The following is a 57,671-nucleotide window of genomic DNA, read 5'->3' as shown; positions in this document are numbered from 1 at the left end:
GTAAAAAAGCCGTCATTCCGAGGCGCGTGGGGCTGGTCTATGGGGTGGAGCCGTGGGAATCTCCTTACGAAAGAAGACTACCGCACCATTTTCCAGCCTATTAATCCCCCAAAAAGAGTTCGCCGTGACGACAGACGGCTTTTTTAGACGTTCTTATTCCGAACTCACGTTATATTAATTCATGCCTATAATATTCTGAGAAAAAATACTATATTGATATATCATACTAATCATAATGATTTTCTGTTTATTTAGAAAACCCCGGAACAAATTGCCGGATCTTTATACAAGAAGCAGTGATTTTTGAGTTTAAACAAAAAAGGATCAAGTGTAAATCGGAGAATTGAATTAATTTAGCGGCCTGGACCAAACCTGACCATACTGTGTACAAATCCATCTTCAAACCTTTGTTGTTTACAAAACAGCCGGAGGCGGCACACCATTTTACTTTCTCTTGGATCAAGCGGCTTTTTAACCTGCCCTTAATCAAACCATCTATTAACAGGATATTCAAATATGAGAACCCGGTATTGGAAAGGGAGGTGTTTGGTCTCAAATTCAGCAATCCGGTAGGCTTGGCCGCCGGGTTTGACAAAGATGCCAAATTGATAGACGAGATGGCCATGCTGGGATTTGGCTTTATTGAGATCGGCACCCTTACCCCCAAACCCCAGGAGGGTAATCCCAAGCCAAGGCTTTTCAGGTTACCGGAAGACCAGGCCCTGATCAATAGGATGGGGTTCAACAACGAGGGCGTATTGGGAGCAGTGGAAAGGTTAAAAAAAAGAAAGTCCAAGGTGCTGGTTGGCGGCAATATCGGCAAAAACAAACTCACCCCCAATGAAAACGCGGTGGATGATTACCTCTATTGCCTGGAAACGCTTCATCCCTACGTGGATTATTTTGTAGTCAACATCAGTTCCCCCAATACCCCCAACCTGCGGGAATTGCAGGAAAAAGAACCTTTGAAGAAATTGCTGGAAGCCGTAAAGGAAAGCAATGCCCGGCAGGAAAAACCGAAGCCGATTCTTTTGAAAATAGCCCCGGATTTGACAAACGGGCAGTTGGATGACATCGTGGAAATCGTATTGGAAACGAACTTGGATGGCATCATCGCCACCAATACGACGATCGACCGGAGTAATCTTAAAACGGCCAAGGAGAAAGTGGATACCATCGGTGCCGGGGGCTTGAGCGGCAGGAGCCTTAAAAAGAGAAGTACAGAAGTAATTCGGTACCTTGCGGATAAATCAGAAAACCGCTTTCCCATCATCGGTGTTGGAGGGATATTCAGTGCTGAGGATGCCATCGAAAAGCTAAATGCCGGCGCAAGTCTTGTTCAGGTTTACACCGGAATGATTTATGAGGGCCCGGCATTGATCAAGCGCATTAAAAAAGGAATAGTAGGGCTTAATAAAGAATAGCATTTCTTATTTTCTGAAGCAAGCATTAAATTACATCCTGATTGAGGAAGAACGGAACCAAAATGGCTGTGAATACATATAAAAAAAATACTTTTAAGAAAAAGGAACATTCCAAAAAACCCTCTGCGCAGGAAAAGACTTCGGTCAAACGGAGTATCTTTAAAGATAAAAGGTGGGGGTTATCCTTCGGCATTCTTTTTATGATGTTTGCCGTATTTTTATTTTTGGCTTTTCTGAGTTATCTTTTTTCAGGACAGGCGGATCAAAGTGTCATCGTGGGGGAAACAGGAGAATCCATCCGAAACCAGGCTGTCGAGGCCCAAAACTGGCTTGGATATTCAGGAGCCCTGATGGCCCACTATTTTATCTACCGATGGTTTGGCCTGGCGGCTTTGCTATTTCCTCCTTTCCTATTTCTCATCGGATTTAGACTTTCTTTCAAAAGGGACCTGGTGTCCCTCACGCGATACAGTGCATTTTCGCTCTTTTTCCTGTTCTGGCTGGGGTTGTTGATGGGTTACTTTGTCCACCTGATGGAAGATTACAATTATTTGGGTTTTCTCAGCGGAGGTTTCGGCTATGAACTTGCCCTGCTTTCGGATGAATTTCTGGGATGGGGGACTTTTATACTGATATTCGGTTCTCTGTTGATATTCGTGATCTTCTTCTTTAACATCGATAGCATCAATTGGTTTACCGCCGATGAAAAACAGCACCTGGAGACCGCTGAATTTGATGAGGCAGACTTGGAGACGGAATTCCTGGGCGAAACAAGTGAGACGGATGAATTCACTCCTGAGCTGCCAAATAGTGAAAGGGCCGGAGAGGGCGAACCTGAAGCCAACAGCTGGCGGATTGATGAGGGCGCTAAAACATCCAAGCCCGCTGCTACAGAGGGGCCTGCATTCAACGTGGAGGACAAAACCCTGGTGGAGGAAGATGATCTGTTTGAAGAAGACAAGGAGGACAATTTCATCATCCAAAACCGTGAGGTGGAAAAAACAGCCGATCATGTGGAAAACCTCGATCCTTACGATCCCACCCTTGACCTGCCGAGTTACCGGTATCCTACGCTTGATCTTTTGAATGAATATGACCAGCAAAGGGTAACGGTCACCCGGCAGGAGCTGGAGGACAATAAAAACAAAATCGTGGAAACCTTGGTCAACTTTAAGATTGGCATACAGGAGATCAAGGCCACCATCGGCCCCACAGTTACCCTTTACGAAATCATACCCGATCCAGGAGTTAAAATCAGTAAAATCAAAAACCTGGAAGACGATATTGCGTTGAATCTGGCGGCATTAGGCATCAGGATCATTGCACCCATTCCAGGCAAAGGCACCATAGGCATAGAGGTTCCCAATAAAAACAGGGAGCTAGTGGCGGCAAGGTCTGTATTGGGTACGGAGAAGTTCATGAAAAGTGACAAGGAACTCCCGGTGGCCCTCGGCAAAACCATATCCAATGAGGTGTTCGTGATGGACCTTTCCAAAATGCCCCATTTGCTAATGGCAGGGGCTACCGGGCAGGGTAAATCCGTCGGGCTCAACATGATTCTGGCCTCCCTTGTGTATAAGAAGCATCCTTCCCAGCTGAAGCTGGTATTGGTGGACCCCAAAAAAGTAGAGCTTACCCTCTTCAATAAAATTGAAAGGCATTTTCTGGCAAAGCTTCCCAATTCTGAGGAGGCCATCATCACCGATACCAAGAAAGTCATTTATACGCTGAATTCTCTTTGTATTGAAATGGATAACCGCTACGATCTGCTTAAGGATGCGGGATGCCGTAATCTAAAAGAGTACAACGCAAAGTTTGTGGCCAGAAAACTCAATCCTGAAAAAGGGCATCAATTTTTGCCTTATATCGTATTGGTGATTGACGAACTGGCGGACTTGATGATGACGGCTGGTAAAGAAATTGAAGGGCCCATTGCCAGGCTGGCCCAGTTGGCCCGGGCCATTGGCATCCACTTGGTAGTGGCTACCCAAAGGCCCTCTGTCAATGTGATCACGGGTATCATCAAGGCGAATTTTCCTGCCCGGTTATCATTCAGGGTCACTTCCAAAATAGACAGCAGGACCATCTTGGATGCGGGCGGCGCAGAGCAGTTGATCGGCATGGGAGATATGTTGTTGTCCATGGGGTCCGATGTGATCCGACTCCAGTGCGCCTTTTTGGATACACCTGAAGTCGATGCCATCTGTGACTGGATAGGAGAGCAGCGCGGATACAGCGATGCCTATCTGCTTCCCGAGTTTGTCGGAGAGGATGGTGACGGAGGTATAGGGGACATCGATCTGGCCGACAGGGATCCCTTGTTTGATGAAGCGGCGAGGCTTATTGTTTTGCACCAACAGGGAAGTACCTCCCTGATACAGAGGAAATTAAAGCTGGGATACAACCGGGCTGGCAGGATCATTGATCAGTTGGAAGCGGCGGGAATCGTGGGGCCTTTTGAAGGAAGTAAGGCAAGAGAAGTTTTAATACAGGACGAAGCAAGTTTGGAACAGTTATTGAGTAATCTATAAAAAATTTTGAGGGTTTTAAAATGAAAATAGTAAAAATCATAGTATTTATTCTTCTTATTAGCGTAATTCCAGTACATCTTTCTGCCCAAAGAGAACCCAGTGCAAAGGAAATTTTGTCTAGGGTTAGCGAAAAGTATCAAAAGCTCAACGGTTTTAGGGCCGTATTTGAATATACGTATGCTACGGAAGCAGAGGGGCCTGTGCAGTCCAATGTGGGGGAAGTAACGGTAAAGGGAGACAAATACAAGCTGGTGTTGGACGATCAGGAAATTTATAATGATGGCAAAACGGTCTGGACTTTGATCAAATCCAATCGTTATCAGGAAGTAACCATCAATAATGTGGATGATGAAACGGAAGAACTGACTCCTTCTAATATTTATAACATTTATAAAAAAGGCTATGAGGCGGAACTTTTGGGAGAAGGCACATTGAACGGAACGCCCGTATATGAAATCCTCCTGACCACGAACAAGCGCTCATCCCAGTTTAAACAAATCAAATTGTTCATTGATAAAAGTAAAAATGATTTGTTGGCATGGGAAATAAGCGATGATATGGGGGGTACGTTCAAATACACTTTCAAAGAACTAAAGAATGATGTAGAGATTATGGACGATTATTTTGTCTTCAATAAAAAAAATTATCAAAATATTGAAATTATCGACCTCAGATAGGGAATCAAATTCGATAAAGCCTGCCTGTAGTCGGGACATTTTAGCAGTAAAAGATCTTTTTTACGGATTATGACAAAAACAGAACTTCTAAGATTAATTAAAGAAAAATCCTCTTTTTTATGCGTGGGATTGGATCCCTCATTGGAGAAATTGCCGGCTCACCTTCAGAAAGGACCGGACCCGCTTTTTGAATTCAATAAAATTATCATTGACCACACCATAGATTTTGCAGTAGCCTATAAACCTAATCTCGCATTCTATGAGGCGCTGGGTCCCAGAGGCCTGGAGTCGTTGGAAAAAACTTTGGAATATATTCCTGGTGGGGTATTCACCATTGCCGATGCCAAGAGAGGGGATATTGGTAATACTTCCAGACTTTACGCCAAAGCTTTTTTTGAAAGGATGGATTTTGATGCGGTGACTGTTGCTCCTTATATGGGAGAGGACAGTGTCATGCCTTTTTTGGGCTTCCAGGACAAGTGGGTCATTCTTTTGGGCCTCACATCCAATTTCGGAAGCCTGGATTTCCAATTGATGAAAACTGAAAACGGCAAATGCCTGTTTGAAACCGTCCTGGAGAAAAGCCAAAAATGGGGAAACAGCGACAACATGATGTATGTGGTGGGAGCCACCAAAGGCGAGAAAATCGCTGATGTCCGCAAAATCGTACCGGGCCATTTTCTATTGGTTCCGGGGGTGGGAGCCCAGGGAGGGAGCTTGGAAGAAGTGGCCAAATACGGCATGAATAAAGATTGCGGCCTTTTGGTCAATTCCTCCAGAAGCATCATATATGCCTCCAGTGACAAGGACTTTGGCTGGGCGGCAAAACAGGAGGCCAGCAAACTGCACAACACCATGGAAGACTTGCTTGAAAAGTACTGTAAGTAAATTATTTGAAATATATTTTCTGAATTTTGATTTTTTACACTATTTTGTAATGTATTGATGTTTTTAACTGATTTTTATGTTTGGCTTTCAGGAAGATTTTCTACACTTGGTATGGAAGTACCAGTATTTTGACAAAAAGCTGCTGCAAACCAGCCAAGGTTTACCCTTATCTATTTTGAAGATAGGCTATCACAACCGGCATGAAGGACCTGATTTTATGGAAGCCCAAATACAGCTTGACGGCATCGATTATTTTGGGCATATAGAGATACATATGCACTCCTCTGACTGGAAGAACCATCAGCACCAGCGCGATACAAGATACAATGCCGTGATACTGCACGTGGTATGGAAGCATGACCAAGAGCCTTGCCGGGAAGATGGCACAACCATACCCACACTGGAACTTCAGGGAAAGGTTATGCTGGATGTGGTAAGGAATTACGAAAGACTGCTTTTCTCTCAAAGGAAAATATTATGCAGCGAAGGGCTCTCCTTAATACCGGAAATACTTCGGTTTTCCATGTTGGAGAAAGCTTTGGTGGAACGGCTTCAGCAAAAGAGTGAAGCAGTACTGGGATTACTGGAGCAAAATCAGAACGATTGGGAGGAAACAGCCTACCAGTGGCTGTTTTATTGCTTTGGCTTCAAGACCAACAGCGATGCCATGTTGAAGCTGGCCAAATCCCTTTCCTTCAAGCTTTTAAAGAAAAATTCGGGTAGACCTGAAATCCAGGAAGCCCTGGTTTTTGGTCAGGCAGGGATGCTCAACGCGGAGCAGGGAGACGAATATTACCGGAAACTGAGGCAGGAGTATCTTTTCCTCGTTAAAAAGTACAATTTAAAAAACGGTGTTTATCCGGGCGAATGGAAGTTCATGAAGGTAAGGCCGTCCAACTACCCGACAATCAGATTGGCTCAGGTAGCTGTCCTCCTCGGGAAAAGCCCCAACCTGTTTTCAAATGTATTGTATGAACTGGATAACAGGGAGACCTTCCATTCCATCCTGAAGGTGGAGGTCTCTGCTTATTGGCGGACCCACCACTATTTTGGCAAAGAAAATAAAAAACGCCTCAACGGCGCATTAAGTCAGGTGGTGTTGGATCTTCTTGCCATTAATTTTGTCATTCCCCTTTGGTACGCTTATGGGCGGTTTTCTGAGTTGGCCGACTGGCAGGAAAAGTGCTTTAATTTTTTGCAGGATATACCTGCTGAACAAAATGGGATTATCCGGAAATATGAAGAAGAGGGTTGGGAACCGCATAATGCGTATGACAGCCAGGGCATGTTGGGGCTATTCAACCATTATTGCTCCCATAAAAAGTGTCTGGACTGCAAGATCGGTCAGACCCTGCTCAGACCATCCCTGAAATGACCGTTGCATAGGAGCTTAATTTACCGTAATTTTGCCCCTCAAATCAGCTATTTATGGAGAAACCCATCATTATATTTGGTGCCAAAGGTATAGCCCATGCGGCCTTGGAGATTTTTAACAGCCATGACTTGGTGATTTATGGCTTTTTGGATGAAGATGAGAAACTTCATCAAAAGGAAATCAACAACGTGGCGGTTTTGGGTAACCCGGAAGATGACGGCTTTCTGAAGCTTGTTGGGAAAAAATGTGAGGCCTTTGTGGCGGCGGATGATGCCAAATACAGAAAATTCCTCGTCAAGCTGTTGAACGAAAGGAGGAAGGTACAGCCTATCAATGCCATCCATAAACTCGCCTATATTTCTACTGATGCGGCGATAGGCCATGGCAATTTTATCAATGCCAAAGTAAATATAGGGGCAGGGGCCACTGTGGGGCACCATGGCATCTTCCATACCAACGCCACTGTGGAACACCATGCGGAGATCGGGGATTTTGTCCAAGTGGGGGCAGGGGCAGTGATCAATTCGGACGTTAAAATCCAAGATGGGGCGTTCATCGGCACAGGAGCCGTTGTGGTGTCAGGTGTGAAAATCGGCAAAAATGCAAGGGTAGGCGCCGGATCTGTGGTGATAGCCGATGTAGAAGATGGACAGACCGTGTTCGGAAACCCGGCTCAGGTGATCGAAAGATAAAGAAAATCAGTTAAATAAATTATGCCAGACACCCTGTTTGCAGCAGGGCGACAGTTATGGAGAACCAACAATATCATATCTTATTGTATTATTGCTATGCCGGGATCGAGGATCCAGCGGCATACCGAGAGGAACATCATTTGTTCTGCATCGAAAACAACATTCGGGGAAGGATCATCATCTCATCGGAAGGGCTGAATGGTACGGTGTCGGGCCTGAAGGAGGATTGTGTGAAGTACATGGATTATATAAAATCAGACCCACGGTTTGCCGACACGGAGTTTAAAATTGACACGCACCACAGCCATGCTTTCGCCAAGATCAATGTACGGGCAAAAGAGGAGATTGTCCATTCCGGCCTCCGGCATCTGAATCCCCGGGAAAAAACAGGTAAGCACCTGGAGCCGCATGAATTCAAGGCAATGAAAGACCAGGACGATGTCGTCGTGCTGGACGTACGATCCAACTACGAACACGAACTTGGCCACTTTAAAAACGCCGTCCGGCTGGACATAGAAAACTTCAGGGATTTTCCCGGCAAAATCAAAGAACTGGAGCATCTGAAAAACAAAAAGGTACTCACCTACTGCACCGGTGGGATCAAGTGCGAAAAAGCTTCTGCTTACCTGTTGGAACAAGGATTTCAGGATGTGTACCAGCTACATGGCGGTATCATCAAATACGGGATGGAAGCAGGGGGTGAGGACTTTGAAGGAAAATGCTATGTGTTTGATAACAGATTAGCCATAGAGGTCAACCAGGTCAATCCCAAGGTCATATCCAAATGCTATATCTGTGGTACCCATTGCGACAGAATGGTCAACTGCGCCAATCCGGAATGCAATGAACACATCCCCATCTGTGAATCCTGTGGCTGGGAATACGAGGGGGCCTGTTCGGTTCAATGTAAAGGCCACCCCAAGAAAAGGCCTTACAACGGCACCGGGTACTATCAAAAAAACACCAATGGATACAATCCTTATAAAGGTTTTTATCAAAAACCGAACAAAGAAAAAATAAAATCATCCTTTTATGATAAGGCCGATTCCTGAATCGGAACTGATCATCAATCCTGACGGAAGTATCTACCATCTGAACCTCAAGCCCGGTCAGGTGGCGGATTCCATCATCACGGTAGGTGACCCGGAGCGGGTGGAAAAAATTACCCGGTATTTTGATACAATAGATTTGAAAGCCCATAAACGGGAATTTGTTACCCATACAGGTTGGTACAAGGGAAAACGCCTTTCCGTGATGAGCACCGGTATGGGAACGGACAATATCGACATTTTTTTGACCGAACTGGATGCATTGTTCAACGTTGATTTTTCATCAAGGACGCCAAAAAGTAAGCACACTTCTCTGGAAATCGTCAGGGTGGGAACATCGGGAAGCATGCAGGAAAGCATCCCGGCAGGAACCCACCTGGCTTCGGCATATGGTTTGGGTCTTGATAGCCTGATGGTCTATTATCACCTGCCGCAGCATGGCATGGCATCGCAACTGGCTGCTGCTGTCCGGGAAAAGCTTGGCCTCCCCTATACCCCGTATTGTGTCCAAGCATCCTGGAAGTTACTTGCCAGATTCGGGGAAAGTATGCAAAAAGGAATCACCGTCACCTGTCCCGGTTTTTTTGGGCCGCAGGGAAGAAAAGTCAGGCTTGAACCGGCCTTTCCGGAAATATTTAACCTGCTGGGCAGTATCAATTTGGGTGAGTATGCCTTTACAAATTTTGAAATGGAAACCGCGGGCTACTACGCACTGGGGAAATTGCTGGGACATGAGGTGTTGAGTTTAAATGCCATTGTGGCCAACCGCATCAACCAGACCTTTATTTCTGACACAGAGGCGATTTTAGATGAAATGATTCTGCACACGTTGGAGAAGTTCTCTTTGTAATACCTTTCTTTTTCGTTATTCACCATCTATCACGATATCCTTGCCCTTACGTAATTTTGACACTTTATGGGGACAGGGGCATATTAATTGTGTTATATATTAAGTGGAAATATATAATTAATCAGGTTATGTGGTGTTCTAGGGCAAGCCATATTTCAGCCGGACAATGGGGTGTATTACACTTCTCATACTACTCAAATCATCATATGCCGCTCCTCCGCAGCGCTGCATACCGGTGAAAGATTTAAACGGAAAAACATAAAAATGATGGATTGGAAAATTTTAAATACTTCTTTTGGATTATTTTTTATAGTGGGTGTTGTTGCGGCGCAGGAGGTTACTTTAAAAGGGAGGGTGCAGGAAGCTGAAAGCGGTAATCCCTTGGAATTTGCTAATGTGGCACTTTTGGATGAGTCGGATTCATCGGTAGTCACCGGAGGAATGAGCGATATTGACGGGGCTTTTAGTTTTGTATCGAAGCCAGGGTCATATATCCTACGGGTGGGTTTTATTGGCTACGACAGCCATTTTCAAAGACTGACTTTAGGTGACAGGAGAAATGTAAATCTGGGTAATATCAAATTGGTATATGATGCCGCCAGCCTGGATGAGGTGACGGTGGAGGGTGTCACCTCTATGTTTGAAACCGATATAGATAAAAGAAGGTATGATGTGGAAAACAGCATCGTGGCGGAAGGAGCCACGGCTACCGAGCTATTGGAAACGCTGCCTTCCATACAGGTGGACGATGAAGGAGGCATCAGCATGAGGGGCAGTGGGGACATTCTCATTTACATCAATGGAAGGCCCTCCAATCTTTCCGGAGACGACGCCGAATCCATCTTGGCCCAGTTTCCGGCCAACAGCATCAAAAGCGTCGAACTGATTACCAATCCGTCTTCCAGGTATGATGCCGCAGGGGTAGGTGGTATCATCAACATTATCTTGAAGAAAAATGAAAGAACAGGATTTAATGGTCAAGCCAATGTGGCAATAGGCACCCGGGATAAATATAATGCCGGGGTTAACCTGAATTACGGGGCGGGAAAAGTCAATTATTATGCTTCATATAGTTTTCAGGACAGAAGGACTTTCCGCGAATCAGAAGCATATCGTGAAAATTTCCTGCCCAACATTTCCCCTGTTCTGGATCAGGATTCTTACGGAGAGCGTTTTGACAAAACCCATTTGGTCAGGGGAGGGCTGGATTACAATATTGCTGATAATAAGGTTTTTAGCTTTTATGCCCAGGGAAATTTCCGCGACAGAACGGCCTTCAATGAACTTAACCAAAGGAGCATCAATAGCGGGGGAAACCTTGATAGCCTTTTTGTGCGAAATCAGGATGATGTGAGAGAAAGCACCAATCTTGAAACCGGGATGAGTTATGATTGGGAGATCGACACGTTGGGACAACGATTGTTTACCTCTTTGTCATTTTCAAGGGATGAGAGATTTCAGGTAGAGAATTATGAGCAGTTGTTTTACAATAACGCTCACGAGGAAGTTCCCGCCAACTATCTTCTCCAGATCAATGACAGGCCTCAGACAAGCGATTTATATGTTTTCCAGATGGACTATGAGAAGCCCTTTCAGAATGGCGGCAGATTGGAGTCCGGTTTGAAAGGTACCTTTGGCTCCTGGGACCGGATACAGGAATTCAGGCAGGGGGATCAGTCTACAGGTTTTGAGCCGGTTAGAAACGATACCATCAGTGATACTTTTAGTTTTAAGGAGGATGTATACGCTGCCTATGCCAGCTACAGAAACAATACCAACAATTTTGGTTATCAGTTCGGCTTAAGAGGAGAATATACAGAGACTATCAGCTTTCAGGGAAACAACCAACGCACGGTGGTCAACAATTATTTCAACCTCTTTCCCAGCATGTACCTGAGTTATGACATCGGCGAAGAAGAGGCATTCACGGCCAACTATAGCCGAAGGATCTCCAGACCCAACTTATGGTCGCTTTCACCTTTTTACCGGGTGAGGGATTTGCTTAACCTTAGTATCGGTAACCCCTTCTTACAACCTGAGATGACAGACAGCTATGAATTCGGCTATATGAAAGGATGGGAACGGCTTTTGTTCAATGCTACCGTTTATCACAGATATTCCACCAATGTTTTGACCCGGATCATCAGGCTGGGTGAGGACAATGTAGCCGTGCAGACCAGGGAAAATGCGAATGTGAGGAACAACACCGGCTTGGAGCTTATTAATCAGATGCAGCTGACCAACTGGTGGGATGCTACTGTTTCCGGTAACTTTTTCTATTCGGAAATCATTGGTGACAACATCGAACAGGGGTTTAATAACAGTAATTTCAGCTGGACGGTGAGTTTATTGTCGAATATGGCCATCCCCGATTTGTTCACCCTTCAAATCCAGGGCAACTACCGGGGCCCCATGGTTTTTCCACAGGGGGAAATAGAACCCATGTGGGGCGTCAATGCGGGCATCAGAAAAAACGTCATGAATGACAATGCCACGATCAGCCTTAATGTGAGCGATATTTTCAACACCCGGATTTTCCGAATCAGGAATGAAGACGCACGGTTTGTTCAGGACCGTATGTTCAACAGGGAGACAAGGATAGGTACGCTTTCCTTCACCTATAGGTTTGGCGGATTCAAAGAGAAAAGAAATGGGAGGGACGATGACCGGGAATTTGATGATGATGATGATGGCGGTGATTTCTAAATTGTAAAAACTATCTATAAAAATAAGGGATCCAGAAGACATTTTTCCGGATTTTTTTCTCAAAAATCCTATTTTAGCCGTTTATGGTGACATCCGTTTTTTCCCAAATCATTTCAGATCTGAAGTCGGCTTCCCATGCCGAAAAAGCATCGTTTTTCCCGCGGTTTTTTAAATGTGGCCCCGGTGAATACGGAGAAGGGGATAAATTCTTAGGTGTGACAGTCCCCGTCCAAAGAAGCATTGCCAAAAAATTTTGGAAAAAGGTAGGCGCTCCAGAGCTCGCTGTGCTTCTAAGGCACGAATACCATGAAGTCAGGCTCACGGGCCTTTTTATGCTTACTGAAAAATACCGGACATCAAAAACAGCAAAGGACAAAGCCTTTTGGGCCGGCTTTTACCTCGATCACCTGGATGGTGTCAATAACTGGGACTTGGTAGACAGTTCAGCGGATAAAATACTGGGCAGCTGGCTGGAGGACAAAAACAGAAGCATCTTGTATGATTTTGCGGATTCCGGGGATCTGTGGAGGCAGCGGATAGCGGTGATGGCCACCTTTCATTTTATCAGGCAGGGTGAATTCCGGGACACTTTTAAAATCGCTGAAATCCTATTGAACCACCCCCATGATCTGATCCATAAGGCCGTGGGGTGGATGCTGCGGGAAATAGCCAACCGGGATCACCAATCGGCTTGTGACTTCTTACAGCGGCATTATAAAGTCATGCCAAGAACGATGTTGCGGTACGCGATTGAAAAATTTGATCCCGGGATCAGGAAAACCATCCTGGCGGGAAACTGGGCAAATTAAGAAATCAGGAGGAGGATTATTTCATCCTTGCTCTTTTAGTGCGGTTACAGATCGGATATGGACACGGATATCAGGAATTAAAACAATATTCTGTTACCTTTGCGCCTTGATTTCAAAGATGTGTTTTTCAGGCGTATTTTTTTATGCCAATATGATAAATATAAGTTCCGGTTGTGGGCAAAATCAAAAAAGGATATAAAAAAGCCAGGTATGTGGTTTACCAACAAACCACTTTAGATCCCGAGAACCATCTGTGGACGTTTATCGGGTCCTTTGTGGGTATTGGGCTTATCGGATACATCCAGACAAAGCTTCATGAGTTTGCGGCGGAGGAACAGCTTTTTCTCATTGGATCTTTTGGGGCATCGGCGGTATTGGTGTATGGAGCAGCCCACAGTCCTCTTGCCCAGCCCCGCAACCTGATCCTTGGCCATTTGATCGGCTCGTTTGTTGGCGTATCCGTTTTCAAAATACTGGGAGGGATGGAATGGCTCTGGATAAGCAGCGCCTTGGCCGTTTCCCTCTCCATTATCCTGATGCAGGTTTTCAAAGCATTGCATCCGCCTGGCGGCGCGACTGCGCTGATAGCAGTGATCGGTTCAGATAAAATAGCGGGCCTCGGTTATTCCTATATGCTGAGTCCGGTGATGTCAGGTGTCCTGGTTTTATTGGTGATCGGATTGATCATAAACAATATTCCCAAACACAGGCGCTACCCTTACAACAGTGACTTTACCGCCACCGACGGGATGCTGAAGAAATATCCACGGAGACTGCTGCTATCATGGCATCCTAAGGCCAGAACTTTTTATAAGAATAAAAATAAAAAGGTATAGCAATGGTTTCTGATAATGTGGCTGGAATATGCCCATCCTGACCTTCAGCCCGCTTCATCTGCTTGTACCGTAAGTCTTTCCAAGTTGTCCGAATGACCTGCCTTTTTGCCATTAACCAAGACGGTTAACCCTTGGCCTTTCTGGTATTTTTCACCGGTTCTGTCCCAGATAATGGTCAGAATGTCACCGTGATAGGGGATATTATCCAGACAAAACCAGTCCCATTTGTCTGCAGGCAGTAAAGGGTTTACCTCGATTTGTTGGTCAGCCCTGGGCCTTAATCCCACCAACCCGGTGATCAGCAGGTCATTGAAGGTGGAATGGTTGTAATAGCGGCTTCTTTCCTGGTCGCCCTTTAGCCAAAAACCCGTGGTTTCGTCCAGGTATTCCCCAATATAGGGCCTGCCCCGGTAATACTGGGATTCCACATACCTTTCCAGCAGCTTGAAATAGTCTTCCTTTCCGACTACATCCTGCTCATAGTGGTTCAACAGGTTGGCCAGTGCCGTCATGGTCTGTGATGTGGCAAAAGGCCAGACAGCGCCGTCCCACTCACAGCTGCAACAGCCATGGGTCCTGAATTCGGGATGTCTGCATTCGGCTGTGGTGAGTCCAAACGGAGCCAGAAAGCCTTCTTCATCCATAAGGTGCTTCCATGCTTCTTCATAGCCCTGATCGGGAAGGTTAAAATACCAGGGTATAAAACCGATGGCCTCCCGGACTCCGGCAAATTCCCCGTTTTCTTTCACCGTCTCAAAAAAACCGGATTCCGGGTTCCATAAATAATTCTGGACCAAATGCCTTAAAGTGTCTGCCTTGGCCTGAAAATATGCTTCCCGATCTTTTTCCCCCTTTATGGCAGCCACCTTGGCGAGGGCAACGGCATTGCCAAACATATAGCTGTTGATGGTGGGCCGGGCATTTTGCTCTCTTCTTCCCCCGCTGAGGGACTCTTCCATGCCATCCTTGACATCATGCTGCCAGAACAATCCGGAGAAGAGCCTCCTGTCGTTTTCCCAGTCATGGTATTCCCGCACCAGATCCGGCAACATATCTGTCAGATAGCTTTCATTGTGATCCACTAGGTATTTGTTATACAAGGCATCGGCTGTCCAGCTGCTGAAAGCCCGGAGCTTTTCCATGGGTTGGCCATCATTGCCCCTGAACCAGACATGCACATATTCTTCCAGATACTGGGGATCATGGAGCCAGCGGGATTCATAGATGTGATGGCCCAGCGCACAGCTGATCAGGTTGTATTGGTCGGCATAAGGCCTGTCCACCAAAAATTCTGTCATGGCATAACCGACGGGCGTATCCTTGATGTGCTTTCTTAACGTCCACCATCGGTAATAGAAAATCTCTTCAAAGTTCTTTTGGGGACATTCGAACAAGGGTATGTTGGCCTCCATCCATTCCCATGCTTCCGCATTGGGAATGGCCTGTAGGATGTTTTCGTCTTCCATTTGGTTGAAATAATCCACGTAATGCCTGAAGTCTTCTTTTTCCAGCGTCAGAAGATCATCTTGCCGGGTCCAGTCACCACAACTGCCCAATAAGGCAAGACATATCAAAAACATGCCTAATAAAATTGCATGAATGTTCATTATCCTATTCTTATGCTGCACAAATTTTTCAAAAATCAAATCTCTATTCCAATCATTTATTTCCTTCCGTAAAAGGTATAAACCTCTCCCTCTTTTGTTTCAATATCATACTCCAAGAACTCCGGAAGGGTGACGTCGTTGAGTTGGGCCTCCGGAGAGATAAGCGGATCTTTGATTTGCGGTAGATCGAAAAGATGGTTGGGGTTGGGTCCTTTTCCCCGGTTCATCCGAAAACCTTTTTCCGCCCTTAGCCGCGTGGCGGTGCGTAATCTCAGGTTCCCGCCTATTTTGGAGCGGATTACCAGTTTATCGATCCTATTGTCCTTCCAACTCATTTCCACAATCTCAAAAGCCCCCCGGGTCACCAGCCCTTTGACGGTTCCCTCTTTCCATACGGATGGCAGGGCTGGCAGGATATGTACTGCGCCGTCATGACTTTGGACCAACATCTCCGCGATGCCGGCGGTGCAACCGAAATTGCCATCTATTTGGAATGGTGGATGCGCGTCCAGCAGATTGGGGTAGGTCCCTCCGCCCCGCTTTTCCGGCGTCACCAGGGTAAGTTGGTCGGTGAGCAGTTTGTAAGCATGGTCGCCATCGAGAAAGCGGGCCCAGAGGTTTACTTTCCAGCCCATGGACCAGCCGGTGGAAGGGTCACCTCTGAATAAGAGCGAGGTTCTGGCTGCATCAAAAAGCTCCGGCGTACGGATAGGCGAAATCTGGTTGCTGGGGGCCACGCCATACAGATGGGATACGTGTCGGTGTTTGTCCTCGGGATCATCCCAATCATGCATCCATTCCTGCAGCTGTCCCAAACGGCCGATCTGCATGGGGGCAAGCCGTTCTCTGGTATGGGCCAAAGTTTCTGCAAAATCATGGTCCATGTCCAAAATCCGGCTAGCCCTGATGAGGTTGCTGAAAAGGTCAAAGACCAACTGGTTGTCTATGGTGACGCCTGCCGCCGTCGTCGCTTTACGCCCGCTGCCTGCATGCACGTTTTCAGGTGAGTTGCTGGGTGTCACCACCAACCAGTTGTTTTCCGGTTCTTCTATCATAAAATCCATAAAAAAAGCCGCAGCGCTCTTCATGATGGGGTAGGCCTCTTTCAGAAATTCCCTGTTACCTGTGTGCAGGTATCTTTCCCATAAATGCTGGCAAAGCCAGGCACCTGCAGCAGGCCACATACCCGAGGGCGCTTTGTCGACAGGGCCTGTAATCCTCCAGATATCGGTGTTGTGGTGAAGCACCCAGCCATCTGAATCGTACATCTTCCGGGCGGTTTCCTTGCCGGTTTCACGTACCTCGCGGATAAGTTGGAGAAATGGCTCGTGCATTTCAGAAAGGTTGGTCACCTCAGCGGGCCAATAATTCATTTCCGCGTTGATGTTGACCGTGTATTTGCTGTCCCAGGAAGGGAAAAGCTTGTCGTTCCAAATGCCCTGCAGATTGGCAGGCTGGCCTTCCGGCTGCGAGCTGCAGATCAGCAGGTACCGGCCAAACTGAAAGTACATGGCCGCCAGATGGGGATCAAAACTTTCCGAAAAATCTTTTACGCGCTGGTCAGTGGGTAACTCCACCGCCCCGTTTACGCCCAAATCCAATGACACCCGGTCCATAAATTGGCGAAAATACCGGATGTGGGCATCTTTCATGACTTCATAGTCTCTGTTCCACGCCGTTTTTAAATACATGGAGCTTCTGGCATTTTCATCGCCGCTGATGTCCTGATAATTGTTGAAGTTGGTAGCCAGGGAGACAAAAAGCAGCACTTCGTCTGCTTCATTGATGCTGATGATACCATCTTTTGCCTGCACGGTGCCGCCCTTGTTTTTGGCTTGGACCCTTCCCTGGAACTTTACCCTACCGGGTTGGCCCTCATGAGCGCTGGATACGCCCGAAAGGACAATCTGCCCATTTTCAGTGTAAGGGTCTGCATTGTCATGGGGACTGTTGAGCTGTACATTGCAGGTGATTTTTCCCGGCTGGTCAGAAGTCAGTTTCACCAGGATCACCTGGTCCTCGAAGGCGCTGATCATCTCCCTTTCGTAGTTGACGCCGTCCACCTGGTATTTTACCGAGGCAACTGCATTTTCTATGTCCAGCTCGCGGTAATATTCCCTGTATTCAGAATGACCGGGAAAGGAAATAAACAGGTCCCCGAAGGTCTGATAGGGCATGCCGTGGTTGGTCTGGGACATGATCTGCTCTGTGGCCAGCGTCTGGGCTTCCAGGTATTTTCCCTCAAAAACCAGTTCCCGGACTTCTGGCAAAGCCTCCCTCGCTTTTTCATGGGCGTTGCTGTTGGGAGATCCCGCCCAAAGCGTTTCTTCGTTAAGCTGGAGGCGTTCCATGGCGGGTGTTCCAAAGACCATGGCCCCAAGCCGGCCATTACCGATAGGCAAAGCTTCATCCCATATAGCAGCTGGTTTGTCATACCAAAGCCTGAGGTGTTCGTCGTAGGTTTGGGATAAGACTTTTGAGGCCGTTAAAATTAAAATCGATACTGAAAATAGGCTGATGGGAAGAATCTTGGCTTTGGAGATCATCTACGGTTACGTTAAGAAACAGGGTACAGAATCATGGGGAAATTCCTGAATTCGACAGGCCTTCCCCAGATACCACACCAAATATTGGCTTTCAGATTTGAATATACAACAGCAAAAACGACCTCACTAAGATCCATTGAGAAAATCCGCATGGCTCAGGTGGTTCTTGCTGAAAAAACACAATCGATGCTATTCGACTTCGTCGGCGGGCATAAGGCTAACATTCGAAATGGCAATTCCTTCAGCTCCGAGCGTTCCTTCCCAGCTTCCGGCTTTGATGACGAGGTAATGGGTCCCCCCGGTTTCGAAAGTAACGATGCCGTCACTTTCACCATCTCCCGCACAGCCTATTTCAACGATGTTTCCATCAAAAGGCTCCGCACCACATTCTGCCCAAGTATTCATGCTGAACAGGTTGTTGGCCCCGTAATCGTCACCTTCTTCCGGTTCCTCGTCACTCAGGTGAAATTCAAGCCATGCCTGATGCATGCCGCCACCCCTTACGTCTGCGGAAAACACATACTCTTTTCTGGCTTCCACTTCTATGGCTTGCCAGATGACAATATTGGTATCCACGATTTCTACGCCGTTGGAGAGCACCAGTGTTCCATTTGCGAATTCCACATCAGTGAGAATATCGTATCCAGCACTATAAACTGTCCACGCGTCTTCATCTTCAAAGTTGCCATCGTTAACCCGTTCTCCCTGGAGACTTGGGTCGATGACCTCTATTTCCCTGCGGATTTCCTGCCCAGTACCTTGGCCCTGTACGGCAAGGGTAACGGTGTAAATCCCGCCGCCCGGATAAGTATGGGAGGGGGAATCCTCAGTGGAAAAGTCAGAACCATCCCCAAATTGCCAATAAGATGCGTGATAGTTTTGGGAAGAATTGGTAAAATGGATGAGCATGGGGTCGTTTTCATCTGCTTCATAAGTGAAGTCGGCCTCTGATGCAGGTCCCGTCTCCGTTTCCTCACATGCCGTCACGACAAGTATGAAGCCAAGGCAGGTGAAGACCTTGGAAATAAGTAATAGGTACTTCCTCATATTTTTCTTTATTTGGTTATACTTTGGGATAGATTGAACCCTAAAACTAAACAAAGAAAGGGAATCAACTTTCCCTTACCTTTCTGTACTTACCTGTACCTTCCTGTAAGACGGGTAGGCTCAGGAAACTTATGTTGACAAACTGCTTTATGTTTGGATTTGGGTTTATTAATAGATTGATTGGTTTAATAGGGCGGCGGAGACAGTCGCCTTATTTTTCCTTGGCCCATTTCACCGGTTTAAACCTCGCCCCTCTGCATACTTAATCAAATGTTCCCTATGAATGACCGTGCCAAAATTGTAAGAGATTTAAAAAACTTGCCGCATTGGTGGCTTCGTCTCCCCGGCATGCTCGCGGTTGCGCTGATGATTTTTAATTGAAAATATTGTTTTCATTCAAGACCTTTAAGGCCTCCAGTTTGTAGTTGCGGCCGATGGGGATTTCCATTGTCCCCACTTTAACCGAATGGACCGTATAGGCGTTTACCCGGTCCAGGGCAATGATAAATGACCGGTGAATACGTAAAAATTTGTCTGCCGGTAATTTCTCTTCCAAGTAGCTGATTCTTTGATAGGAAATGATCTGTTTGTCTATAGTTTTGACCCTGACATAATCTTTCATGCTTTCTATGTAGAGGATATCTTTGAGATAAACCTTTACCATTTCCCTGTCTTCTTTAAAATAAATATAGGGATGCTTACTGGATGGATTAACCGTGGTGGGGGTGTGGAGCGCACGCTGGGAGGGGCCAAATTCGTACACTTTACTCAGGCTTCTCAAAAACCGTTCAAAAAGTATCGGCTTTAGCAGGTAGTCGATGACATCAAGGTTATAGGCTTCAAAAGCAAATTCCCTGTAAGCGGTAGTGAGGATAACTTTCGGCGGCTTGCTCAGGGATCGTAGAAAGTCCAACCCGGATACCTTGGGCATTTCTATATCCAAAAATATGAGGTCAACCGGCACGGTATGAACGGTTTCAAAGGCCTCTACGGCATTGGCGCAGCTTTTTACCAGGATCAGGCCATCTACCCGTTGGATATAGCCCTCAATCAGCTGACGGGCAAGCGGTTCATCATCTACGACTATACATTTCATCTCTAGGTGCGTTTTTAATGGCCCGGCTGAACCGGTTGATTATCCTGATTTCTTTTCAGGGGATGCCTTATGCCGTTCAGGTGGCAAGTGTATTGGGCACCTCCCGGGCCGAAGGGCTGTTAGGTTGGTCGCTTTGGTTTAATTTTATCTTTAATATGACCATATAGGTGGTTTCCTCATCAAAGATCCTGAAACTGTAAAGATTGGGATAAAGCAGTTTCAGCCTCCGTTTTACATTGGCCAGTCCGATGCCCGACGGTTTAGGTGTTTTATTGTTTTCGAGGTTTTTGCTGTTTTCCACTTTTACGGTAAGTTCCCCATTTTCAACCTGAATAAGGATATGAATCCATCCCGTCGACAGTTGCTTGCTCAAACCATGTTTGAAGCTGTTTTCCACAAAAGGAAGGATGAGCAAAGGGGCCAGATGGATATCCTTGGTATCGCCCTTCACCTCCAAGGAAATGTCAATGGACGGGTTATACCTGATTTTCTCCAAAGAAATGTAATTTTGGATATATTGTATTTCTTTTTCCAAGGATACCCGCTTGCGGTTGCTTTCGTAAAGCATATAATTCATCAGTTCCGATAATTTGTATACGACTTCCGGGGCATCATCCGATTTGTTCAAAGTAAGGGCATACAGGTTGTTGAGCGTGTTGAACAAAAAATGGGGATTAATCTGGGATTTAAGCAACTTCAGCTCTGACTCCAACTTTTCTTTTTCCAGTTTCTGCGCCGTTTGTTGCAGCTCTTGGGTGGTTTGCTGATAATTGTACCAATGCTTGATGACATGAAAGATAGCCAGAATGGCCACCGGGGAGTAGACATTAAAGACGGCAATCAGCACTTTTGGGAAAAACAGCAGCGGAGCCGCAGTGGCTTCCGGCAGATAGATGGGGTAAATGACATAAAAAGCCACCAATCTCATCAGGATGCCAAAGGTGGCCATGGAAAGCAATAACACGTTGAGAAACAGGGCATATTTTTTCCTGATCAACAATCGATCTATAAGAATGTATAAGGTAAAATAAGCGGCCAGTATCTTTATGGGAAGCTCTATGAATGACGTGACTATCCTTTGGCTGTAAGCACCGTCCACCATGCCCCATACCAAGCCCTCATATACCACAAAGAGGGTCCAAAAAATCACATACCTGACCCTTCTTTGCTGAAGCCAGCCTGGAATCCTGTAAGGGAATGCCAAATCATTTTGCATGCTTTATTTCTGTGTATTTGTAAGCCCTTAATTTATAGAATTTTATACCGTAATACCATTTTTTTAGACAAATAACAGCTTATGGCCACAAACGACAGCAAATCCCTCCTAAGACCCTTTGGAGTGGCCGGAGAGCTATATGTCCAAACGCCTGACCAGCAGGGCTAAAATGCCTGAAACACGTATGGAAAGCCTTTTTATTTGAGATAAAAACTCAAATGATCATGAAGAAGGTTTTGCTTATCCTGTTGTTTTTTCCGTTGGTAGAAAGTCCGGCACATGCGCTTTTCGAAGGAGATTCCGCAAAGCGGGCTGCCATAGGAGGCCCTGATTATCCATATCCTGAAATTTCGGGAGTACAGGTACAAAACAACACGGACTATGATATTGAGGAACTGGTAGCCTGGTTTTGCAACCGTATCGGCCTCCGGGATGTTTTTATCAGGGTCAGCTATCTCAGAGAGGTGCCCGGGTACGATGGCATGGTGGTCATGCACCATCCCAAAATTTATTTTATCAGAATAAGGAAAGACATCAATAATTACCGGTGGGTATGCCTGCACGAATTGATTCATGTCAAGCAATACGTATCCGGTGACCTATCGGTGCTGGGCAGGTCTGTAGTAAGTTACAAGGGAAAACGGATCAATCTGGATGAAGTGGATTATAAGCACAGACATTACGAACATGAAGCCCAATGGGAAACGGTGGCTTTTTGGAAGAAATTCATGAGATACAAGCGGGACAATGGTGACGTGGAAGGATAGGTTTATTTTACTCTTTCCAATCGGATTTACCCGCAAAATGCGGGAGGGAGGCAGATTTTGACCGGTATGCCTTCCGGCTTGCAATCATGAAATAAAAGTGAATTCTTGACCAAGGATTTCCGGGAAAAGGGAATAATAATCTATTCCCTTTTCCCGGTTTAATCATTCCCCAAAAGACCAATCGGTGAATCTAACCCAAAGCCAAGGCCATTTCCCCATTTGCTATTTTATCAAAGCTCTCCCCATCCAAAAGGTCATGAATGCTCCTGATGATGTGATCCGGCCCATAGGCGTAGTGTTCCAGGTCATCCATTTTGGTGGAGCCGGTCAAAGTAAGCACGGTCTTGAATCCCATCTGCACGCCTCCCAGGATATCGGTTTCCATGGTATCCCCTATCATGATGGTGTTGAACGAACGGGTGCTTAATTCTGCCTTGGCCAGCCGCATCATCACTGGGCTGGGCTTTCCTGCGCTGAATGCCTTTTTGCCTGTGGCCAACTCGATCATGGAGACAAAAGCCCCACATCCGGACCGGATCGAATCGTTTGAACTGGGGCAATAGGGATCCAGGTTGGTGGCAATGAGCTTTGCCCCTTTCAGGACCATGTTGATTGCCTTGTCCACGGACTCAAGCATGATCGTCCTGCCTTCCCCGATGACCACGAAGTCCGGATCATCGTCCACAATGGAATAACCGTTTTGGTGCAGAGCGGTCAATAATCCGCCCTCACCGATCACATAGGCCGTGCCACCGGGTTTTTGCGAGGCCAAGTAACGGGCTGTGGCTATGGCGCAGGTGAAAATGTGTTTTTCCTCCACCTCTATACCCATGCGCTTGAGCTTGGCCACCACATCCCGGCAGTTTCTCTGGCTGTTGTTGGTCAGGAACAAGAAGGGATAATCTTCCCTTAAAAGCATCTGGATGAATTCCCTGGCACCGGCTATCAGCTCGCCGCCACGGTAGATCACCCCGTCCATATCAATAAGAAATCCTATATTTTTTTTCATGGTAGTTGCTGTTTAAAATTCTCAATTCAAAAATATGTATTCGCAAGTTAAATGACAAATTTATTGAATATAAATTAACAATATATTTATTTTATTAAATATTAGTTAAAATTATACTTGTTTTGTTAAATTAAACATAATTCCATTTTTTGGGTATTTATTTCCAAAAACCCCATAGAACAGGAAGGTTGTTTGCGCTTTAACCGGTACTTTGAGCATCCCATGTCCAAGGTAAATTATCTTTTTTATTGTATGCTATGTACTGTATTTCCAGTGGCTGTTGTGGCGCAGGACTTGGCTTTTTATAATCCCGTCTGGGAAAGCCCCAGTCAAAATGCCTCCGAATCTTTACCCTTGGGGGGAGGGGACATCGGAATGAATGTTTGGGTGGAGGACGGAGCGGTTTATTTTTATTTTTCCAGAAGCGGGACTTTTGATGAACACAATACGCTCCTGAAACTGGGAAGGGTCAGGCTGGAACTGGATCCCAACCCGTTTATAAACCCGGAAACTTTCCGCCAGGAACTGCTGCTTCGGGAAAGCACGGTTAAAATCACCGGCCACAATGAGGGCCAAAAGGCTGAAATCGAAATATGGGCAGATGTCTATCAGCCCATTATCCACGTGGAGGTTGATAGTGACAGTCCCATGGAACTGACAGCCGTGTATGAAAGCTGGAGACACAAGGACCGCCCGGTAAAAGGAAAAGCCAACCAGGCGAATTCTTATAAATGGGCACCCCAGGGTGAAGTCATTGCCCGCGCTGACCATATTGGCTTTGAAGAGAACGGGGTACTTTTTTATCATAATAACCCCGAAAAGACAGTGTTTGATGTGGTGGCGGAACAACAGCAGCTCGACGCCGTCAAAGATGAAATGTTCAACCCATTAGCTTATCTTAAATTTGGAGGATGGATGGGTGGAACGGATATGATACCAGCTGGCAATACGGATGGCACCTATCAGGATACCGATTATAAAGGTTGGAAAATCCGCAGCAAGCAGGCAAACACCAGCCAGCACCTTGGAATTTTCCTGCATACGGAACAAACGCAGGAGATCGAAAGGTGGCAGGACGGTCTTTGGCCGCTTATAAACCTGGAACCCGACTTAGTGGAGAAGTCAAAAGAACTTTCAAGGGAATGGTGGAGAAATTTTTGGGATAGAAGCTACCTCATCACAGACCCTTCCCGTACTCATGCCAACGACAGCATTTGGGCAGCGGGGAGGAATTACCAGCTTTTCCGGTACATGCTGGGCTGCAATGCTTACGGCACTTATCCCACCAAGTTCAACGGCGGCCTGTTTACCGTGGATCCGGTTTATACGGATAGCACCCTGCGGTTCACCCCGGATCACCGGAACTGGGGAGGGGGTACCACGACGGCCATGAACCAGCGGCTGGTACATTTTCCCATGTTGAAAACAGGGGATTTTGAGATGCTCAAGCCACAGTTTGATTTCTATCTCCGTTTGTTGAAAACCGCCGAACTCCGAACAAAAACCTACTGGGATCATGAAGGGGCTGTGTTTTCGGAGCAACTGGAGAATTTCGGCTTGCCCAATCCCGCGGAATACAGTTGGAACAGGCCGGAGCATTTTGACCCCGGCGTGGAATACAACGCCTGGCTGGAATACCAATGGGATACGGTGCTGGAATTTTGCCTGATGATGTTGGAGGTAGACAGGTATACCGGAGAAGATATCCGGGCATATATTCCCTTTGTCGAGAGCTGTCTCAGGTTTTTTGACGAGCATTATCAGTACCGGGCCAGGCGGCGGGGCACCAAATCACTAGACGAAAACGGCCATTTGGTTATCTACCCCGGTACGGCCAATGAAACCTACAAAATGGCTTATAATGCCAATACCACCATCTCCGCACTTAAAACCATAACATCCAGGCTTCTGGAGCTTCCTGATGGATACCTTGATGGGGATCAGGTGAAGCATTGGGAAGGATTTCTGAGGCGTTTGCCACCTCTGAATTTACGGGAAATCGAAGGCAAAACCATGCTCGCCCCGGCCAAACTTTGGGAAAGAGTCAACAACACGGAAACCCCTCAGCTTTATCCGGTATATCCCTGGGGGATTTATGGATTGGGCAGGCCCGGCTTGGATTTGGCCCTCAATACCTGGTATCATGATCCTGATGCCCTGAAGTTCCGGAGCCATGTAGGCTGGAAGCAGGACAACATCTTCGCAGCCCGCCTTGGGCTTACGGAACAGGCCGCTGCTTTCACATTGAAAAAGCTAGCGGATTCCGGGAGGCGTTTCCCGGCATTCTGGGGCCCGGGATTCGATTGGGTACCTGACCATAACTGGGGAGGAGCGGGAATGATCGGCTTGCAGGAAATGCTGATGCAGACCCATGGCAGGAAGATCTTACTTTTTCCCGCCTGGCCAAAAGATTGGGACGTACGGTTCAGACTGCACGCTCCCTACCAGACCATCGTAGAAGGAGAACTGAAGGGCGGCAGCATCAAAAACCTGAAGATAACCCCCGGTTCCCGTAAAGACGATGTGATAAATCTGCTGGGAATGGATATCGACGAAAAAAAGAAATTAAGACTTGATTCAAAACCATCCGTTGAAAAATAAAACAAAACCAATGCGTATATTCAGTAAATCCCTAACCCGTTTCATTTGGCTGTTCCTTTTGTTATCAACAGGCAATGCCCTTGCACAGGTAAAGGCTTTGGTCAATACCACCGAAAGCCCCCATAGCCAACTTCGAAGTGTCAACCTTCAGGATGTGGTATGGACGGAGGGCTTTTGGGGTGACCGGTTTGAGGTAATAAAAGAGAAGACGGTTCCCTTCATGTGGGAATTGTACCATGATGCGGAAACCACGCATTCTTTCAGGAATTTTGAGATAGCAGCGGGCCAGCACAAAGGGAGGCACAAAGGTCCATCTTTCCACGATGGGGATTTTTATAAGGTATTGGAAGCCATGGCTTCGTTGTATGCGGTTACCGGAGACCCCAAGCTGGACCTGGAAATGGACCAGGCGATTGACCTGATCCGGATGGCCCAAAGGGCGGATGGCTATTTGCATACGCCGGTGTTGATCGAAGAAAAGTGGGGGACACTGGGAGAAGAATTGGTACAGAAACAGTTGAGTTTCGAAAAGTACAATATGGGCCACCTGATGACGGCCGCCTGTGTACATTATAGGGCCACTGGGAAGGACAATTTTTTAAACGTGGCCAAAGGCGTAGCGGATTTTCTTTACGATTTCTATCAGAACGCCTCTCCGGAGCTGGCCAGGAATGCGATTTGCCCCTCCCATTACATGGGTATTACGGAAATGTACCGTACTTTGAAAGACCCCAGATACCTGGAACTGGCCCAGAATCTCATTGACATCAGGGGCGTGACCGAGGATGGCACGGATGACAATCAGGACAGGGTTCCCTTTCGGCAACAAAAAGAGGCCATGGGCCATGCGGTGAGGGCCAACTACTTGTATGCAGGGGTGGCTGACCTGTATGCAGAAACCGGAGAGGATATCCTCTTTGAAAACCTGCAATCGATCTGGGAAGACGTAGTCTACCGCAAAATGTACGTGAACGGAGGCTGCGGGGCATTGTATGATGGTGTTTCGCCGGATGGCACCTCTTATAATCCTGTAGAGGTGCAAAAGACCCACCAGGCTTATGGCAAGCCTTTCCAGCTCCCGAATGCCGCCGCCCACAATGAAACCTGCGCCAATATTGGGAACGTGCTCTGGAACTGGCGCATGCTGCAGGTAACCCAGGACGCCAAGTATGCGGATGTCATGGAACTGAATTTCTACAACAGCATCCTTTCCGGCATCAGTCTGGAAGGCAACCGGTTTTTCTATACCAATCCGCTTAGTGCCAAGGATGACCTGCCCTATCAACTGCGGTGGCCCAATGTCCGGGAAAATTACATCTCCAAATCCAACTGCTGCCCCCCCAATGTGGCCCGGACGCTGGCCCAAGTAAGCAATTATGCCTACAGCCTTTCCGAAAACGGAGTCTACGTCAATTTGTACGGGGGTAATCGCCTTCAAACCCAGTTGGGGGAAGGCGGGGACTTGGAACTGGAGCAAAAAACGGCTTACCCCTGGGATGAAACCATCACCCTAAGTTTCCAAAAGGCACCGGAAAGGGCCTTTTCCCTCTATCTGAGGGTCCCGGAATGGTGCGAGGATGCCCTACTGGAAATCAACGGGGAAGCACAGACAGATCTTTCCCTGCGGTCGGGGAACTACGCAGAAATCCACCGTCCCTGGAAAAAAGGTGATGAAGTGAAATTGGTACTCCGCATGCCCGTCAAGTACCTGGAGGCCCACCCCTTGGTGGAGCAAACCAGAAATCAGGTCGCAGTGAAAAGGGGGCCATTGGTGTATTGTGTGGAATCCATGGACCTGCCCGAGGGCAAGAGCATCGATGATGTGATCATCAACCCCAGCCGGGAATTTCAAGCCGAGTGGGTGGAAATTGATGGGACAAAACTGATGTCCCTGACAGGACAGGCCCTGTACAAAGACCGTGGCAACTGGGAAAAGCAGCTTTACCGGCCTTTGGGTGCAGAAAAAATGGAAACCGCTCCTATAAGACTGATTCCCTATTTTGCCTGGGCCAACAGGGGAGCAAGCGAAATGGCCGTATGGATGCCTTTTGATAGGTAGATCAAGTTGTTTCAATTATTTTTGAAAATGATAGGTAGTTATACACATAAATAAAAAATCATTGGACTACAAATGATGCTTGAAAAGCCCCAAACAAAATGATAAACCAAATACCCACCTTAGGCATTGCCAATAACCTTGTGTGTTGGATGTTGTTATTCAGCATCTTGCCTGTATGCGTCTATGGCCAGAACCCATCTGAAAAAAGACGGGTTCTGGTACTTACCGATATCGAAAATGAACCCGACGACGCCCAATCCTTGGTACGCTTCCTTACTTATGCCAACCATTGGGATGTGGAGGGGCTGGTCGCCACCACATCCATCCATCAGAAAGAACAGCTGGCTACCTGGCGTATCCGCGAAATCGTGGAGGCCTATGGCAAGGTCAGAGAGAACCTGTTGCTACACGAGGAGGGCTATCCGGAAACAGCAGATCTTTTGGATAATGTAAAGGAAGGTTTTCCCGATTTTGGCATGCGGGCTGTCGGTGAAGGCAAAGATTCAGAAGGTTCAGAGTGGATCATCCGGCAGGTGGATGCCGATGACAGGCCGCTTTGGGTTTTGGTATGGGGAGGGCCAAATTGCCTCGCACAGGCACTTTGGAAGGTGAAAATGACCCGCTCCCCAAAGGAACTGGAAACATTTGTGGCCAAGTTGAGGGTATATACCATTTCCGACCAGGATGATTCCGGACCCTGGCTGAGAAAGACTTTTCCGGATTTATTTTACATTGCAAGCCCGGGCACTCATGACCGTTATGCCTACCATTATGCCACCTGGACCGGCATCAGCGGGGACTATTTCCATGGCAGGTTTTCCGGGGCGGACTTCAGTATCGTGGACAACCCCTGGCTGGACGAACATATCAGAAGCAAAGGTCCCTTGGGGGCGGAATACCCGCAAACCACCTTTTTGATGGAAGGGGATTCTCCTTCTTTTCTTTTCCTGATAGAAAACGGGCTTAGCGATCCCGAAAATCCCCACTATGGAAGCTGGGGAGGCAGGTATGAATACTACACCCCACGGCTGCAAAAGCATTTTTATGGCCCCGAACCCCGGCCTTTTTGGACCAATGCCGAAGATGAAGTATTGGGTACAGACGGGCGCTTTCAGACCAGCAACAAAGCCACGATCTGGCGTTGGCGGGAAGCCTATCAGAATGATTTTGCTGCCCGGATGGATTGGACGGTGAAGCCATATGAAGAAGCCAACCACCCTCCGGTTGCCCGGCTAGGGCATGCTGCTGAACTGGATGTGAAAAGCGGGGAAAGGGTAAAGCTCAGTGCCAAAGGTTCTTCCGATCCCGACGGGGATGAATTGGATTATGAATGGATTTCTTACCGGGAAGCCGGCACTTATGCCTACAAAACGCTTGTTGAAATTTCGGATAAGGACAAAGAAGAGGCGACTTTTGTGGCTCCCCCTGTTACCGAACCGGAAACAGTACACATCATCCTTGCGGTCACCGATCGCGGCACGCCCGCCCTGACCCGGTACCAACGGGTGATCGTCAATGTTTTCCCTTGATCAGGTAAGGTTATGAAGCACTGGACAGTTTTATTGATAATGGGTTTGCTGTGGTCAGGCCTGGTAAGTGCCCAGCAAAAGCCCAGGGTGATCGTCAGTTCCGATATAGGGGGCACCGATGATGATGATTTCCAATCCATGATTCATTACTTGATGTATGCGGATAAATTCCAAACAGAAGGACTGATTGCCTCTCCTTATGGACCGGGAAGAAAAGCGGACATCCTGCATGTTATAGATTTGTACGAACAGGACTACTGGAAGCTAAAAGCCCGGAAGGATGATTTTCCCTCTCCGGAGGACTTGCGGTCGGTGACCAGGCAAGGCGCGACGGAACGGGCTCCGCTGAAAGGTTGGGACAAGCCAACTGAAGGATCGGAATGGATTATCCGATGCGCACGGAAAAAAAGTAACCAGCCACTTTGGGTGTTGGTATGGGGAGGTTTGGAGGACGTGGCGCAGGCCCTTCATGATGCGCCGGATATAGCCGGCAGGCTCAGGTTATACTGGATTGCCGGACCCAACAAGAAATGGGGCGCGGATGCCTATCATTATATGGCCACACATTTCCCGGATCTGTGGCTCATCGAGGCCAATGCCACTTACAGAGGGTGGTTTGTGGATGACGGTTCGGACAAAAACACCCATGTGAAAAACTTCTATGATGTCCATATCAAAGGCAGGGGTGCCATGGGAAAAGATTTTGTGAATTATTATGAAGGAGTGATCAAAATGGGAGATACGCCTTCCGTCGCCTACTTGCTACATGGCGACCCTGAAAATCCCGAGGGGGAGAGTTGGGGTGGAAGCTTCGTGCCCCTCAGGCACAGTTCCCGCAGGACATTTGAAAGACCTACCACCCTGAATGACACAGTTCCCGTGTTTGCTTTGGTGGAATGGAAATTCCAGGGACCGGAGACGGAACCGGACAGCGATGAACCCAGCTTGATGCTTGAAATCGACGGTCAGCAGTTTGAGGGATATTATGAAGGAGAGGGCCAATACAAGGTACGTTTTGTGCCCAAATCAACTGGCAGTTGGACTTATCAGGTGATCAGTAAAATAAAGGAGTTGGATGGGCAGACAGGAGCTTTTGTTGCCGTGGACCCTTGGCCGGGGACTTTGCATCCCCGGGACTTCAGTCCGCTGACCGGGTGGTGGGGCGATGATCCCAGTCCCGAGAACTTCGAAGGACCTCATCAAGGGGCAAGGACCATTTTCCGGCACCAACAGGATTTTCTTTTGGATTGGGCGGAAAGATGGCGTTGGTTGGAGTGAGGGATTTATCACAGTTGTTGGGTTTTACATTACCACATTTAATAATTGTTTTTGAGTATTATGTAAAAAAATGCCGTAGTTCGAGGTGTTGGTTAATTGAATATTATTCTTTAGTTTCAGAAAATACTGTAAGATATCCGTTGATAAGAAATCTCTTTTGCAATTTATAATTTAGGATAACTTGTTTGCCAAGGCAAAATGTGCAGGAAATTAGTTTTGTCCCCGACACCACGGGAAGGTTGGTGGGCAAATACTCTTAAATTTGTTGCCTGACATTATCATCCCTGGATCACGATCATATGGTTAATCAGCGTGTAAAATTTTTGGCAGGACTGCTGTTATTGGCAGGATGGACATCTTGCAAGGAGCGGCATCAGGAAGTTGACACGCGGTTTATAGAAACCCTGCCCACCCTGGACATGGTGGGGGCAGCCCATATGCCGGAACACATTGCTCCCGTGGAGGCTCCTTTCGTCATGCCGGAATTTAAAAAACCCACCTTTCCCAACTTGGTGATCAATATTGCCGAAAGCGGCGCCAAGCAAGGGGAGATGGTTACGGCCATCATCCAGCAGGCCATTGATGAAACCAGCGCTCAAGGCGGCGGAAAGGTGGTGATCCCGGCCGGCCAGTGGAAATCCGGGAGGATCACGTTAAAAAGCAACGTGAACCTGCATATTGAGCAGGGAGCCGAACTCCGCTTTAGCGGCGAGCTGGAAGATTACCGCCCTGCGGTTTTCACCAGGCACGAGGGGGTGGAGGTCATGTCCCTTGGGGCCTGTATTTATGCCTACCGGGCAGACAATATCGCCATTACCGGCAAAGGCACTCTTTTTGGCCCGGAAGCCGGCCCGGTTAAAAACCAGATGATGACCGAGGATGTGGTGGAGAATTTTGTACCGGTGGATAAGCCCGTGGAGGAAAGGATTTACGAAGGGCATGACGGCGAATCCATATTCCTTCCCATGTTCATTTCCCCTACGGAATCCACGAATGTATATATTGAAGGCATTACACTGGAGCAGACAGCCTTTTGGAACATTGTGCCCGTCTACTGTGACGGGGTCATTATCCGCGGCGTCACCGTGAATTCCGTGGGAATTCCCAGGGGCGATGGCATCGATATCGAATCCTCCAGAAACGTATTGATAGAATATTCCACGCTGAACAATGGAGACGACTGCTTCACCATGAAATCCGGCCGGGGTGATGACGGTATCCGGGTCAACCGGCCGACGGAGAATGTGGTGGTGCGCCATTGCCTGGCCAAGGAAGGGCATGGCGGCATCACGGTGGGCAGCGAGACGGCAGGTTGGGTTCACAATTTATATGTGCATGATTGTGTGTTTGACAATACCGGCGTCGGCATCCGTTTCAAAACCCGGAGGCCCCGTGGGGGTGGGGGCGACAACCTGATCTACGAAAGGATCAGGATGAATCTCCGCCATACGGCATTTAGGTGGGACATGCTGGGCAGCGAGATGTATGTGGGCGATCTGGCCAAAAGAACGCCTCCCCGCGAAAAAGATGCGCTGACACCCGAATTCAAAAACATCCATGCAAAAGATATCCTTGTGGAGAATGCCTCGGCTTTTATCAATGTGACAGGTATCCCTGAATCCCCCATGAGGAATTTTAGCCTGGAAAATGCCGTGGTGAACAGTGAAAGGCTTTTTACTGCCCATGACGCCAGGGAGATGCTGCTGAGAAACATCAGGATTTCCTCACCCGACACCGTCCTGCATTTTCTGGACAGCAAAGACATCCGGTTCGAAAACGTGCATTTTGATGTTCCCGGAGAAAAGATTTATACCGAAATGGCAGGGGAGGCCACGGAGAATATCCGGTTTGTCCGGACACTGCCTGAAAAGCCTGAGGAAGAGGGTTAACGAATTGACTCCGGCACCTGATCCTTTCTAAAAGATAGGGTGGTCGTATGAAGTATCGTTGAAACAAAGGAAACGAAAGATTTCTTCCTTTCAAAAACGGTTGTTTCGGCGAAGCTGTTCCTTTGCGGAGCATAAAGAAGACCGAGGATTATGAGGAAAGACCTTCTTTCCATTTGATGAGCCAAAAAAATAAATATTCCATGAATTACAATAGTAAAAGCAACAATAGGATACTTTTCATTTTGACCTTGCTGCCAGGGATGCTGATGGCTTTTATTAGTCAACAAGGGGAAAAGGTACCCTGGAAACGGGTGCTGGACCAGCCACAGGAATGGTATGGCAGTGGGGAGGCCGTTCGGATAGGTGACAACATGCTGCTGCATCAAAAGGATAACGGCGGATGGTATAAGAACATTGACATGTCCGTGAACCTGACAGAGGAGGGAAGGAAGGCGTTGAAAGACGCACAATCTGAAACTATTGGTACTACCATAGACAATGACGCCACTTTTATCCAGACGGAATTTCTTGCCAAAGTATATGGGGAGACCGGGCAGGCCCGCTTTGGGGAAGCGGTACTGAAAGCCCTGGATTATATCATGGAGGCCCAATATGACAACGGAGGTTGGCCGCAGTATTATCCCATCAGAGAAGGCTACTACGAACACATTACTTTTAACGACGGGGCGATGATACAGGCCATGGAACTGCTCCGGGATGTGGCAAAAGGAAAACAGCCTTATGATTTTGTGGATGCTGCGAGAAAGGAAAGGGCCCAGCATGCCATAGGTAAGGGGCTGGAAATGATTCTGGCTGCTCAAATCGAAGTGGATGGACAACTTACCGCCTGGTGTGCACAGCATAATAAGGATGATCTGCGTCCTGCGAAAGGCCGGGCCTATGAATTGCCCTCCATCAGCGGTGGGGAAAGCGTGGGAATCGTAAGATATCTGATGTCCCTTGAAAACCCTGATGATGAGGTGATCCGCGCCATTGAAAGTGCGGTAGCCTGGTTTGAAGAGGTGAAACTGGAAGGAATCAAGGTAGAGCGCAAAGAGGATCCCTCACTGCCCAGAGGCTATGACCGGGTGGTAGTGGAAGATGAAAACGCAGGGCCGCTTTGGGCGCGGTTTTATGAAATAGGTACCAACAAACCTATGTTTGTTGGCCGGGATGGGGTGGTCAGGTACCGGCTTGCTGAGATAGAACACGAAAGAAGGGTAGGATACAGTTACCTTGGTCCTTATGCCGAATCGTTATTGGAGAAGGAATATCCGGAATGGAGAATCAGTAGAGGAAATTAGTTTTGGACATTTTTTCACTCCAACTCCATGCGGTATCCCCCAAAGGAACGCAGGTTATACGTAAATGTCAGCATCACAAACTGCCGCAAGACCTGGGTCCTCACGTCTTCCACATATACATCCGTCACATTCCGGTCAATACTGAGGTTCTGGTTGAAAAGGTCAAAAACGGTGAGTTTGAATTCGGCTTTACGGCTTGGAGGAATGCGATACCCCACATCCAGATTGACCAGGTAGATGGACTGGTCGAAATCCTCGCCCAAGCCCCGGTATAGCTGATGGTTAGCATTGGTGCTGATAAAAAGGCCTCCTACAAAATTCCAAAAAAGGTCCAAGCGGGTTTGCTGGGTATAATAATCCTGGTTGAGGTTTTCCTGAAGGCTGCTCCTGACGACATTATAATTTCCCCTCATGGAGAAGTTGAAATCCAAATGTTCGCTAATGTTGCTGCTCAGCACAAAACCCTGGCCGATGCTGGTATTCCTGTTGAAATTGGTCTGCTCATTGATCCGGCCGGGGCGGTTATTGATATTGAAGCGGGTATGGAGGTTCAGGTTACTGCTCATGAACTGAAGGGGGAAACCCCAGGAGACAAAAGTCCGGAAATTCCAGAAATTGTCCAGGTTAACGGGCCTGGTATATTGGCCGCCCTGGTTCAGGAGTACCGACCCCTGGATCAGCGTGTCCAGGGAGGCGATAAAGGTTTCGTTACCGATAAAATCCTGAGTGACCATGGCATTGGCATAGATCATAAATGACCTGGAGGTCTCCGGGTTGATTTTCCGGTACCGGGCAAAGGCCCTGTGTGTGAATTCCTGGTTCAGTTCCGCGTTTCCATTGGACAACTGGATCGGATTGGAATTGTCGATCACATCCTGCAATTGCCGGATAGAGGGGGCATTGGTAAAGGTACGGTAATCCACACGCAGGTTACTTTCGCGGTTAAACCGGAAATCCATTCTCAGCCTGGGGAGGATATTGGTAAAATCCCGCCGGATATTTTCAAAGCCCGGAAAAATCCGGTCGCTGTCGATGGTTGCGGTCTGGTACCTCAGGTTGGCATACATTCTGAAGATTCCTTTTCGGAGCCGGTAGCCCAATCCCGCCCTTTGGGTAAGATAGGTGTTTTCAAATTGGTTGGAAAGGGTGCTGTCCAATCTGCCGACACCGGTTTCCTGTTCCTGCCGCAGCACTTCCTGCAGGGTATTGGAGATATTGTTGGCTATCTGGTAGTCTGCCCGTAATACGGAACTTTCCCCGAGAGGCTCAGTATAGGTAAACCGTACATTGTAATTGAACCCGTCTGAAGCGGTAGTGCTGTTTTGGATCAGGCTGTCTGTCAGATCGGTCTGAAAGTTTCGGTTGACGGCGGTGAGATCAGAAATGCCTTCGTTGTCATTATACCTTGTAACTACGCGGGTAGAAAAATTCCGGCCTGTTTTCTTGAAATTATAGCGGTAGACCATAAAGTTCCGGAAACTTAATGCCTGTCTTTCGGAATCCGTCGTGTTATTGGTTTCACTGATGGGGGTGTTCATATCGAACAGGTTGGCAGCAGTAAGCTGGTTGGTGGCTCTGTTTTTTTCATAGCCGAGACTGGGTCTGATGATCAAGGCATGGCGGTCATTGATGTCATAATCAATCCTGAAATTCAACCGGTGGCTTTCGCTGCGGTTCCGGTTGCTTCTATGCTCCTGATACAATTGCAGGCTGTCGTTGGGGAGAACATAGTCCCGGGAGGAATACCGGTTGAGAACATTGTCCCGGTTGTTATAAAGGTAACTCCCGGTCAACTTCAGTTTTTCATCCAGATATTCATCTGAAAAGTTAGCACCTATGGCATTGGTGGTAGTGATGCCGGGCTGGCTTCTGACGGAAAGATCATTGCCGCCTCCCCGTCGGTTATCGGTATTGCCAAAAGCCCCGGAGAGGTCATCCGCTGAGAAATTCTGCTGGTTGATGTTGTTGGATAATCCGATGACGGTGAGCCGCTGGGCTTCCCTGAAAAAATTCATGTGGCCGCCCGCCAGGTAGTTGTTATCCGATCCATAGCCACCAAAGAATTTCCCAAATCTTCCCGCCCGTTTGTCTTCTTTAGTGATGATGTTGATGGTTTTGATGTTTTCTTCGTCGTCAAATCCGGTGAGGATGGCCTCGTCTCCCTGCCGGTCCAGAAACTCTATCCTGTCAATGACTTCTGCGGGGAGATTCCTTAAAGCGGCCGAGGGATTATCTCCAAAAAACGGGCGGCCGTCAACCAAGACCTCTTCGACATCCTCGCCCTGGACCTGGATCGTGCCGTTTTGCAGGACCACACCGGGCATTTTTCTCACCAGATCAAAGGCATCCGCTTCCGGTCTGGTTTTATAGGCATCTGCGTTGAAGGCTACCGTATCGCCCTTTACCTCTCCGGTAATGTGGGGAGCGTCTATTTCAACCGCATCCATCAGCTCACCGTCATTTTCCAGTTCAAAGGTGCCTAGGCGGTTCGTCCGTGGTGCCCTTTTTCTTTTTCGGTAATCCTTGTATCCCATAAAACTGATCTCCACCCAGAACCTGTCTGTATCGGGTTTTTCAACAGAGAAGAGGCCTTCTTCATCGGTAAAGCCGGAACTTAGCGTCTCGCCCTCATTGTCCTTCAAGAAAATATACGCCCCAAAAAGTGGTTCCCGGGTATCCTTGTCTACTATTTTTCCTTCATATTGGGCCATGGCTGATGATCCACATAAACAAAAGGCCAAAAACGGGAATAACGGGAATTTCAAATGCATGGACTTTGGATTAAAGGTAGTTAAAGGATAGTGTTATGGAACAGACTAAGTTCCCATAAATATTAGTTGAAAACCAGATGGGTTATGTCAATGGGGATTTAAATTGTTCAATGGAGCTTATTCCTGCTGTTTTGTAGAGCGTATCTGGGGATTAACTATAAATTCATATTTGTCACAACAGTAGTGCGCTTTCATAAGAATCAGGGAAATGCCAACAACTCCTTGCGAAGAAGGGTTTGTTTACAGGAAGGTACAGGGAGGTTTTTTATGGCATTATAATACCTTTGTTTTTACCTCATATCGTAGTGGGTTTGTTTTGCGGTTATCAGATGTGTTGTAATTTAATTTTAAAAATCATTTGATCTTCAGAAAACCGGTTTTCGATGGGGTAAACATTAAACCCAAATGCCATGACCTATGCCCGATTAGATGACTTGAAGCTGTGGGATTTGATTGTTGCTGGCGACAAGAATGCTTTTGGTTTTATCTTCAAAGCTTACTCCAATGATCTGTTTAAGTATGGTCAAAAGTTCACCAGGGACAAAGCCTGTGTAGAGGATGTTATTCAGGAAGTATACCTTGACCTTTGGCAACGCAGGAAGTCCACGGCGATAAGAAGTTCGATCAAGTTTTACCTTCTTAAATCCTTTAGAAGGGAAATCGTCCGTAGGATTCGGCAAGAGCATAAGTCCGTGGGAGAGGTGGACAGTGATTTTTTAAGGGAGCCGTCCCATCTCGAGCACCTCTTTACCCAGCAAGTGGATGATGAGAACCGCAACAGAATCCTGGCTGCCATTGAGCTGCTTTCGGATCGTCAGCGGGAAGCGGTTTATCTCAAATATTATATGGGGTTGGGGAATGATGAAATTGCCCATTTGATGAACATGACAGTGCCCTCGGCTTATAATTTGGTGTTTAGGGCGTTGAAGTGCCTTAAACAACAGATCAACAATTCAGTCCTGCTTAAGGCCGATATGAAATAGAAGTAGAAAGTGATCACGGTCACCGGACCATCCCGGTTATGACCGCACCGGCTTTTTCATCCGGATATTCCATGCCCAGCAACCGGAATATGGTACGGGCAAGCATGGCAGCATGCCACAGGCCTTCCTGTCTCATTTCGCCCATGGCAGGCGTGTCCGGACCAATGGCCGCCATCCAGATTTCCTTGGCTTCCGGAATAGCCGACCCGTGTCCAATCCAACTGGACTTTTGAGTGCCACGGCCATGATCCGTTGTGATGATCATGGTGGTTTTGTCCCTGTATTGGGGAGTGGACTGAATGTAATCCCACAGCTCCTTCAGATACGCATCAAACTGATGGGCAGAACGGATATATTGGTCGTACCGGTTGCCATGTGCCCAATCATCGGGCTCGCCGTAACCGATAAAAACTATTTTTGGAGCGGATTTTTTGATGGCCTCCATGGCATAGTGATGCGTAAAGGGATCCAGCCTCACCCCCCGCCAAGGGCCTCGGATCTCGTCCTGCAACCGGTTGATCATGGTTTCTTGATCCGTCAAGTCCGGCCCTTCAGCCTTACTGAATCCCGCATTGACTGGAATTCCGCTGCGCGCTGCATTTACAATAAAGGGGAAAACATCCCAGCTGCCAAATGCGAGTACCTTGCCCTGGTAGGCTGGCATCTGGTTGAGGTATTCCAGCAGGGTAATGTTGGGATTGTCGGTTTTTGAGTTGGAATTGATGCGCTCGTCATCAGCAAATCCGCACAATATCTCATTGTAGCCAGGGTACGAAAAAAGCATGGTATTGCTGATATCCACCCGGTTGCCATAAGCGCGGTTGCCGTAAATCTGCCCATCCTGTTTGATGGTGCTCCAAAAAAATGGCAGCAACATTTCTCTCCGTTTCTGCGGGTCAGGGTCCCAGAATTCATCGAGCAGGGAGCCCATATCTTTTACCATGCCCGTATCGTCTACAAAAAGGGAATCGGCGCCTTTAAAAACCTCCTGCCAACGGAGGCCGTCCACGGTGACAAGGAAGATATTCTCGGTATTTGAGGTAGCCTGGGCATGCGTTGCGGTAAGGCAGCCCAACCAAGCAATGGCTAAGAGTATTGTCTGTTTCATGGGTTTATAATTGTCTTTTAATGGTCATAACTTCTCCCGCACCTCAGGTAGGGATTGCCTGCCCCCAATTGGTTTCGGGATACTTGATTCGGGAGAACCACCGCGACAATCATCTTCCTGTGTGCAGAGACTGGTCATGGCGGTTTCATATAGACGGAATTTACGGCTTTTTATCTGATTTTAAACGTCCGGCTTTTGGGAAAGCTTCATTTTTTAGAAAGGGAAAGATGTGGTTGGATTGGCCAAATAAAAAAAGCAGGTCATTGGCGGAAGTTGATCCTACTTTGGCTGATTTTAAAAATAAATCATTTATTGATAATATTTATAACCAAGGAATTAGTTATAAATAATTCAGGAATCAGAAAAATTTTTCCGTTTTGTTGATGAGATTTTTGAGGTGTTCTCCCCTTATCCCAAAAAACAGGGAAAGCATTGCAAAAGAAATTTGACGATATAGACGATTTTTTGGAAGACCCTTCCTTCAGAAACTGGGTTTTTGGAAGAGAGGGTCACCGAAGTCTTTATTGGGACAACTGGGGCAAAAATCATCCTGAAAAAGCTCCTGTCATGTTACAGGCAAAAGAAATACTGCTGCAGATATCCGATCAGGAAGAGGATTGGGATACGGTGAGACAGGATGAGGCTTTCAACGCCCTAAATAAACTTTTGGATGAGGAGATGTCCCCGAGGGAGGAAGCGGGCCTTCAAAAAGGACCTATAGTCTCTGGGCACAGGGGGGATCGCTATTTCATAAGCAGATGGGCGGCAATGATTGCTTTAATCGTGTTCGCAGGCGGAGGATTCCTCTGGTTTGGAAATTTTAACCCAGAGCCTACGAGGGCCGATGGAGAGGAAACATGGATCATACGGCTTGCCGAAAGGGGGCAGAAAAAATTGATCCATTTGCCGGATGGGAGCAGTGTCGCTTTAAACGCGGATACACAGATAAAATACAGCAAGGCTTTTGGCATTTCCAACAGGGAGATTCTTCTTAATGGAGAGGCTTTTTTTGAAGTAGCCAAAGACAGCTTACTTCCTTTCAGGGTGAATAGCGGTGACCTCAGTACCGAAGCGTTGGGCACTTCTTTCAACATCAGGGCTTTTGAGGAAGAATCCCTGGTCCAGGTAAGGCTGATGAGCGGGAAGGTCAGTGTGGAAAACCGGAGAGAGAAAGACGGGCTTTATGACGTCATGTACCTGTCACCTGGGGAGGAAGCGGTGCTCACATCACAGGACTTTAAAAAAGGGAAGTTTGATCCCAGCTCAGCCGCACTTTGGAAAGATGGGATTTTATATTTCGATGAAGTACCTATGGAAGAGGCGCTTGTGACATTGGAAAGATGGTACAATGTGGAAATCACTCCGGTCATTGTACCGGAAGAGATGCTTGTGTCGGGCGAATTCAAAAGAGACAATCTGGACAACGTGCTTAGAAGTCTGGGATACTCTTTTGGATTCAAATACGATATCGATGGTAAACGTGTGACCATTCAATTTTGACGCCTATGAACTAAATGAAAATAGAAAAGCCGATGGAGGGGACCATCGGCTACAGAGCAATCGAAGTTTCTCAGGCTTGTGGATTGCCCTTATCAGTGTCCCCAAAAGTTTATTTCAAGGACCCAAACACCTAAAATTATGAAAAAAATCCTTTACTATCTATACGTGATGGGCAAATACTATCTATATGGATTTATTTTACAGTTGCTCTTTTTGAACATGTTGCTGGCCAGTAACGGCAATGCCCAACAAACCAAAAATTTAAAGGAGGTATTTGTGGACCTCCGCGTGGAAAATGCCTCTTTGTCAGAGGTATTCACTTCTTTGAAGAGCAAAACAGACTTTTCCTTTGTCTTCAACAAAAAAACGGTGGATAACCTGCCCCATGTTTCAATGCAATGGGAACATGCAAGCCTGGAAGAGGTGTTGCTGCAGCTTTCCGCTTCACACAAGCTTTCTTTCCAACAGGTCAATGAAAGGATCAGCGTAAAGCCGTTCGGAGGAACCTCTCTGGTCACAGCAACGGACGTGGCCGATGTGACCGTATCGGGAAGGGTGACCGATGATGAAGGACAACCGCTTCCCGGTGCTACTGTAAAAGTAGATGGCAGCACCAGGGGTACAGCCACGGATACCAACGGTGAATACAAAATAGAAGTGCCAGAAGGGGCCACATTGGTATTTTCCTTTATTGGTTTCGGTTCTAAGTCCGTGGCGGTAGGCAATCAGACAGTCATCAACGTATCCCTGGAACTGGACGACGCCTCCCTGGAGGAAGTAGTGGTAGTCGGTTACGGGGAATTAAAGAAAATCCATCTGACGGGGGCGGTGGAGACCATAGATGTGAGTGAAATGGAGGACCTGCCTACCAACAACCTGGGAGCGGCATTGGCCGGCCGGATTTTGGGCGTAGGGGTGAGCGGGGGGAACACCCGGCCCGGCTCCACCGCTAACCTGACCATCCGGAACCCCATTTCGCTGTCTAAAGACGGCGGCAACAATAACCCCCTTTATGTAATTGACGGTGTCATACAAGTGGCGGCGGATGGGTCCAATGATGTGACTTTGTTCAATAATCTGGATTTATCCGAGGTGGAAAGCATCTCCTTTTTGAAAGATGCTTCCGCCGCAGTATATGGGTCACGCGGCTCCAACGGGGTGGTTTTGGTGACGACCAAAAGAGGCAAAATGGGCAAACCTAAAATCACCTATAGCGGAACCTTCGGTATCAACGATGAGGCATACCGGACCAGAATGTTAAGCGCCCACGATTATGGCCGATACTACAATATCATGAACGGTCCCTACGGGGCCAATGCATCGCCCAACGATATCAACCGCTTTTTTAGCGAAGATGAGCTCGAGCATTTTAGAACCGTTGATCATAACTGGCTGGAGGAAGCCTGGACATCGGCGACCAACATGAGACATAATTTAAATGTCAGTGGAGGCAACGAAACCGCCACCTACTTTGCCAATGTTTCCTATTATACCCAGGATGGGAACCTTGCCTCACTGGACTACGACCGTTGGAATTTCCGTGCGGGTGCGGATATGAGGATTGCCAACCGGCTGAAGGCAGGACTTCAGGTAGGTGGGTTTTATTCAGACGGGACCAAAACTTTTAACAAAATCGGGAATGAAAACGATGAAAACGATTACAAGAACCTGCTGAAAATGCCCAGGTACATCCCCATGTATGTGGATGGTTATCCCGTAAAGCCTCCTGGATCCACCAGCTCAAACAATATCGCCAATTATCATTTTTTTGAGATCGAGCGCTTGGGAAATCTAGCGAAAAACAGGGAACAGTTCATGAATGTGAACCTGTATTTGGAATATGAGCTGCCTTTCGTGGAAGGATTGAAGGCCAGGATTTCCCATGGGCGGAATATGGGTTCAGACAGGGGAAGCCAAATCGGTACCCGGTACATGCTCTATGAGTTTGACAGACGGGGAACGAACCAGCACATTTATGATGGCGCTGAAATGATAATGGAAAGGGAATACCGGAACGGTGACCGGATATATTTTTCCAATCATAACGCCATGTCCCATCAAAGTAACCTCACCCTCAATTATGCCCGGGATTTTGGAAGGCACAGTGTAAGCGGACTGTTCAGTATAGAAAGGGCAGAAGCGGAAAGCACAAGAGAGGATGTATGGAAGGAGCAGCCCTCCCAATCCACAACCGGCCATTTTGGAACTGCTTTTGGACAAATAGATGGAAGAACCCTGTTTTCCGAATCCGGAAACATGTCCTATGTGGGTCGGGCCAACTGGAGTTATGCGGACAAGTATCTGGCCGAGTTCCTGTTCAGAAGTGATGCTTCCACCAAGTTTGCGCCTGAAAATTATTGGGGCAAGTTTTACTCAGGTTCTGTAGGGTGGGTGATTTCCAATGAGAATTTCTTCAGCTCCTCTGCCATCAATTTCCTGAAAGTAAGGTATTCGGTCGGCCTTCTGGGTAAAGACGATACGCGCGCCTGGCAATGGCGGCAAAGGTACACTTTTCAGGGGGACAAAGGGGCGGTTTTCGGAGGCAATACGGCTGTTAGCACCGGTATGAGGATGGAAGCATCCCCTAACAGAGACGCCACCTGGAGCAATGATCTCAAGAACAACCTCGGAATAGATGCCCTCTTTATGAATGACCGGCTTTCTACTACCGTAGAGGTTTTTTATAACAAAGGCACGCATTTGTTGTTGGAGCGGACCGGCAATGTTCCGGTCACGGTAGGAGGAACGATCGCCGCGGAAAACTTTGGGGAAATTGACTTTTTTGGGTATGAACTGGCTTTGGGCTGGAATGAGCGTATCGGGGATTTCCGGTATGGGATTGATACCCGGTTCGCTTGGTCGGATAATAAGGTGAAAGTGGGCAATTTCAATGATACAGACATGTTTTATCCCTGGAGACCCCAGCCGGGAAGGTCGACGGATATTGGCCTTTGGGGCTATGATTATATAGGGATGTTCAGGGATCAGGCGGAAATTGATGCCTACGTGGAGCAATACAATATCACCCAGGTATTTGGGACGCCTGCTGACCAGCTTCGTCCCGGCATGTTATATTACAGGGATATGAGGGGGCCGCTTCAGGCTGACGGTACTTTTGCCGAGCCAGACGGCGTGATTGACGAAAACGATCAGATCCAATTGGCCAGAAGGGCTAACAACCATTTCGGCTATGGGGTAACCCTGAAGGTGGGTTACAAGTCCCTGAGCTTTGACTGCGTCATTTCAGGCGCTTTCGGTGGCTGGTCAGAGATGGACAGGAATAAGTTGGACAACAACATAGCCAATTCATTTGAGAGTGTTCCTGCTTTCTGGAGCGATATTTACGATCCGGACCTTAATCCCACAGGGACCTTCCCCAACCCTCACCACAATGCCATTAGCCTGGCACCCAGATCGACTTTCTGGCAGGCAAGTGCCTTCAGGGCGCGCGTAAGGAGCTTTAGCCTCAATTATACACTCCCCAGTCACATTGCCCGGTCCTTGAACGTGAACAACGCCAGGGTTTATCTAAGTGGTATGAATCCGTTGAACCTCTTCAATCCATTTGACTATAAAGATTCTGATGGACCATGGGACACATTTCCCGTGCTGAGGACATATGCTTTGGGAATCAACCTTTCTTTATAAGACCCGGAGACAAAACAGTTGTACCTGTATTAAAGATCGAAAATTATGAAAAAGATTAATTATACATATAGAATGTCCGTCTTATCCTTCACCCTGTTGTTGCTGACCGCCTGTAGTGATGATTTCCTGCAGGAAAAAAGGGATTTGACCGGAGTAAACGAACAGGTTTTTGAAGATCCTATGATGGCCACTGCTTATGTGGATCATGTATATCACTTGTTTCAGCCTGCCAATAACAACAGGGCGCTTATCTGGGATTTGTACGGGGGTTTTGAGTTTTCCAAAGATACGGATGAGCTTCCGGGCCAAAGTGCTATCAACCGTCCCTATGCACAGATTTCATATAACCAGGATCATGCACTTAAATATTTCGGTGCGAGAATGGGCACCAGTGTTCAGAACAATACCTGGACCAGGATGCGGCAGATCAACCAGTTTCTGGCCGAAATAGACAATCATGGCCTTCCCGAGGGTCTCCGCAACGAACTGAAGGGGCAGATGTACTTTTGGAGAGCCTGGCAGTATTTTGACATGGTGAAGTTGTATGGCGGTGTCCCCATTGTGTTGGAACCCCAAAACCCGATTCTGGCAGAAGCTGAAACGACCCAGGTACCGAGAAGCTCCACTGCCAGATGTATTGAGCAGATAGTGGAAGACCTGGACCAGGCCATAGCGATGCTTCCCGGTAAATGGGATAATGCCAATTGGGGAAGGATCACCAGTGGGGCCGCTGCGGCTTTCAAAGGAAGGGTTTTGCTTACCTGGGCCAGTCCGCAGTTTAACCGTGATGACAGCCAGGACAGATGGCAGCGCGCTTATGAAGCCAACATGGAAGCAAAAAATATTCTAGAGGCCAGTGGTTTTGGCCTGTACAAAAACGGCAACCTTGAAAACGGTGAAGCTTGGGAAAAAATGTGGTTTGAAGAGGTGGGGAATCCTGAGGCCGTCATGATATATGGTTTTAATACGGTCACTTCAGACCAGACCAGGAAGAACAATGGCTGGGAGCGGGCTTGTCGCCCAAGGGAAATCGGCGGGGCCGGTCAGATTACCCCCACCAAGCAAATGATGGATGCATTTCCCATGGCAGATGGCAAGAAGCCTGGGGAATCTACCGTCTATAATTACGAACCCAATAAATTTTACAAGAACAGAGATCCCCGTTTTTATAAAACATTTGTTTATAACGGAGCACACTGGCCGTACAGAGAAGATCAAAATTACAGACACTGGAGCTATAGATGGTTTAGAAATGACAGCGAGGAACTACCGAATGGCACTACGGAGACAGTGGGTGCGAACGCAAGTGGCATCTATATGCGCAAAGCCACGGATCCCCAGGCAAGCAATGTCGACGATTTTGTGGTAAGCGGACTGGACGTCATGGAAATCCGCTTTGCAGAGGTGATACTTAATCTGGCGGAATCCGCCATAGGTATAGGGAATATCTCTGATGGGCTCAACGGTATCATGGAGATCAGGGAACGTGCCGGCGTGGAAAACCTGGACGGTACCTTTGGCATTGGAATCGGACTGAGCCGCGATCAGGCGTTTGCAGCGGTTATCAATGAAAGAAAGGTAGAGCTGGCGTATGAAGGACGGCGGTATTGGGACCTGAGAAGATGGATGCTGTTTGACAACTCCCATGGAACCGTCAGCCGGTTAGGAATGGAGCCAATCCATGGCACGAGGAGAAAAGGAATATTTGTGGCGGTCAAAGACGAATCCGGGAATTTTTACCAGGGTGCAGCGGATCCCCTACTGGGCTCCAACAACTCAGGGGCTCCCGTGCTTGACCGGCATCCTGAAACTTATCCTCCGGGCGTGTCCAATGAGGAGGAATACCTGGACTACCTGTACGAGAATCATTTTGAGGTCATCGAAAAAGACGATCTGGATCCCACCAACCCTGTGGACTGGTCCTATACCTGGTTTGATGAATATTATTTCTTCGGACTGCACCAGGAAATTTTGGATACTTCTCCCTATCTGCAGCAGACGAAGGGCTGGAACAGCATGGCTGGTCCGGGTACCTTTGATCCATTAGCAGATTAACCGGTAAAGATTTTAAAACCCAAGAACGGTAAATTTTATCCCTTCAAACCGAGGAAAAATCAGTAATGAGACAAATAATTCGAATTATACCTGTAGCGATAACTGCTTTATTCATAACCATTGAGGCTTGGGCACAGTATCCCAAAATCCCGGCGGAAGCCAGAGCAAAATCCGATTCCATTATGAAGGAAGCCGGGAGGCTGTCAGATCTGGCTTGGGAAGAAGCCCTGCCCATCGTATTGAAGGAAGCTGAAAATGGTAAGCCATATGTTCCCTGGGCATTCCGGCCCACCGACTTGCCGCAGGCGGATATCCCTGCTTTTCCCGGCGCGGAGGGCGGTGGGATGTTCTCATTTGGAGGCCGGGGCGGCAAAGTTTATACCGTCACGAGTCTTGCAGACAGAGGTCCTGGCACACTGAGGGAAGCCTGTGAAAAAGGCGGTGCCAGGATCGTGGTTTTCAATGTAGCCGGTATCATCAGGCTGGAGAGCCCTTTGATCATCAGGGCTCCCTACATCACCATAGCAGGGCAGACCGCACCGGGTGATGGCGTCTGTGTGGCCGGCGAGAGCGTCTGGATAGACACCCATGATGTGGTAATCAGACATATGCGGTTCAGGAGAGGGGAGACCTTTGTAGGACGCAGGGATGATGCCATTGGAGGAAACCCGGTGGGCAATATCATCATTGACCACGTATCTGCCAGTTGGGGTTTGGACGAAAACATGTCCATCTACCGTCACATGTACCATCCGGGCGGTGATTATCCCACGGAAAAGATGGGAACGGTCAACGTGACCATACAAAACAGTATCTTCTCTGAAGCCTTGGATACTTACAACCACTCATTGGGCAGCACCCTGGGAGGAGAAAATGCAACTTTTATGCGTAACCTCTGGGCCAGCAATGCGGGAAGAAACCCCTCCATTGGATGGAACGGTATTTTCAATTTTGTGAACAATGTGGTTTTCAACTGGAGCCACCGGACCACGGACGGCGGGGATTATAAAGCAAAATACAATATTGTCAACAACTACTACAAGCCCGGTCCGGTTACCCCTGGGGACCAGCCCATCGGCTACCGGATATTGCGGCCCGATGCGGTGTTGACAAGACTGGACACCACCATCTTTGGAAGGGCCTATGTCGAAGGCAATATTGTCGAAGGCCATGAGGCAGTGAGTAGGGACAATTGGGATGGCGGAGTGCAGCTTAACGGCAAAGACGGCAGTATGACGTTGGAAGAGGCCAGCCACTATTTTCCGCGGATCAAATCAAATAGCCCTTTTCCCATGCCGGAACTGACAATTTTCCCTGCCGAGGCTGCCTATGAACACGTATTGGAAAACGCGGGGGCGACATTACCTAAAAGGGATCCGGTCGACGAGAGGATTATCCGCACCGTCCGCACCGGAAAAGCGGAGTATGTAGCCGACCTCGATCCGGAAAGCTTTTACCAATTCGAGCACAGGAGGCTGCCAAGGGATGCTTACAAACAGGGGATTATTACGGACGTTTCCCAAGTGGGCGGTTATCCAGAATACCGCGGCACACCTTATAAGGACAGCGATGGGGATGGCATGCCGGATGTTTGGGAAGAGAAATATGGCTTAGATCCCCGGGATCCGTCCGATGCCAACGGCGATGTGAACGGGGACGGGTATACCAACATAGAAAAATACATCAACGGCATCAATCCACTTGAAAAAGTGGATTGGAGTGTGTCCGAAAATAACCACGATACCCTATTGGATAAAGCGCAATTAACGGGTGGATAAAGGAAATGAGCCCTTTTGACTATTCGCCCCGTCATTAAATGTCATTAAAACACCTTATATAGGAATTAGAACGTTCGCTTTACACTAAATACCCCTCTATCAGGTAGGTTCAGGAATGTTAATTTAGGCAGTCTTCTAACTTTACATTGAATTTTGGAAGTAAGTAGCTGAAAATCGGTTATTTATCCCATTTTGAAAGACTAGTTTAATTAACTTAATTCCCAAAATAATGCTATTATGGTAAATAGGGTACTTGAAAAAAGGCGATCGTCCTTTTTCTTAAAAACATGTGGGTTGATCCTTGCTTTGATCACCTGCAACATCTACTGGGCTTCAGCCCAAGGTGGCGCCAGGACCGTTTCGGGCACCGTAAGCTCTGCCTCCAGCGGAGAAACCTTGCCGGGGGTGAACATATTGATCAAGGGCACCAGTTCGGGAACAGTAACCGACGTAGATGGTAGTTATTCATTGAATGTTCCTAACAATCAAGCAGTACTGGTTTTTTCCTCCATAGGTCACTACATGCAGGAAATTGAGGTAGGCAACCGCTCCGAAATCAATGTAGAACTGGAAGAAGATATGCAGGCATTGGAAGAGGTAGTGGTCATCGGCTATGGTGCCACCCGGAGAAGGGATCTGACCGGCGCTGTATCCTCGGTGAGGTCCGATGAAATGCTGCTGACACCCACGCACAATGCCTTGGAAGGTATTCAAGGAAGGGCTGCCGGCCTGGACATTACCAGGGCTTCCGGCCAGGCGGGTTCAGGCGTAAATATCGTGTTGAGAGGTAACCGTTCTATCGGTGCGAGCAATGAGCCGCTCTATATCATTGACGGTTTCCAGGGCGGGAACATCGAAAACCTGAATCCAAATGATATTGAGTCCATAGAAGTACTCAAAGACGCATCAGCGACGGCCATCTATGGGGCCCAGGGTGCCAACGGTGTGATCATTGTGACCACCAAAAGCGGTGCGGAGGGAAAAACCAAAATATCCTATGATGGCTTTTATGGGGTCAACGGCCTCACTCCCTTTCCCAATGTCAGGACGGGAGACAGTTACATCCAATTAAGAAGAGAGGCTTTTAGGACTTCAGGAGACTGGAACAGCCCGTCGGATGACCCGATTGCCTTTCAGGGAGCCGGTGAATGGGATGCGGTCCAGAACAACCAATGGGTGGACTGGGTAGACCTTTTGTTGCAGGACGGTACCCAGCAAAGCCACAACATATCCGTGAGCGGTGGCAACCAAAGGACCAAGGCTTTTGTTTCCGCGGGGTATTTTAAGGAAACGGGTCTTCTAAGGGATGATGATTTCACCAGGTACACGGCCAGATGGAACATCGATCATGAGATCTCCCCCAAACTGAAGATCGGTACACTGGGGCAAGTGGCCTATTTCAACATCAACAGGAGGCAGGATGTGCTTTCCAATGCCATGAACACCAGTCCCCTTGGCCAGGCTTTTGACGAAAACGGCGAGATCAACCGTTTTCCCATATTTGCGGACCAAAGCACCGTCAGCCCTTTGACAGACGAGAGAGGGCCGCATATCCAAAGCAACAATACGATACGTACCAATATCATGTTGAACGCCTTTTTGGAATATAAACCCATCGAGGGACTCAGCATCCGTTCCAATTTTGGTACCAACCTGACCAATGACAGACAAGGGCGATATGATGATGCTACCTCCTTCAGGCAGCGCAATGCCCTAAGGTCCATTTCCGAAGCCAACATGAACTTTATCAGGTTTTTCAACTTCGATAACATCATCACCTACAACAAGGAAATCAATGACCATAATTTTACGATCACCGGGGTGACCAATTATATCCAAAGGGATGCGGATGGCTTGAGCGCCATGGGTTTCGATCAGGTCTTGCCTTCCCAGCTTTTTTACAACCTTGGAGCTACAGAGCCCACCAGCCGGACAATCAGCTCTAATTATACGGGGCATAATATGATGTCATATGCTGCCAGATTGAATTATATCTATCAAGATAAGTATTTGTTCACCGTTACCAATCGGTATGATGGGGCCTCCAGACTGGCTCCAGGCAACAAATGGGCGATGTTCCCCTCAGTCGCTGCCGGCTGGGTGATGAGTGAGGAGAATTTCCTACAAAATGTAGAAGGCATTAGCTTTATGAAATTAAGAGCAAGCTACGGCCTTACCGGTAACTCTGCCATTCCTCCTTATGGAACCCAAAGCCTTCTCTGGATCAATAACCAGATCTCTTTTGGGGAGGTGGCTGCCCCGGGACTGATGTTTGGAGAAGAAATCGGGAATTTGAACGTGGGATGGGAACGATCCACTACTACCAATATCGGCCTGGACCTCGGTCTTTGGAACAACCGGGTCAACGTCAATCTGGACCTGTACAATACCAATACCACGGATTTGTTGTTGCCCAGGACCTTGCCTTATTCCACAGGTGTAAGGAGGGTATACCAAAACATAGGTGAAACCAATAACAGAGGGGTGGAATTGACCATCAATTCGCAAAACATCCAAAGGACCAACTTCTCCTGGAACTCCACCCTTACTTTTACCTCCAACAGAGAACAGATTACGGAATTGGTGGATGGGCAAAACATCATCACCAATGAAAGAGAGGCGCTGATCATCGGCCATCCCATTAGCTCTTTTTATACCTGGAACAAACAAGGCATCTGGCAGATCGACGAAGCGGATGAAGCGGCCCAGCTCTCCTTTGGTGGTACACCCTTTCAGCCCGGAGATATCAAATTACAGGATCTCAACGGAGATGGCGTGATTGATGAGCGGGACAGGATGGCAATAGGATCAGAGGTACCCCAGTGGTATGCCGGGTTCCAAAACAATTTCAGGTTTAAATCTTTTGACCTGGGGCTGTTCTTTTTTGCCAGGGTAGGGCAGATGATCCATGCGGAGGTCCTTGGAAGATACAATCCCGGAGGTGAAGGCAACGGGCCGGAATTTATGCAATATTGGACGCCGGAGAACCCGACCAATGATTATCCAAGACCGATGAGAAATGCCGTTCTTTCCACATATGCTGGCTATCAGACCCTGACATTCGTGGACGGTTCATTTTTCAAGCTGAGGAATGTTAACCTGGGTTATACCCTTCCAAAATCTATTGCGGACAGGATTTCGGTGGAAAACCTTAGACTTTATGTGACGGCCAACAACATGTGGACCCACTCTGGGAGCCACTTGCTTAGGCAATATGATCCGGAACGAGGCGGCCCGGAAGGATTTCCGCTAAACAGGCAGATTATCGTAGGGCTCAATTTTGATTTTTAACAAAACAAAACCCGAACACTTGTCAACTTAAAGTTAAAAACCATGAAAATAAAAAATATAATATATAAAGGACTGATTTGCTGCGCTTCCTTAGGGATCGTGTCCTGCGACCTGGATGAATTCAATCCCTCAGGTACCACCGCCGATGCAGCCTGGACCACTCCTGAGGGGTTCATCACGGCTGTGAATGGCGCCTACCACTACAGAACCCAGTTTTATGGTAGAGAGAACGGGCTTTTCCTTGGAGAAGTAGGTACAGACCTTTGGTTCAATAGGGAAAACGCAAATTATGCCAACCAGCACACCCGTTATGCAGGGCTGACGCCTACTCAGGGTAACCCCAATATCGGCGAGTGGCCCAGGCTCTGGGTCGGCATCAACCAGTGCAATGCGGGCATCAACAGGATTGATGAGGCAGGTTTTACCAATGAATTGGAAAGAAACCAAAGGTTGGGAGAATTAAGATTTCTCCGCGCCTTTTATTACTGGCACATTGTGGAGCAGTGGGGAGGCGTCATGCTCAGAACAGAAGAAACCAGGGAGCCACTCCTGACGGCGGAAAGAAGTCCTGAAGAGGCATTTTACGATCTCATGATTGAGGATTTGCTGTTTGCATCTGAACATTTGCCCGTCAGCTATGGTCAGGAATACAGCAGGGCGACCAAAAAAACAGCTTTGGGCTTACTGGCCAAAGTGTACCTGACTCGCGGATATTATGGCGATGGCCAGACTTACTTTACCCTGGCCCGGGACATGGCCAATGAAATCATAGAAAGAAAGGATGAGTTGGGAATAGCTTTATGGGATAATGTACATGCGCTTTGGGACCCGCAAAACAACAAGGAAAACCCTGAAGCACTCCATATTGTGAGTTATTCCCTTAACCCTTCATTGAATCCCGGAGGAGCCAACCGGATGCACCAGTTCTTCATGACCAATTATACCAGGTTTAAAGGCCTTCACAGGACATTGGAGTATGGCAATGAGGATACCAGAAGACTGATGCCGACCAGGGCGCTTCTCGATTTTTACGATGAAGAAATGGATGCCCGGTATGAAGCGACGTTCAAGGAAGTCTGGATTGCCAATGAGGATTATACCTGGACAGAAGATGATGTCCAGACCCATGGAAAGGATCCGAGTCTGGTCGGTACGCAGGTCAGGGCGGGGATAGATACGGCACTGCTGATCACAAAACGGGCCATCGAGAATCAGGAATTCATGCCTTATGTGATATATGACAGAAACAGGACCTACCGTGAATCCAACGGAGCGCTGAATCAACCTGATAATTTTGTCCAGCTTTGGAAATTCAGGGATCCCATAACCCGTACCGATCCCAACATGAGGGAAGGCTTCCAGGATGTGATGGCGATGCGATTCGCGGAGATATATTTGATCGCCGCCGAGGCGGAAGTGCAACTGGGTAATCCCGCCGCCGCCGCCGGGCATCTGAATGTGATAAGGGCCAGGGCGGCAAAAAAGGAACCGGTGGATTATACCTCCGAAATGATGGTTTCCGCTGACCAAGTGGATCTTGATTTTGTGTTGGATGAAAGGGCAAGGGAACTTTGCGGGGAACTGACCCGATGGTATGACCTCAAACGTACCCGTACTTTGGGGGACAGGATTGCCAGATACAATCCCGACATCACCGAATTTCAGGAACATCATTATGTAAGACCTATCCCGCAAGTTGAAATGGACGCTTTACTGAATGCCCAGGAGTTTGGCCAGAATCCGGGGTATTGAGAAAAACTTAACAACTATAAACCTTCTAGCTCCCAACAGGGAAATGGAAGGTTTTATTACTTTCCAAAAAAACGATTTGTAGTTATGAACGCAATAAGTTTGTAAATCAATTTACGGCATGGGACTAGCCCAGTTGAAAATTAACGACCATAATATGTTAACAGCAGAAAAAGTAAGATCAGGATTGACAGTTTTTGTTTTTTTGTTTTTCAGCCATTACACCTTCGGCCAATATCCGGAGATTCCTCCTGAGCTTCAAGCCAAAACCGATTCCCTCATGGAACTGGAAGAAGAAAGACTGGCCAAAATCTGGGAAAATTCCCTGGAAATAATGGATAAGGAAGCCAAGGAGGGGAGGCCGTATGTGCCTTGGGCAGCTTATCCCCTGGACTTGGTACGTGCGGAGATACCGGCCTTCCCCGGTGCAGAAGGAGGAGGGAAATTTACACCGGGTGGCCGTGGAGGAAAAGTCTATGTGGTCACCAGCTTGGAAGACTCAGGCCCCGGAACTTTCAGAGAGGCCTGTGAAGCGGCAGGTGCCAGGACCATTGTCTTTAACGTGGCAGGGATTATCCATCTGGAAAAGCCACTCAGCATCAGGGCGCCCTATGTGACCATTGCCGGCCAAACCGCTCCAGGTGATGGGGTATGCATAGCTGGAGAATCCGTGAATATAGATACCCATGATGTGGTCATCCGGCACATGCGTTTCAGGAGAGGGGCCACAGATGTGACCCGAAGGGACGATGCACTGGGCGGAGACTCTCCGGGCAATGTCATTATTGACCACTGCTCCATAAGCTGGGGACTGGACGAAAGCCTTTCCATTTACAGAAATATGTATGACGGCGACAAAGGCAAAGGGGTGCAAAAATTGCCTTCCTCCAATATCACCGTTCAAAATACCATCATAGCGGAAACCTTGGACATGTATAACCATGGTTTTGGGAGCACACTGGGAGGTTACAACAGTACCTTTATGCGTAATCTTTGGGCCAACAACATCAGCAGAAACCCCTCTGTGGGCATGTATGGGGATTTCACCTTTGTCAATAACGTACTTTTCAACTACTGGAACAGAACGGTGGACGGAGGTGACCACCGCTCCCTTTTTAACATCATCAATAATTACCTCAAGCCGGGTCCCATTACCCCGGAAGACAATCCGGTCAGGTACCGTTTTCTTAAGCCGGAATCCGATAGGTCCAAACAGGACACTTCAGTGTATGGCAGGGCTTATGTGCATGGAAACGTGGCCGAAGGGCATGAAGAGGTTTCCAGAGACAATTGGGCCGGGGGTGTGCAGATTGGAGGGGATATAAAAGACTACGAAGCTTATATCCGTGTAGACAAACCTTTCCCCATGGCCGATCTGACCATGATGCCCGCGCAGGAAGCTTACGAATATGTGTTGGAAAATGCCGGCGCTACGATACCCGGAAGGGATCCCGTAGACGAAAGGATCGTGAAACAGATAAAGACGGGAAAAATCGAATACAAAGAAGGATTGGAAACAGGTGAAGGAAGGGAATTTGTAAAAAGGCGGTTGCCTCAGGATTCCTACAAGAAAGGGATTATCACGGATATTTCGCAGGTGGGAGGCTATCCGGAGTACAACGGCCGGCCTTACCAGGATTCCGATAATGACGGCATGCCCGATGCCTGGGAGAAGCAATATGGCTTGAATCCCGATGACCCCTCAGATGCCAATAAAGACCTGAATGGCGATGGGTACACCAACATCGAAAAATACATCAACGGAATAGATCCAACACAAGCAGTGGATTGGACCGATCCGGTCAACAACAAAGACACTTTGGCCGAATGGCACCACAAAAATGGCGGACTTATATCAAAATAATTGCAGTAACAACCTTTTTCCAAATATCCATGAAAAGACCTCAAATCATTTTAACCGCTGTTATCCTGCTGTTATGGGGAACATTTCCCAGGGCCTTTGCCCAAGAGTGGGATTCGGATTATATCAACGTCACGCTCGAAAGGGCGGACAAGATTGTTGCCACGCTGGACATAACTGACCCTGTAACCCGGGAAAGTGTCAAACAAACCATCGCCAAACAATACAGGGATTTGAGTGATCTGCATGAAAAGCAGGATGGCAGAAAAGCCGGTACCAAAGAAAAATGGAAAGCAAACCCGGACAAGCTGAAAAAAAAGCTTGACAAGCTGAGCAAAAAATCGGAGAAGGAGTCAGATCAACTAAAGCGGTCCTTTATTACCGGGCTTTCCCATGATCTGGATGGGGAGCAGATCGCCAAAGTAAAAGACGGCCTGACCTACAGCGTGGCGCCCAACACCTATAAAGTTTATTTGCAGATGCTCCCGGAGCTCACGGCGGCCCAAAGGGAACATATTTGGGAAAATCTTATCGAAGCCCGCGAAAAAGCCATGATGGCAGGGACTTCCAAAAAGAAACATGGCTGGTTTGGCAAATACAAAGGCAGGATCAACAACTACCTGGCAGCGGAAGGCTATGATTTGAAAAAAGCCAGCGAAACAATGGAAGCCGCCATGAGTAAATGAAGGAATAAGATAGCACAAATAGATCATATCCAGGGAATGGGGTTTTCATTCCCTTTTCCCTATTTAAAGTTTCTCAGCTTTCACAATAAAACCCCGTACCGCAAACACATGAGAAAAGACTTTTATATTGGTTTGTTGATGACAGTGTTTTTTTTAGGACGGCAGACCGATGCTTTTTGCCAGGATCCGGTAGCCGTTCCTACGATAGAATTCCGAAATGATAAACTGGATTATGAACCGGCCCCCAATGGCGATCGAATCCCGGATTATTCATACAGCGGGTATGAGGCGGGGGAAAAATCCATTCCAAATGTACCCATACAGATATTTATCCCACATGCGGAAGGAGATGCCACCCGCCTTATTCAGGCGGCTTTGGATCAAGTAGGCCGTTTGCCAAAAGACGAAAGTGGAATACGGGGGGCGGTTCTGTTGGACCGGGGGACATTTTTGGTATCAGGCATAATAGAACTGGAGCACGGCGGCGTGGTTTTAAGAGGCAGCGGCATCGGAGACGCGGGAACCACGCTCCTGGGTACAGGAAAAAGCAGAAATATGCTGGTAAAAATTAAGGGGGCTGGAGACAGGGTCATAGGTCATTCCCAACTCATCGAACAAGCGTATGTCCCTCTAAATGCCCTGGAAATTGAAGTGGCCGAACCCGGGTTATTTAAGGTTGGTCAGCAAGTGTTGATACGCAGGCCGTCCACACAAGCCTGGATAGATAAGATGGGTATGAATGAATTCGGTGGCGAAACAGGTTGGCTGGGTTGGAAGCCGGGTGACCACGACTTGTCCTGGGACAGAAAAATCACGGATATACAGGGAACTACATTGACACTGGATGCGCCATTGATGATGGGATTGGATAAAGCGTTTGGCGGTGCCGAAGTGATGACCTATCACTGGCCGGGAAGGATCAGTCAGGTGGGGTTGGAAAACCTGACGCTGAAATCCGAATTTGACACAGACAACCTCAAGGATGAAGACCACCGCTGGATGGGGGTGACCGTGGAAAATGTGGAAAATGCATGGGTCCGACAAGTGGACTTTTGGCACTTTGCGGGTTCTGCCGTGGCCTTGAGAAATTCTGCCAAAAAGATCACGGTGGAGGACTGCAGATCCTTTCAGCCCATATCGGAAATCGGGGGCCAGCGGAGATATACCTTCTATACACAAGGGCAACAGGTACTTTTTCAGCGTTGTTACGCCGAACAGGGCTATCACGATTTTGCGGTGGGCTTGAATGCCGCCGGCCCCAATGTCTTTGTCGAGTGCGAATCCCATTTGCCGCACCACCTGAGTGGCGGCATCGAAGGATGGAGCACCGGGGCTTTGTTTGACAACGTGCAAATTGATGGCCATGCCCTGAGTTTTAAAAACCGCGGGCAGGATGGCCGGGGTGCCGGATGGACAGGGGGCAACAACATGTTTTGGCAGGCTGCAGCCGCTTTGGTGGAATGCCATTCACCGCCCTTCGCCTACAATTGGGCTTATGGCACCTGGGGCCAGTTTTCCGGAAACGGCCTCTGGGAAAATACCAATAACCATATCAAGCCCAGGAGCCTCTATTATGCCCAATTGGAAGAAAGGCTGGAGGAATTGCCCCAAGACGCCCATTTGAGGGCCATGGATACCGAGGCTTCTACCAGCCCTACTTACGAACAGGCCCAGCAACTGACGCAGGCAGCAGCGATTACACCCCTGACTTTTGCCGAATGGATAGGCCTGGCGAAAGAGAGGAGTCCCATACCCATCTCTCACAAAGGTGCACAGGAGATAACGGTTGAGACAGATTCAGCTCCGGCTCAAGAGCTTCCAGGGACCGTCAGCATTCAGGACGGAAGGCTGGTCTACGGCGACCAACTGCTGACAGGAAAAAAGCTGGATGTGTCCTGGTGGCGGGGCAGCCTTAGAGACCGTGATGTGGAGGCCGCCAAGCCGCATATTACCCGCTTTGTACCAGGGAGGGAGGGCAGAGGCCTCACGGATAACCTGCAAGAGATGGCCGACAGCCTGCTCATCCGGGGCTTTGTGTCGGTAGACCACAATTATGGCCTTTGGTACGATCGCCGGCGGGATGATCATGAGCGCACCAGACGAATGGACGGCGATGTGTGGGCGCCATTCTACGAGCAGCCCTTTGCCCGTACCGGTGAGGGAACAGCCTGGGATGGCTTGAGCAAATATGATCTTACCCGCTATAACCCCTGGTATTGGGAAAGGCTCTGGGAGTTTGCCTCCTTGGGTGAAGAGAAAGGGTTGGTACTGATCCATCAGCATTATTTTCAGCACAACATATTGGAAGCCGGGGCCCATTGGGCGGATTCACCCTGGAGACCGGCCAATAACATCAACGATACGGGTTTCCCGGAACCCCCGCCCTATGCCGGGGACAAGCGGATATTTCTCGACAAGCAGTTTTACGATGTGGACCATCCTCATAGAAAATATCT

The 57,671-nt window shown here is 47.9% G+C and carries 37 protein-coding genes (1 of these 37 only partly in view); 29 read left to right on the top strand and 8 right to left on the bottom strand.

The window, feature by feature from the left end; genetic code table 11:
• The first annotated feature begins 383 nt into the window (after nucleotides 1–383).
• The 11 genes from ACFPFU_RS19285 (at nucleotide 384) to ACFPFU_RS19235 (ending at nucleotide 13,837) form a co-directional block, all read left to right on the top strand.
• Entirely contained in the window at nucleotides 384–1,424 is a 1,041-nt protein-coding gene (locus tag ACFPFU_RS19285) for a quinone-dependent dihydroorotate dehydrogenase (protein ID WP_377067138.1), read from the top strand.
• Between the two features lie 62 nt (nucleotides 1,425–1,486).
• Entirely contained in the window at nucleotides 1,487–3,955 is a 2,469-nt protein-coding gene (locus ACFPFU_RS19280) for an FtsK/SpoIIIE family DNA translocase (RefSeq protein WP_377067136.1), read from the top strand.
• Between the two features lie 20 nt (nucleotides 3,956–3,975).
• The gene (gene lolA1, locus ACFPFU_RS19275; protein WP_377067134.1) at nucleotides 3,976–4,632 is read left to right on the top strand and encodes an outer membrane lipoprotein periplasmic chaperone LolA1; all 657 of its coding nucleotides are present in this window, start codon (nucleotides 3,976–3,978) and stop codon (nucleotides 4,630–4,632) included.
• 69 nt (nucleotides 4,633–4,701) lie between these two features.
• Nucleotides 4,702–5,520 carry an orotidine-5'-phosphate decarboxylase gene (gene pyrF, locus ACFPFU_RS19270; protein WP_377067132.1) on the top strand — a complete coding sequence of 273 codons (819 nt, stop codon included), beginning with the start codon at nucleotides 4,702–4,704 and terminating at the stop codon, nucleotides 5,518–5,520.
• Between the two features lie 76 nt (nucleotides 5,521–5,596).
• Complete coding sequence (locus ACFPFU_RS19265) at nucleotides 5,597–6,895, top strand: DUF2851 family protein (protein ID WP_377067130.1); 1,299 nt, start codon at nucleotides 5,597–5,599, stop codon at nucleotides 6,893–6,895.
• Nucleotides 6,896–6,948: 53 nt separating this feature from the next.
• Nucleotides 6,949–7,587 carry an acetyltransferase gene (locus ACFPFU_RS19260; RefSeq protein WP_377067128.1) on the top strand — a complete coding sequence of 213 codons (639 nt, stop codon included), beginning with the start codon at nucleotides 6,949–6,951 and terminating at the stop codon, nucleotides 7,585–7,587.
• Between the two features lie 56 nt (nucleotides 7,588–7,643).
• The gene (gene trhO / locus ACFPFU_RS19255; protein ID WP_377067126.1) at nucleotides 7,644–8,639 is read left to right on the top strand and encodes an oxygen-dependent tRNA uridine(34) hydroxylase TrhO; all 996 of its coding nucleotides are present in this window, start codon (nucleotides 7,644–7,646) and stop codon (nucleotides 8,637–8,639) included.
• Nucleotides 8,620–9,486, top strand: coding sequence for a nucleoside phosphorylase (locus ACFPFU_RS19250; protein ID WP_377067124.1), 867 nt, complete (start codon nucleotides 8,620–8,622; stop codon nucleotides 9,484–9,486). Before trhO ends, ACFPFU_RS19250 begins: the two co-directional genes overlap by 20 nt.
• Before the next feature lie 264 nt (nucleotides 9,487–9,750).
• A complete protein-coding gene (locus ACFPFU_RS19245; RefSeq protein WP_377067122.1) occupies nucleotides 9,751–12,192 on the top strand; it encodes a TonB-dependent receptor in 2,442 nt (813 codons plus the stop codon).
• Nucleotides 12,193–12,275: 83 nt separating this feature from the next.
• Nucleotides 12,276–13,001: a DNA alkylation repair protein gene (locus ACFPFU_RS19240; protein ID WP_377067120.1), complete on the top strand. Its 726-nt coding sequence runs from the start codon at nucleotides 12,276–12,278 to the stop codon at nucleotides 12,999–13,001.
• 173 nt (nucleotides 13,002–13,174) lie between these two features.
• The gene (locus ACFPFU_RS19235) at nucleotides 13,175–13,837 is read left to right on the top strand and encodes an HPP family protein (protein ID WP_377067118.1); all 663 of its coding nucleotides are present in this window, start codon (nucleotides 13,175–13,177) and stop codon (nucleotides 13,835–13,837) included.
• 44 nt (nucleotides 13,838–13,881) lie between these two features.
• On the opposite strand, the gene ACFPFU_RS19230 is transcribed toward ACFPFU_RS19235, so the two are convergent.
• From ACFPFU_RS19230 to ACFPFU_RS19210, 5 genes are all read right to left on the bottom strand, one after another.
• Nucleotides 13,882–15,444 carry an MGH1-like glycoside hydrolase domain-containing protein gene (locus ACFPFU_RS19230; protein WP_377067116.1) on the bottom strand — a complete coding sequence of 521 codons (1,563 nt, stop codon included), beginning with the start codon at nucleotides 15,442–15,444 and terminating at the stop codon, nucleotides 13,882–13,884.
• 56 nt (nucleotides 15,445–15,500) lie between these two features.
• Nucleotides 15,501–17,990 carry a glycoside hydrolase family 95 protein gene (locus ACFPFU_RS19225; RefSeq protein WP_377067114.1) on the bottom strand — a complete coding sequence of 830 codons (2,490 nt, stop codon included), beginning with the start codon at nucleotides 17,988–17,990 and terminating at the stop codon, nucleotides 15,501–15,503.
• Between the two features lie 189 nt (nucleotides 17,991–18,179).
• On the bottom strand, nucleotides 18,180–19,037 hold the full coding sequence (locus tag ACFPFU_RS19220; protein ID WP_377067112.1) for a PKD domain-containing protein: 858 nt from the start codon (nucleotides 19,035–19,037) through the stop codon (nucleotides 18,180–18,182).
• A gap of 373 nt (nucleotides 19,038–19,410) precedes the next feature.
• A complete protein-coding gene (locus ACFPFU_RS19215) occupies nucleotides 19,411–20,133 on the bottom strand; it encodes a LytR/AlgR family response regulator transcription factor (protein ID WP_377067110.1) in 723 nt (240 codons plus the stop codon).
• 76 nt (nucleotides 20,134–20,209) lie between these two features.
• A complete protein-coding gene (locus ACFPFU_RS19210) occupies nucleotides 20,210–21,349 on the bottom strand; it encodes a sensor histidine kinase (RefSeq protein ID WP_377067108.1) in 1,140 nt (379 codons plus the stop codon).
• 224 nt (nucleotides 21,350–21,573) lie between these two features.
• Here ACFPFU_RS19210 and ACFPFU_RS19205 point away from each other — a divergent pair, with 224 nt between their 5' ends.
• Nucleotides 21,574–22,116, top strand: coding sequence for a hypothetical protein (locus ACFPFU_RS19205; protein ID WP_377067106.1), 543 nt, complete (start codon nucleotides 21,574–21,576; stop codon nucleotides 22,114–22,116).
• A 190-nt stretch (nucleotides 22,117–22,306) separates the two neighbouring features.
• Here the strand turns inward: ACFPFU_RS19205 and ACFPFU_RS19200 are convergent, their stop codons facing one another.
• Nucleotides 22,307–23,125, bottom strand: coding sequence for an HAD-IIA family hydrolase (locus tag ACFPFU_RS19200; RefSeq protein ID WP_377067104.1), 819 nt, complete (start codon nucleotides 23,123–23,125; stop codon nucleotides 22,307–22,309).
• Between the two features lie 252 nt (nucleotides 23,126–23,377).
• On the opposite strand from ACFPFU_RS19200, the gene ACFPFU_RS19195 reads away from it, so the two are divergent.
• From ACFPFU_RS19195 to pelA, 6 genes are all read left to right on the top strand, one after another.
• Nucleotides 23,378–25,726 (top strand): DUF5703 domain-containing protein, encoded by a 2,349-nt coding sequence (locus tag ACFPFU_RS19195; RefSeq protein WP_377067102.1) that lies wholly within the window; start codon nucleotides 23,378–23,380, stop codon nucleotides 25,724–25,726.
• A gap of 10 nt (nucleotides 25,727–25,736) precedes the next feature.
• On the top strand, nucleotides 25,737–27,785 hold the full coding sequence (locus ACFPFU_RS19190; protein ID WP_377067100.1) for an aceric acid hydrolase: 2,049 nt from the start codon (nucleotides 25,737–25,739) through the stop codon (nucleotides 27,783–27,785).
• Between the two features lie 98 nt (nucleotides 27,786–27,883).
• Nucleotides 27,884–29,314: a DUF1593 domain-containing protein gene (locus tag ACFPFU_RS19185; RefSeq protein WP_377067098.1), complete on the top strand. Its 1,431-nt coding sequence runs from the start codon at nucleotides 27,884–27,886 to the stop codon at nucleotides 29,312–29,314.
• 12 nt (nucleotides 29,315–29,326) lie between these two features.
• Nucleotides 29,327–30,592: a nucleoside hydrolase-like domain-containing protein gene (locus ACFPFU_RS19180; RefSeq protein WP_377067096.1), complete on the top strand. Its 1,266-nt coding sequence runs from the start codon at nucleotides 29,327–29,329 to the stop codon at nucleotides 30,590–30,592.
• Between the two features lie 323 nt (nucleotides 30,593–30,915).
• Nucleotides 30,916–32,481, top strand: a complete 1,566-nt coding sequence (locus ACFPFU_RS19175; protein WP_377067094.1) for a glycoside hydrolase family 28 protein — start codon at nucleotides 30,916–30,918, stop codon at nucleotides 32,479–32,481.
• 200 nt (nucleotides 32,482–32,681) lie between these two features.
• Nucleotides 32,682–33,785, top strand: coding sequence for a pectate lyase (gene pelA / locus ACFPFU_RS19170; protein ID WP_377067092.1), 1,104 nt, complete (start codon nucleotides 32,682–32,684; stop codon nucleotides 33,783–33,785).
• Nucleotides 33,786–33,799: 14 nt separating this feature from the next.
• Here the strand turns inward: pelA and ACFPFU_RS19165 are convergent, their stop codons facing one another.
• Nucleotides 33,800–36,496, bottom strand: a complete 2,697-nt coding sequence (locus ACFPFU_RS19165) for an outer membrane beta-barrel protein (protein ID WP_377067090.1) — start codon at nucleotides 36,494–36,496, stop codon at nucleotides 33,800–33,802.
• Between the two features lie 470 nt (nucleotides 36,497–36,966).
• Here ACFPFU_RS19165 and ACFPFU_RS19160 point away from each other — a divergent pair, with 470 nt between their 5' ends.
• Nucleotides 36,967–37,539, top strand: coding sequence for an RNA polymerase sigma factor (locus tag ACFPFU_RS19160; protein WP_377067088.1), 573 nt, complete (start codon nucleotides 36,967–36,969; stop codon nucleotides 37,537–37,539).
• Nucleotides 37,540–37,558: 19 nt separating this feature from the next.
• On the opposite strand, the gene ACFPFU_RS19155 is transcribed toward ACFPFU_RS19160, so the two are convergent.
• Complete coding sequence (locus ACFPFU_RS19155; protein WP_377067086.1) at nucleotides 37,559–38,647, bottom strand: phosphoglyceromutase; 1,089 nt, start codon at nucleotides 38,645–38,647, stop codon at nucleotides 37,559–37,561.
• 119 nt (nucleotides 38,648–38,766) lie between these two features.
• Here ACFPFU_RS19155 and ACFPFU_RS19150 point away from each other — a divergent pair, with 119 nt between their 5' ends.
• The 10 genes from ACFPFU_RS19150 to ACFPFU_RS19105 all read left to right on the top strand — a co-directional run.
• Nucleotides 38,767–38,997 (top strand): hypothetical protein, encoded by a 231-nt coding sequence (locus ACFPFU_RS19150; RefSeq protein WP_377067084.1) that lies wholly within the window; start codon nucleotides 38,767–38,769, stop codon nucleotides 38,995–38,997.
• Nucleotides 38,998–39,079: 82 nt separating this feature from the next.
• The gene (locus ACFPFU_RS19145) at nucleotides 39,080–40,147 is read left to right on the top strand and encodes a FecR family protein (protein WP_377067082.1); all 1,068 of its coding nucleotides are present in this window, start codon (nucleotides 39,080–39,082) and stop codon (nucleotides 40,145–40,147) included.
• A 138-nt stretch (nucleotides 40,148–40,285) separates the two neighbouring features.
• Entirely contained in the window at nucleotides 40,286–43,795 is a 3,510-nt protein-coding gene (locus ACFPFU_RS19140) for a SusC/RagA family TonB-linked outer membrane protein (protein WP_377067080.1), read from the top strand.
• A gap of 45 nt (nucleotides 43,796–43,840) precedes the next feature.
• Nucleotides 43,841–45,850, top strand: coding sequence for a RagB/SusD family nutrient uptake outer membrane protein (locus ACFPFU_RS19135; RefSeq protein WP_377067078.1), 2,010 nt, complete (start codon nucleotides 43,841–43,843; stop codon nucleotides 45,848–45,850).
• Between the two features lie 65 nt (nucleotides 45,851–45,915).
• Nucleotides 45,916–47,628, top strand: a complete 1,713-nt coding sequence (locus ACFPFU_RS19130; RefSeq protein WP_377067076.1) for a pectate lyase family protein — start codon at nucleotides 45,916–45,918, stop codon at nucleotides 47,626–47,628.
• A 237-nt stretch (nucleotides 47,629–47,865) separates the two neighbouring features.
• Nucleotides 47,866–50,919, top strand: coding sequence for a SusC/RagA family TonB-linked outer membrane protein (locus ACFPFU_RS19125; RefSeq protein ID WP_377067074.1), 3,054 nt, complete (start codon nucleotides 47,866–47,868; stop codon nucleotides 50,917–50,919).
• A 42-nt stretch (nucleotides 50,920–50,961) separates the two neighbouring features.
• A complete protein-coding gene (locus ACFPFU_RS19120) occupies nucleotides 50,962–52,671 on the top strand; it encodes a RagB/SusD family nutrient uptake outer membrane protein (protein WP_377067072.1) in 1,710 nt (569 codons plus the stop codon).
• Nucleotides 52,672–52,825: 154 nt separating this feature from the next.
• Nucleotides 52,826–54,532: a polysaccharide lyase gene (locus ACFPFU_RS19115; RefSeq protein WP_377067070.1), complete on the top strand. Its 1,707-nt coding sequence runs from the start codon at nucleotides 52,826–52,828 to the stop codon at nucleotides 54,530–54,532.
• A gap of 29 nt (nucleotides 54,533–54,561) precedes the next feature.
• A complete protein-coding gene (locus ACFPFU_RS19110) occupies nucleotides 54,562–55,215 on the top strand; it encodes a DUF3826 domain-containing protein (protein ID WP_377067068.1) in 654 nt (217 codons plus the stop codon).
• Nucleotides 55,216–55,323: 108 nt separating this feature from the next.
• Nucleotides 55,324–57,671, top strand: partial view of a DUF6298 domain-containing protein gene (locus ACFPFU_RS19105; protein WP_377067066.1) — the 5' portion only. Its footprint extends 805 nt past the window's final position; 2,348 of the gene's 3,153 nt are visible here — the first part of the coding sequence; its start codon is at nucleotides 55,324–55,326; its stop codon lies off the right edge, out of view.

The sequence above is a fragment of the Negadavirga shengliensis genome, assembly GCF_042652345.1.
In the GTDB taxonomy this organism is placed as follows: domain Bacteria; phylum Bacteroidota; class Bacteroidia; order Cytophagales; family Cyclobacteriaceae; genus Negadavirga; species Negadavirga shengliensis.
Note: the sequence above shows the minus strand (reverse complement) of the source record. Positions and strands in the feature narration are given on the sequence as shown.

Coding starts and splice junctions, on each gene's coding strand:
- ACFPFU_RS19200 (WP_377067104.1), bottom strand. CDS start 23,125: ATGAAAAAAAATATAGGATTTCTTATTGATATGGACGGGGTGATCTAC.
- ACFPFU_RS19205 (WP_377067106.1), top strand. CDS start 21,574: ATGAAGAAGGTTTTGCTTATCCTGTTGTTTTTTCCGTTGGTAGAAAGT.
- ACFPFU_RS19230 (WP_377067116.1), bottom strand. CDS start 15,444: ATGAACATTCATGCAATTTTATTAGGCATGTTTTTGATATGTCTTGCC.
- ACFPFU_RS19215 (WP_377067110.1), bottom strand. CDS start 20,133: ATGAAATGTATAGTCGTAGATGATGAACCGCTTGCCCGTCAGCTGATT.
- ACFPFU_RS19115 (WP_377067070.1), top strand. CDS start 52,826: ATGTTAACAGCAGAAAAAGTAAGATCAGGATTGACAGTTTTTGTTTTT.
- ACFPFU_RS19280 (WP_377067136.1), top strand. CDS start 1,487: ATGGCTGTGAATACATATAAAAAAAATACTTTTAAGAAAAAGGAACAT.
- pyrF (WP_377067132.1), top strand. CDS start 4,702: ATGACAAAAACAGAACTTCTAAGATTAATTAAAGAAAAATCCTCTTTT.
- ACFPFU_RS19245 (WP_377067122.1), top strand. CDS start 9,751: ATGATGGATTGGAAAATTTTAAATACTTCTTTTGGATTATTTTTTATA.
- ACFPFU_RS19155 (WP_377067086.1), bottom strand. CDS start 38,647: ATGAAACAGACAATACTCTTAGCCATTGCTTGGTTGGGCTGCCTTACC.
- ACFPFU_RS19195 (WP_377067102.1), top strand. CDS start 23,378: ATGCTATGTACTGTATTTCCAGTGGCTGTTGTGGCGCAGGACTTGGCT.
- ACFPFU_RS19190 (WP_377067100.1), top strand. CDS start 25,737: ATGCGTATATTCAGTAAATCCCTAACCCGTTTCATTTGGCTGTTCCTT.
- ACFPFU_RS19225 (WP_377067114.1), bottom strand. CDS start 17,990: ATGATCTCCAAAGCCAAGATTCTTCCCATCAGCCTATTTTCAGTATCG.
- ACFPFU_RS19120 (WP_377067072.1), top strand. CDS start 50,962: ATGAAAATAAAAAATATAATATATAAAGGACTGATTTGCTGCGCTTCC.
- ACFPFU_RS19140 (WP_377067080.1), top strand. CDS start 40,286: ATGAAAAAAATCCTTTACTATCTATACGTGATGGGCAAATACTATCTA.
- ACFPFU_RS19220 (WP_377067112.1), bottom strand. CDS start 19,037: ATGAGGAAGTACCTATTACTTATTTCCAAGGTCTTCACCTGCCTTGGC.
- ACFPFU_RS19210 (WP_377067108.1), bottom strand. CDS start 21,349: ATGCAAAATGATTTGGCATTCCCTTACAGGATTCCAGGCTGGCTTCAG.
- ACFPFU_RS19185 (WP_377067098.1), top strand. CDS start 27,884: ATGATAAACCAAATACCCACCTTAGGCATTGCCAATAACCTTGTGTGT.
- trhO (WP_377067126.1), top strand. CDS start 7,644: ATGGAGAACCAACAATATCATATCTTATTGTATTATTGCTATGCCGGG.
- pelA (WP_377067092.1), top strand. CDS start 32,682: ATGAATTACAATAGTAAAAGCAACAATAGGATACTTTTCATTTTGACC.
- ACFPFU_RS19180 (WP_377067096.1), top strand. CDS start 29,327: ATGAAGCACTGGACAGTTTTATTGATAATGGGTTTGCTGTGGTCAGGC.
- ACFPFU_RS19260 (WP_377067128.1), top strand. CDS start 6,949: ATGGAGAAACCCATCATTATATTTGGTGCCAAAGGTATAGCCCATGCG.
- ACFPFU_RS19160 (WP_377067088.1), top strand. CDS start 36,967: ATGACCTATGCCCGATTAGATGACTTGAAGCTGTGGGATTTGATTGTT.
- ACFPFU_RS19130 (WP_377067076.1), top strand. CDS start 45,916: ATGAGACAAATAATTCGAATTATACCTGTAGCGATAACTGCTTTATTC.
- ACFPFU_RS19240 (WP_377067120.1), top strand. CDS start 12,276: ATGGTGACATCCGTTTTTTCCCAAATCATTTCAGATCTGAAGTCGGCT.
- lolA1 (WP_377067134.1), top strand. CDS start 3,976: ATGAAAATAGTAAAAATCATAGTATTTATTCTTCTTATTAGCGTAATT.
- ACFPFU_RS19250 (WP_377067124.1), top strand. CDS start 8,620: ATGATAAGGCCGATTCCTGAATCGGAACTGATCATCAATCCTGACGGA.
- ACFPFU_RS19135 (WP_377067078.1), top strand. CDS start 43,841: ATGAAAAAGATTAATTATACATATAGAATGTCCGTCTTATCCTTCACC.
- ACFPFU_RS19110 (WP_377067068.1), top strand. CDS start 54,562: ATGAAAAGACCTCAAATCATTTTAACCGCTGTTATCCTGCTGTTATGG.
- ACFPFU_RS19165 (WP_377067090.1), bottom strand. CDS start 36,496: ATGGCCCAATATGAAGGAAAAATAGTAGACAAGGATACCCGGGAACCA.
- ACFPFU_RS19125 (WP_377067074.1), top strand. CDS start 47,866: ATGGTAAATAGGGTACTTGAAAAAAGGCGATCGTCCTTTTTCTTAAAA.
- ACFPFU_RS19265 (WP_377067130.1), top strand. CDS start 5,597: ATGTTTGGCTTTCAGGAAGATTTTCTACACTTGGTATGGAAGTACCAG.